The sequence below is a fragment of the Paenibacillus sp. FSL K6-2441 genome (assembly GCF_037964765.1).
GTDB lineage: Bacteria > Bacillota > Bacilli > Paenibacillales > Paenibacillaceae > Fontibacillus > Fontibacillus phoenicis.
Genome location: NZ_CP150174.1, coordinates 3,329,921 through 3,387,591, shown reverse-complemented (window position 1 = coordinate 3,387,591; position 57,671 = coordinate 3,329,921). Strand labels below are relative to the sequence as shown.

At 53.7% G+C, this 57,671-nt stretch carries 52 protein-coding genes (2 of these 52 running past the window's edge); 39 read left to right on the top strand and 13 right to left on the bottom strand.

Annotated features, from left to right (window positions below; genetic code table 11):
* Nucleotides 1-47, top strand: the end of a protein-coding gene (locus NSQ80_RS15565; RefSeq protein WP_339299809.1) for a beta-L-arabinofuranosidase domain-containing protein. Its footprint begins 1,927 nt before the window's first position; only the last 47 of its 1,974 coding nucleotides appear in the window; its start codon lies off the left edge, out of view; it ends in the stop codon at nt 45-47.
* 46 nt (nt 48-93) lie between these two features.
* Here NSQ80_RS15565 and NSQ80_RS15560 read toward each other — a convergent pair whose 3' ends face one another.
* Complete coding sequence (locus NSQ80_RS15560; RefSeq protein ID WP_339299807.1) at nt 94-1,413, bottom strand: MFS transporter; 1,320 nt, start codon at nt 1,411-1,413, stop codon at nt 94-96.
* 268 nt (nt 1,414-1,681) lie between these two features.
* On the opposite strand from NSQ80_RS15560, the gene NSQ80_RS15555 reads away from it, so the two are divergent.
* The 13 genes from NSQ80_RS15555 (at nt 1,682) to NSQ80_RS15495 (ending at nt 20,550) form a co-directional block, all read left to right on the top strand.
* On the top strand, nt 1,682-6,397 hold the full coding sequence (locus NSQ80_RS15555) for a WIAG-tail domain (protein ID WP_339299805.1): 4,716 nt from the start codon (nt 1,682-1,684) through the stop codon (nt 6,395-6,397).
* Nucleotides 6,398-6,805: 408 nt separating this feature from the next.
* Nucleotides 6,806-9,103: an FMN-binding protein gene (locus tag NSQ80_RS15550; protein ID WP_339299803.1), complete on the top strand. Its 2,298-nt coding sequence runs from the start codon at nt 6,806-6,808 to the stop codon at nt 9,101-9,103.
* Nucleotides 9,104-9,260: 157 nt separating this feature from the next.
* Nucleotides 9,261-10,217 carry an HD domain-containing protein gene (locus NSQ80_RS15545; protein ID WP_009224349.1) on the top strand — a complete coding sequence of 319 codons (957 nt, stop codon included), beginning with the start codon at nt 9,261-9,263 and terminating at the stop codon, nt 10,215-10,217.
* A 270-nt stretch (nt 10,218-10,487) separates the two neighbouring features.
* The gene (locus NSQ80_RS15540) at nt 10,488-11,369 is read left to right on the top strand and encodes an ROK family protein (RefSeq protein ID WP_323077311.1); all 882 of its coding nucleotides are present in this window, start codon (nt 10,488-10,490) and stop codon (nt 11,367-11,369) included.
* A 109-nt stretch (nt 11,370-11,478) separates the two neighbouring features.
* Nucleotides 11,479-12,675: a GntR family transcriptional regulator gene (locus NSQ80_RS15535; RefSeq protein WP_339299800.1), complete on the top strand. Its 1,197-nt coding sequence runs from the start codon at nt 11,479-11,481 to the stop codon at nt 12,673-12,675.
* 754 nt (nt 12,676-13,429) lie between these two features.
* Nucleotides 13,430-14,749 (top strand): ABC transporter substrate-binding protein, encoded by a 1,320-nt coding sequence (locus tag NSQ80_RS15530; RefSeq protein ID WP_009224346.1) that lies wholly within the window; start codon nt 13,430-13,432, stop codon nt 14,747-14,749.
* A gap of 28 nt (nt 14,750-14,777) precedes the next feature.
* Nucleotides 14,778-15,665 (top strand): sugar ABC transporter permease, encoded by an 888-nt coding sequence (locus NSQ80_RS15525; protein WP_036644696.1) that lies wholly within the window; start codon nt 14,778-14,780, stop codon nt 15,663-15,665.
* 59 nt (nt 15,666-15,724) lie between these two features.
* Nucleotides 15,725-16,588 carry a carbohydrate ABC transporter permease gene (locus NSQ80_RS15520; RefSeq protein ID WP_260070257.1) on the top strand — a complete coding sequence of 288 codons (864 nt, stop codon included), beginning with the start codon at nt 15,725-15,727 and terminating at the stop codon, nt 16,586-16,588.
* Between the two features lie 19 nt (nt 16,589-16,607).
* Nucleotides 16,608-17,726: a glycoside hydrolase family 76 protein gene (locus NSQ80_RS15515; protein WP_339299797.1), complete on the top strand. Its 1,119-nt coding sequence runs from the start codon at nt 16,608-16,610 to the stop codon at nt 17,724-17,726.
* Nucleotides 17,726-18,775 carry a glycoside hydrolase family 76 protein gene (locus NSQ80_RS15510; protein ID WP_339299795.1) on the top strand — a complete coding sequence of 350 codons (1,050 nt, stop codon included), beginning with the start codon at nt 17,726-17,728 and terminating at the stop codon, nt 18,773-18,775. Before NSQ80_RS15515 ends, NSQ80_RS15510 begins: the two co-directional genes overlap by 1 nt.
* A 102-nt stretch (nt 18,776-18,877) precedes the next feature.
* A complete protein-coding gene (locus NSQ80_RS15505; protein ID WP_339299793.1) occupies nt 18,878-20,146 on the top strand; it encodes a glycoside hydrolase family 125 protein in 1,269 nt (422 codons plus the stop codon).
* A 27-nt stretch (nt 20,147-20,173) separates the two neighbouring features.
* Entirely contained in the window at nt 20,174-20,410 is a 237-nt protein-coding gene (locus tag NSQ80_RS15500) for a carbohydrate-binding protein (protein WP_339299791.1), read from the top strand.
* The gene (locus tag NSQ80_RS15495) at nt 20,398-20,550 is read left to right on the top strand and encodes a hypothetical protein (RefSeq protein ID WP_009224339.1); all 153 of its coding nucleotides are present in this window, start codon (nt 20,398-20,400) and stop codon (nt 20,548-20,550) included. Before NSQ80_RS15500 ends, NSQ80_RS15495 begins: the two co-directional genes overlap by 13 nt.
* Nucleotides 20,551-20,618: 68 nt before the next feature.
* Here the strand turns inward: NSQ80_RS15495 and NSQ80_RS15490 are convergent, their stop codons facing one another.
* Nucleotides 20,619-20,960: a cupin domain-containing protein gene (locus NSQ80_RS15490; RefSeq protein WP_323077299.1), complete on the bottom strand. Its 342-nt coding sequence runs from the start codon at nt 20,958-20,960 to the stop codon at nt 20,619-20,621.
* A gap of 256 nt (nt 20,961-21,216) precedes the next feature.
* On the opposite strand from NSQ80_RS15490, the gene NSQ80_RS15485 reads away from it, so the two are divergent.
* The 7 genes from NSQ80_RS15485 (at nt 21,217) to NSQ80_RS15455 (ending at nt 26,977) form a co-directional block, all read left to right on the top strand.
* Nucleotides 21,217-21,390 carry a hypothetical protein gene (locus NSQ80_RS15485; RefSeq protein WP_157268794.1) on the top strand — a complete coding sequence of 58 codons (174 nt, stop codon included), beginning with the start codon at nt 21,217-21,219 and terminating at the stop codon, nt 21,388-21,390.
* A gap of 206 nt (nt 21,391-21,596) precedes the next feature.
* Nucleotides 21,597-21,977 carry a DUF2294 domain-containing protein gene (locus tag NSQ80_RS15480; protein WP_260070246.1) on the top strand — a complete coding sequence of 127 codons (381 nt, stop codon included), beginning with the start codon at nt 21,597-21,599 and terminating at the stop codon, nt 21,975-21,977.
* Nucleotides 21,978-22,100: 123 nt separating this feature from the next.
* Nucleotides 22,101-22,883 carry an ABC transporter ATP-binding protein gene (locus NSQ80_RS15475; RefSeq protein ID WP_016311240.1) on the top strand — a complete coding sequence of 261 codons (783 nt, stop codon included), beginning with the start codon at nt 22,101-22,103 and terminating at the stop codon, nt 22,881-22,883.
* Between the two features lie 154 nt (nt 22,884-23,037).
* Nucleotides 23,038-23,826: an ABC transporter permease gene (locus NSQ80_RS15470; protein WP_232282260.1), complete on the top strand. Its 789-nt coding sequence runs from the start codon at nt 23,038-23,040 to the stop codon at nt 23,824-23,826.
* 54 nt (nt 23,827-23,880) lie between these two features.
* Nucleotides 23,881-24,915, top strand: coding sequence for an ABC transporter substrate-binding protein (locus tag NSQ80_RS15465; RefSeq protein ID WP_339299784.1), 1,035 nt, complete (start codon nt 23,881-23,883; stop codon nt 24,913-24,915).
* A gap of 42 nt (nt 24,916-24,957) precedes the next feature.
* A complete protein-coding gene (locus tag NSQ80_RS15460) occupies nt 24,958-25,584 on the top strand; it encodes a cysteine hydrolase (RefSeq protein ID WP_036644808.1) in 627 nt (208 codons plus the stop codon).
* Nucleotides 25,585-25,597: 13 nt separating this feature from the next.
* The gene (locus NSQ80_RS15455) at nt 25,598-26,977 is read left to right on the top strand and encodes an MFS transporter (RefSeq protein ID WP_339299782.1); all 1,380 of its coding nucleotides are present in this window, start codon (nt 25,598-25,600) and stop codon (nt 26,975-26,977) included.
* Between the two features lie 55 nt (nt 26,978-27,032).
* Here NSQ80_RS15455 and NSQ80_RS15450 read toward each other — a convergent pair whose 3' ends face one another.
* The 3 genes from NSQ80_RS15450 to NSQ80_RS15440 form a co-directional block, all read right to left on the bottom strand.
* Nucleotides 27,033-28,520, bottom strand: coding sequence for an altronate dehydratase family protein (locus tag NSQ80_RS15450; protein WP_339299780.1), 1,488 nt, complete (start codon nt 28,518-28,520; stop codon nt 27,033-27,035).
* Nucleotides 28,508-29,950, bottom strand: coding sequence for a tagaturonate reductase (locus NSQ80_RS15445; protein WP_339299778.1), 1,443 nt, complete (start codon nt 29,948-29,950; stop codon nt 28,508-28,510). Before NSQ80_RS15445 ends, NSQ80_RS15450 begins: the two co-directional genes overlap by 13 nt.
* 226 nt (nt 29,951-30,176) lie before the next feature.
* Nucleotides 30,177-31,208: a LacI family DNA-binding transcriptional regulator gene (locus tag NSQ80_RS15440; protein ID WP_009224328.1), complete on the bottom strand. Its 1,032-nt coding sequence runs from the start codon at nt 31,206-31,208 to the stop codon at nt 30,177-30,179.
* Between the two features lie 170 nt (nt 31,209-31,378).
* Between NSQ80_RS15440 and NSQ80_RS15435 the strand changes: the two genes are divergently transcribed.
* Nucleotides 31,379-32,299: an acetylxylan esterase gene (locus tag NSQ80_RS15435; protein ID WP_339299775.1), complete on the top strand. Its 921-nt coding sequence runs from the start codon at nt 31,379-31,381 to the stop codon at nt 32,297-32,299.
* Nucleotides 32,300-32,325: 26 nt separating this feature from the next.
* Here the strand turns inward: NSQ80_RS15435 and NSQ80_RS15430 are convergent, their stop codons facing one another.
* The gene (locus NSQ80_RS15430; RefSeq protein WP_339299773.1) at nt 32,326-33,207 is read right to left on the bottom strand and encodes an AraC family transcriptional regulator; all 882 of its coding nucleotides are present in this window, start codon (nt 33,205-33,207) and stop codon (nt 32,326-32,328) included.
* A gap of 114 nt (nt 33,208-33,321) precedes the next feature.
* Here NSQ80_RS15430 and NSQ80_RS15425 point away from each other — a divergent pair, with 114 nt between their 5' ends.
* On the top strand, nt 33,322-36,363 hold the full coding sequence (locus NSQ80_RS15425) for a glycoside hydrolase family 2 TIM barrel-domain containing protein (protein WP_339299771.1): 3,042 nt from the start codon (nt 33,322-33,324) through the stop codon (nt 36,361-36,363).
* Between the two features lie 297 nt (nt 36,364-36,660).
* Nucleotides 36,661-36,822, top strand: a complete 162-nt coding sequence (locus NSQ80_RS15420) for a hypothetical protein (protein ID WP_339299769.1) — start codon at nt 36,661-36,663, stop codon at nt 36,820-36,822.
* A 98-nt stretch (nt 36,823-36,920) separates the two neighbouring features.
* Here NSQ80_RS15420 and NSQ80_RS15415 read toward each other — a convergent pair whose 3' ends face one another.
* Nucleotides 36,921-37,826, bottom strand: coding sequence for an IS1595 family transposase (locus NSQ80_RS15415; RefSeq protein WP_339299767.1), 906 nt, complete (start codon nt 37,824-37,826; stop codon nt 36,921-36,923).
* A 454-nt stretch (nt 37,827-38,280) separates the two neighbouring features.
* On the opposite strand from NSQ80_RS15415, the gene NSQ80_RS15410 reads away from it, so the two are divergent.
* The 9 genes from NSQ80_RS15410 to rbsK all read left to right on the top strand — a co-directional run bounded on the left by NSQ80_RS15410 (nt 38,281) and on the right by rbsK (nt 48,472).
* Complete coding sequence (locus NSQ80_RS15410) at nt 38,281-38,715, top strand: MarR family transcriptional regulator (RefSeq protein WP_311202302.1); 435 nt, start codon at nt 38,281-38,283, stop codon at nt 38,713-38,715.
* Nucleotides 38,716-38,733: 18 nt separating this feature from the next.
* Nucleotides 38,734-40,377, top strand: a complete 1,644-nt coding sequence (locus NSQ80_RS15405; RefSeq protein WP_009224321.1) for an MDR family MFS transporter — start codon at nt 38,734-38,736, stop codon at nt 40,375-40,377.
* 261 nt (nt 40,378-40,638) lie between these two features.
* Nucleotides 40,639-41,811: a serine hydrolase domain-containing protein gene (locus NSQ80_RS15400; RefSeq protein ID WP_339299764.1), complete on the top strand. Its 1,173-nt coding sequence runs from the start codon at nt 40,639-40,641 to the stop codon at nt 41,809-41,811.
* Nucleotides 41,812-41,890: 79 nt separating this feature from the next.
* A complete protein-coding gene (locus NSQ80_RS15395) occupies nt 41,891-42,850 on the top strand; it encodes a GNAT family N-acetyltransferase (protein ID WP_260071676.1) in 960 nt (319 codons plus the stop codon).
* A 79-nt stretch (nt 42,851-42,929) separates the two neighbouring features.
* Nucleotides 42,930-44,222, top strand: coding sequence for an ABC transporter substrate-binding protein (locus NSQ80_RS15390; RefSeq protein ID WP_260071675.1), 1,293 nt, complete (start codon nt 42,930-42,932; stop codon nt 44,220-44,222).
* 12 nt (nt 44,223-44,234) lie between these two features.
* The gene (locus tag NSQ80_RS15385; protein WP_339299761.1) at nt 44,235-45,137 is read left to right on the top strand and encodes a sugar ABC transporter permease; all 903 of its coding nucleotides are present in this window, start codon (nt 44,235-44,237) and stop codon (nt 45,135-45,137) included.
* On the top strand, nt 45,137-46,012 hold the full coding sequence (locus NSQ80_RS15380; RefSeq protein WP_339299759.1) for a carbohydrate ABC transporter permease: 876 nt from the start codon (nt 45,137-45,139) through the stop codon (nt 46,010-46,012). Before NSQ80_RS15385 ends, NSQ80_RS15380 begins: the two co-directional genes overlap by 1 nt.
* A gap of 57 nt (nt 46,013-46,069) precedes the next feature.
* A complete protein-coding gene (locus NSQ80_RS15375; protein ID WP_009224315.1) occupies nt 46,070-46,777 on the top strand; it encodes a PIG-L deacetylase family protein in 708 nt (235 codons plus the stop codon).
* 372 nt (nt 46,778-47,149) lie between these two features.
* A complete protein-coding gene (gene rbsK / locus NSQ80_RS15370; RefSeq protein WP_127576666.1) occupies nt 47,150-48,472 on the top strand; it encodes a ribokinase in 1,323 nt (440 codons plus the stop codon).
* Between the two features lie 82 nt (nt 48,473-48,554).
* Here rbsK and NSQ80_RS15365 read toward each other — a convergent pair whose 3' ends face one another.
* The 4 genes from NSQ80_RS15365 to NSQ80_RS15350 all read right to left on the bottom strand — a co-directional run bounded on the left by NSQ80_RS15365 (nt 48,555) and on the right by NSQ80_RS15350 (nt 52,094).
* Nucleotides 48,555-49,097 (bottom strand): flavin reductase family protein, encoded by a 543-nt coding sequence (locus tag NSQ80_RS15365; RefSeq protein WP_260071673.1) that lies wholly within the window; start codon nt 49,095-49,097, stop codon nt 48,555-48,557.
* Between the two features lie 243 nt (nt 49,098-49,340).
* Nucleotides 49,341-50,015 carry an SOS response-associated peptidase gene (locus tag NSQ80_RS15360; protein ID WP_339299757.1) on the bottom strand — a complete coding sequence of 225 codons (675 nt, stop codon included), beginning with the start codon at nt 50,013-50,015 and terminating at the stop codon, nt 49,341-49,343.
* Nucleotides 50,016-50,112: 97 nt separating this feature from the next.
* Nucleotides 50,113-51,411: a HAMP domain-containing sensor histidine kinase gene (locus NSQ80_RS15355; protein ID WP_339299755.1), complete on the bottom strand. Its 1,299-nt coding sequence runs from the start codon at nt 51,409-51,411 to the stop codon at nt 50,113-50,115.
* An 11-nt stretch (nt 51,412-51,422) separates the two neighbouring features.
* A complete protein-coding gene (locus tag NSQ80_RS15350; RefSeq protein ID WP_085170910.1) occupies nt 51,423-52,094 on the bottom strand; it encodes a response regulator transcription factor in 672 nt (223 codons plus the stop codon).
* 216 nt (nt 52,095-52,310) lie between these two features.
* On the opposite strand from NSQ80_RS15350, the gene NSQ80_RS15345 reads away from it, so the two are divergent.
* From NSQ80_RS15345 to NSQ80_RS15330, 4 genes are all read left to right on the top strand, one after another.
* Nucleotides 52,311-52,559, top strand: coding sequence for a hypothetical protein (locus tag NSQ80_RS15345; RefSeq protein ID WP_339299753.1), 249 nt, complete (start codon nt 52,311-52,313; stop codon nt 52,557-52,559).
* Between the two features lie 62 nt (nt 52,560-52,621).
* Nucleotides 52,622-53,772 (top strand): IS3 family transposase gene (locus NSQ80_RS15340; RefSeq protein ID WP_323078635.1). Its coding sequence is split into 2 segments (ribosomal slippage): nt 52,622-52,877 and nt 52,877-53,772, totalling 1,152 coding nucleotides; the frame shifts between segments, so codons are not numbered across the junction.
* Between the two features lie 70 nt (nt 53,773-53,842).
* Complete coding sequence (locus NSQ80_RS15335; RefSeq protein WP_339299751.1) at nt 53,843-53,983, top strand: hypothetical protein; 141 nt, start codon at nt 53,843-53,845, stop codon at nt 53,981-53,983.
* A gap of 305 nt (nt 53,984-54,288) precedes the next feature.
* Nucleotides 54,289-54,840, top strand: coding sequence for an NAD(P)H-dependent oxidoreductase (locus tag NSQ80_RS15330; RefSeq protein ID WP_085170912.1), 552 nt, complete (start codon nt 54,289-54,291; stop codon nt 54,838-54,840).
* Here NSQ80_RS15330 and NSQ80_RS15325 read toward each other — a convergent pair.
* The gene (locus tag NSQ80_RS15325) at nt 54,813-55,178 is read right to left on the bottom strand and encodes a helix-turn-helix domain-containing protein (protein ID WP_085170913.1); all 366 of its coding nucleotides are present in this window, start codon (nt 55,176-55,178) and stop codon (nt 54,813-54,815) included. The two genes, NSQ80_RS15330 and NSQ80_RS15325, sit on opposite strands and share 28 nt — an antisense overlap.
* Nucleotides 55,179-55,220: 42 nt before the next feature.
* Entirely contained in the window at nt 55,221-56,135 is a 915-nt protein-coding gene (locus NSQ80_RS15320) for an AraC family transcriptional regulator (RefSeq protein ID WP_085170914.1), read from the bottom strand.
* Between the two features lie 182 nt (nt 56,136-56,317).
* Between NSQ80_RS15320 and NSQ80_RS15315 the strand changes: the two genes are divergently transcribed.
* Together NSQ80_RS15315 and NSQ80_RS15310 are read left to right on the top strand one after the other, a co-directional pair.
* Nucleotides 56,318-57,313 carry an aldo/keto reductase gene (locus NSQ80_RS15315; RefSeq protein WP_028540040.1) on the top strand — a complete coding sequence of 332 codons (996 nt, stop codon included), beginning with the start codon at nt 56,318-56,320 and terminating at the stop codon, nt 57,311-57,313.
* 29 nt (nt 57,314-57,342) lie between these two features.
* Nucleotides 57,343-57,671 carry the 5' portion of an aldo/keto reductase gene (locus NSQ80_RS15310; RefSeq protein ID WP_260071671.1) on the top strand. 523 nt of this gene lie beyond the right edge of the window, so 329 of the gene's 852 nt are visible here — the first part of the coding sequence; its start codon is at nt 57,343-57,345; its stop codon lies off the right edge, out of view.

Here is a 57,671-nt window from a genome sequence, read left to right as displayed (position 1 = left end):
CCAATCGCGGCGAAGGGGAAATGATGGTTTGGGTGCGCGAGCGCTAAATGTTTGCTTGCGATGGACCGGCATGGGTTGTAGAAGGGTATCAGCTCACTGAACGTTCCACAGCCGGGTTCGCACGTAAACGGCCAGGACGATCAGATTCCATATCGCGCAGGTGATAAAGATCACGCTTGTGCCCCACCAGGCGATGACCCAACCGGAAGCGTAGACGGCGATAGGCATGCCGATCCGGAAGCAGGTCCCGGTAATTCCGGCGATTCGTCCCATCAGCGGCGCCGGCGTCTGCTCTTGGCGGAAGGCGTACACCGACACGCTGTACAAGGTCGCGGCAAATCCGGATAGGAAAAGGGCGACTGCAAACATCACGAGGCCATCGCTAAGAAACAGAAGGAGATAAGCGATGACGTTCAGCAAGATGGATGCGCCAAACACCTTGCCCAGGCCCCAGGATTGTCTTAACCGACTGAGCAGCAAGCTTCCGGCAAGACCTCCGGCACCTGAAGCCGAGAGTACAACGGCTAGCAGGGACGAGGACAATCCCAGATCGTCCTTGGCGTAGTAGATCGATGTCGTACTGATCACCGTGTACGTACAGTTTAGAAACACGACGAACACGGTCATCAACACGAGCGGCTTGTTCACGCAAAAGGCGCGCCAGCCCTCCAGAAACTCCGCGGCGAATCGGGATTGCCGCGGGGTTTCTTTTTTCTCCGCCAATTTTAGTCTAGTAAATAACCCCATGCATATCAGGTAACAGAACGACGTGATGAGCAATCCATCGGAGATGTCGGATAACATCAGGATCAGACCGGACAACGCTGGCCCCATAATGCCAACAAACGTTTCGGCAAAGCTCAGCTTGGCATTGGCGCTTGTCAGTTCCCGGGCCGGGACACTCAGCTTGATAAGGCTGACTTCGGCATTAAAATATCCATAATTCAGCGTCATCAGCAGGAAGCCGATGGCGTAATAGACCGGCAGCAGATGAATCCCGCTTCGGAACAAGACGGCAAAGGCAAGGAGCAGCATCGCCTGCAGCCCGATCATCCAGAGGATCCAGCGTTTTTTGTTGACGCGGTCAACTAAGACGCCGATGAAGATGGCGAAGAAGAAGTTGGGCAGCAGCTCCGCGGTTTTCATACTGCTCATGGCCACAGAGGAATGGGTAATGTCGTACATCATCAGCGGAAGGATGATTTCATAGAGCTTCCCCCCGAAGCTTAACAGCACGACGCTTGTCAAAATGATCGCAAACGAGCGGCGATAGCCGAGGTTTGGTGCAGTAGTGGGGCTTTTTTCAGCAGATAGGAGTATGGCCGTGTTAGGTTCCTCTGACGCCTCTGGGACGGCCGGGCTAACGTTAACGGATGCTTTCTGAGCGGTGTTTATGGCGAGATCGGTTTTCATGTCTAGTTGCCTCCAAGACTTGAGCTTAAGGGATGTTCCGCGAACTTCGGTGAACTTTGGCGTGCTTCGACGTACCTTCCGAATTCTTACGCGTAAGGTTATTGTAACGTGCGGCCGTTCTGCTAAAAACGGTAGAAATCGGGGAAACCATTTCATCTTTTTTCAGGAGGCAGCGTGCTGCGGCATCAGGCCCAAAAGCTGTGACAAGAGCCTAACCCCCCGCATATGATACCAAAGATTATTATATTGGCAAAGGAGAGGGCGGCTCTTGAAGAGACATAAATCAACAAAATCAAGTAGACCAAAGAAATCGCTCTATTACGTAGATAACCCGAATATCAATGAACTTAAGCTGCTGGAGGAACGAAAGGAATCGTCGCGATCCGGGGACAAGAGGTTTGAACTTCATGAAAGCCCAGCGCCCGTACTGCCCGCGTTGCCGGAGCAAGAGAAAGAGGCCGCGACGGCATCACCCGGAGCAGATCCGGAGCATGGAAACGTTGACGGAAACCAGGCGCTGCAGGAACTGCTGAGTGAAAAAACCGCGCCGCACCAAGAACGGGGCATTATTTATACCGACGATCTCATCGATGAGGCCGTCACCGGGGAGAAAATTGCGCCGTATACGATCGATGCTTCGCGGATCATGCGGGGGACGATCGACACCGCTTGGATCGCCGATTACGCCGTGGAGAACATCAAGCTGGCCGATCGGGCGGTGACCTCCTCCAAAATCGCTCCTTCCTCCGTGAACGGCAGCCACTTGGTTGACGGTTCGATCGAAGGCTGGGCGATCCGGGATCATTCCATCGGCGGAGAGAAGCTGGTTGACGGCAGCATCACCCCGGAGAAGCTGGCGGATCGGGTGATCACCGGGGAGAAGCTGGCAGAAGGGGCGGTGGAGAGCCGGCATCTGTCGGAATGGATCGTAACGTCCGAGCTCTTGCAGGACCAAGCTGTAACGGGGGATAAAATCCGCAGCGGTGCCGTAAATGCGCAGCATTTGGCCAACGGAGCGGTCGACACCTCTAAGCTGGGAGAGGCCTCTGTGACAACATCGAAGCTGCGCGATCACTCCGTAACGGGAGAGAAGCTGGCGGAAGGGGCGGTGGAAAGCCGCCATCTGGCGGATCACAGCATTACTTCGCGGCATTTGGCACCCGGTATGATCGACCGGGAACTGCTGGCTTGGTCCAGTGTCGGCGCGGAGCAGCTGCAGGAAGGGAGCGTTACTTCCGCTCATTTAGGTGAAATGGTGATTGAATCCCACCATCTTGCGTCAGGAGCCGTGGGCAGCGAACATGTTCAGCCTGGCAGTATTGGTCAGGAGCATATCGCTGACAAGGTCATCCAGGCGCGGCATCTTGCCGATAAATCGATCCCTTCCACGAAGCTGGCCGACCAGTCTGTGGGCACCTCGCATATCATCGAGCAGGCGGTAACCTCGTCCAAGATCGCCGATCAAAGCGTGCTGCCGGGGAAAATCGCGGACGAAGCTGTATTGACCCGGCACTTGGCCAAAGGGGCCGTGCAATCGCCGCAGCTTGCGCGGGGAGCGGTTACCGGCAAGCACCTGTCCGAAGGGGCGGTGCAAAGCAGTCACCTTGCTTCGGAAGCGGTGCAGGAATGGCATCTGGCCGATGCGGCGGTCACCCGGCAGAAGCTGGCGTCCGCCGAGGTGACCACGGAGCACCTGGCGGATGGAGCGGTTGCGACGAATCATCTGCAGCCAGGAAGCGTCACGGCCGACAAACTGGCTAAAGACAGTGTGACGAGCCGCGCGATCGCTCCGGCCGCGGTGACGGAGTCCGCCATCGGTGCACAGCAAATCACGGCCGACCATTTGGGATCGGGTATCGTGCAGACCCGGCATTTGGCGACGGGCTCCGTCACCCGCGGCCAGATCGCACCCGGTGCGATTCGGGAGGAGCACCTGGGGGTTGGCGTCATCTTCTCGCCGCATCTCCAGGATCATGCGGTCACCAGCTTGAAGCTGTCGCCGGAAAGCGTGACAACGGATAAGCTGGGGGATCTGGCGGTGACGGTTGCGAAGCTGGCGAACAGCAGCGTGACCGGTCCGAAACTGGCGGCGCAAGCCGTGGACGCCGGGCATTTGGCCCCCGGTGCCGTCGGGTCGGAAGCTCTGTCCGCTGGCGCGGTTGGAGCCGATCATCTGGCCGCTGGGGCTGTACAGAGCAAGCATTTGGCCGAAGGCAGTGTAACGGGACGCCACCTGGGCGACGCAGCCGTGGGCTCCCGCCATATTGCCGCCGAAGCCATCGAAGCCGGACATCTGTCTGCCGAGTTGCGGCAGAGCGGGTTACTTCCCGAGGCGGGGATCCGCGGTAAGGATCTGCAGGCGGGCGCCATCACCAGCCTGCACCTGCAAGCCGGTGCGGTTGATACGGACGCGTTAGGTGAGCAGGCGGTTGGCAGCTCCCATCTTCAGGAGGGGGCGGTGCAAAGCGGTCACCTGGCGGAGGCGTCTGTCCAAAGCCGGCATTTGGCTGAAGGGGCGGTACAAAGCGAGCATTTGGCCAAAGGCAGCGTGACTGACCGCCACCTCGGAGTCTCGGTGATCGGATCTTACCACATCGCTCCGGAATCGATCAGCGCTGCCCACATGATCCCTGCCTTGCGCCAAAGCGGGCTGCTGCCTGTCGCCGGGATCGACGGGGAGGCTCTGCAGCCGGGAGCTATCGCCAGCCAGCACCTGCAGGCAGGCGCAGTTGGCTCCAAAGCGCTGGGTGAGCAGGCGGTTGGCAGCTCCCATCTTCAGGCAGGTGCGGTGCAAAGCGGCCATCTGGCGAAGGCGTCCGTCCAAAGCCAGCACCTGTCCGAAGGAGCGGTGCAAAGCGAGCATTTAGCCGAGGGGAGCGTGGAGTCACGGCACCTTGGAAAGGCGGTGGTGGAAGGCACCTATATCGCTCCCGAAGCCGTAAATTACGAGCACTTGTCCGCAGAGCTCCAGCAGCAGGGTCTGTTGCCGGCCGAAGGGATCAGTGGGGATGACTTGCAGGCCGGGTCGATTACCAGCCGGCATCTGCAAGCTGGTGCGGTGAACGCTACAGCGCTGGGTGAGCAGGCGGTTGGCAGCGGCCACTTACAGAGCGGTTCCGTGTTGAATCGCCATCTGGCAGATGGGTCCATTCAAAGCCGGAACTTGATCGCAGGCGCGGTGCAAAGCGAGCATTTAGCCGAGGGGAGCGTGGAGTCCCGGCACCTTGGGGAGGCCGTGGTGGAAGGCACCCATATCGCTCCCGAAGCCGTGAATCACGGACACTTGTCTGCCGAACTGCAGCAACAGGGTCTGTTGCCGGCCGATGGGATCAGCGGGGATGATTTGCAGGCCGGGTCGATTACCAGCCGGCATTTGCAAGCCGGTGCGGTAAATGCCATAGCTCTAGGCGAGCAGGCGGTGGGCAGCGGTCACCTGAAGGCGGGTTCCGTGTTAAACCGCCATCTGGCAGATGGGTCCGTCCAAAGCCGGAATCTTGCTGAAGGCGCTGTGCAAGGCGGGCATTTGGCTGAAGGCAGCATCACCTCCCAGCATCTTGGGGAGGCCGTGGTGGAAGGCACCCATATCGCTCCCGAAGCCGTGAATCACGGACACTTGTCTGCCGAACTGCAGCAGCACGGTCTCTTGCCTGCAGAAGGCATCAGCGGGGAGGATCTGAAGCCGTCGTCCATCACCAGCTGGCATCTGCAATCCGGCGCGGTTGGCTCCGAAGCGCTGAGCGAGCAAGCGGTGGGCAGCGGTCATCTGAAGGCAGGTTCCGTGTTGAACCGCCATCTGGCAAATGGGTCCGTCCAAAGCCGGAATCTAGCTGAAGGCGCCGTGCAAAGCGGGCATTTGGCCGAAGGCAGCATCACCTCCCAGCATCTTGGGGAGGCCGTGGTCGACAGCTCGCATCTTGCCCCTGAAGCCGTAAATGTCTCGCATCTATCGGCTGAGCTGCAGCAACACGGTCTCTTGCCTGCGGAAGGCATCAGCGGGGAGGATCTGAAGCCGTCGTCCATCACCAGCTGGCATCTGCAATCCGGCGCGGTTGGCTCCGAAGCCCTGGGTGAGCAAGCGGTGGGTAGTGGTCATCTGCAAGCCGGTTCCGTGCAAGGCGTGCACTTGGCAGAGGGGACGGTCCAAGGCTTCCACTTGGATCATGGAGCAGTTCAAGGTGAGCATTTGGCGGAAGGCGTTGTGTCGGAACGCCATCTGGGCGAAGCGGTTGTAGGCACTCGCCATCTGCAGGAAGGCGTGGTGCACAGCGAGCAATTGGCAAATGCCGCCGTTCAAAGCCATCACCTGGCCGAGGACGCCGTGCAAAGTGCGAACTTGGCAGCAGAAAGCGTGGAGTCCCGGCATTTAAGCGATGCTGCGGTGAATGCCCACCATATCGCTCTCGAAGCCGTCAATATTTGGCATCTGTCCACCGAGATTCAGCAACACGGTTTGCTGCCTGAGGAAGGGATCGGCGGCGAAGACATCCAGCCTTCTTCCATCGGCCGGGGGCATCTGCAACCCGGTGCAGTGGATGCAGGGGCTTTGGCTGTAGGCGCGGTTGGGGCGGAACATTTGCAGCCAGCGTCGGTAGAGAACGCCCATTTGGCGCCAAATGCGGTCGACAGCGCTATACTAGCGGATGAGGCCGTTGGGACTCGCCACTTGCAGCCGGGCTCCGTTGGAGTGGAGCAGCTCAACTTTGCTCCGGTAACCACGCTGGCAGGCCAGCCGGCGGAGATGCAATTTGGCATGGTTCCGTTCCTGCTGAAGCCTCATGAGGAGGAGGCGACGGTTAAGATCAAATTTGAATCGCCGTTTGCTTCGTCCAACTACGTTGTCGTTGCGATGACCAATCACCCTGCGTATTATACTTCGCTGAAGGAGCAATCGCCTGGCTCGGCTGTCATCACGATATCCAAGCTGAAGGACACTAGCGTCAACTACGGAATCGTAACGTGGATGGCGATTGGCAACACGCAGTAACGTCTTCTAAAACACAATAGAGTCAGCTAGAATACTCGCTTGTATAACAGCCGTCGGGAACCATCCCGGCGGCTGTTTTCTTCAGCTAAGCCATAACAAAGTGACATATCTTTCAGGCTATGTGATTTTGCGTACAGCGTTTTTGCGTCAAATTACCTAGTATTTAATGGGAACCGATCCAACTAATTTTTTTCACAGGTTATGTGAAATTCTTCACATTAATTCAGAGTCGGGTCGGTTCAAGGGATAGACATCGTGCAAGAGGGAGGGGCGCGATTGCTTGGAGAGCGTTATATCGGAATCGTGATCTGAGCACAGTCGAAAATTCAACAAGAACATGCCATGAACGGCGAGCAGGTTATGTAGCTTTACGTAACTCGGTGAAAATCACAAGGGAGAGGATTGCATTTGAAAAAGCTGATTAGCCTTACAGTAAGCGCGACGTTGGTGTTATCGTCCTTGTCGCTTACGGTTGGGACGTCCGGTTTCAAGCTGACCAGCATTGACGTGGTGTCTGCCGCATCGGAATCGGAAACGCCAACCAAAGAAACAACACCTAGCAAAACCACAACACCAAGTAAGACAACGACACCAAGTAAGACAACGACACCAAGCAAGACGACAACTCCAAGCAAGTCGACAACACCTAGCAAGACGACAACACCTAGCAAGACAACTACGCCAAGCAAGTCGACGACGAACAAAACTACTACAAAAACAACCACAAAAACTACGACCAAAACAACTACAAAAACGACAACAGCTCCTGTAAAGACAACAACGAAAACAACTCCGGCAAAAACTTCGGCGGTCAAACCTGCGGAAAGTCCGTATGTTGACGGCGTATATGTGGCCTACGGCAACGCTTATTCCAAAGGGACCGAAGGGGCCAAAGTTACGATCAAGGACGGAAAAATCGCCGCGATTGAGCTGCTCAGAACAAGCCCTAAGCTGATCGACAGAGACGTTCGCAACAACTATAGCGGCCTCTGGAACGCTTACGAAACGATGAAAGCGGACCTGCTTGGCAAAACGCAGGAGCAGGCCGCCAAAGTGGACGTTGTGTCCGGAGCGACCCGTTCCAGCGAGGGCTGGAAGCTGTCCGTTGACCGTGCCTTCCAAAGAGCTTTGAAAGAGAAGCCAAAGGGTGTCACTTATTTTGTCGGCGAGCATATGGGTGTCGATCCGGAAGGCAAATACATGGTGTTTGCGACCTTCGATGCAACGAAGCGTACAGCTGTCAAAGTATATCCGCTTGACGCCAGCGGCAATGCCATCGAAGAAGCAAATATGACCAGCGAGCAAGCGGCATTGGTGAAAGCGATCGCAGCCGAGCTGTTGGCGAAAGGTACCGGCGCCGTTGGTTCTAAAGGCCAGGAGGCTGAGTACAAAGCCGCTGTGAACGCATATTGGGACGCGGAGCAAAATGCCAAGGTAAACAACGATTCGAAATATATTGATGGATTCTACTCCGCCTACGGTTCTGCCCGCGATAAAGGGGTTGAGAGAGCCGACGTCTACATCCGCAACGGCAAGCTGGTTGATGTGAAGCTGTACAGATTGGGTTCCAACCTGATTGACCGCGGCGACACGGCCTATGCCGAAGTGGTCAAAGCAAATGCGCCGATGACGGCCAAACTGCTCGCGAACGGCTCGTACATCGAGAACTTTAAGGATGACGTTGATGCGATTGCCGGCGCCACCGAGAGCAGCCATAGCTGGAACCTCGCTGTAGAACGCGCTTTCGAGAAGGCGCTGAAGGTTCCGGGGAAAGCGAAGTATTTTGAAGGAACGTTTGCCGGTGTCGACAACCTGTCCAGATTGCTGGTTTTGGCTGACATTAAAGCAGACCACGTTTCGAACGTAAAAGTCTTCCTGTTTGATGATGCCGGTAAGCTGATCGCTTCCGACAAGCTGACGGATGAGCAACAAACCGTTGTCGCTCAGTTAACCGAAGGCTTGACTCAAAAAGGCGCGAACATGACGCCGATCGTAGGTCAAGAAAACCTGTCCCTCGCCGCCAGAGCGGCGTTCGCTGACCTGCTGAACAACGCGTCGAAAACGCAAGGCAATTATAAAGACGGCACGTACACGACCTACGGCGACGCTTACGACAAAGGGACGAACCGCGCCGATGTCACGCTGCGCAACGGCGTTATCGTTGGCCTGAAGCTGTATCGCGTCGGTGTGAATATGGTGGACCGCGGCGCTTCGGCTTACGCTGAAGTCGTTAGAGCGATCCCGATCCTGACCCGCGATCTGCTGTTTGCCGGAACGAGAGAGCAAGCGGCTCAAGTGGATGTTGTAACTGGGGCGACCAGCAGCAGCACCGCATTGAAAACGGCCGTCGAAAATGCTTATAAGAAAGCGGAAATCAGCGAGACTTACAAAACGGCTTATATCAACGGGATTTTCGCCGGTATTAACAAGGACAAATCCGTTTACGTGATGGTGACGGTGCAAAACAACATTCCGTTCAAAATGGAAGTCTTCTATTTGGATGAGAACGGCAAAATCAAGACTGAAGACCAATTAACCGCCGACGAGAAAGCCGTCAAGGCGGAAATCGAAACGCCAACTGCCGAAGGTTCCCTGCATAAATACGGGTATCGTCCAGCAGCGTTTGGCGAAACCGAAGGCGTAAAAGCGGTTTCCGCACAAGTCATTGAGGCCGTCAAGGACGCGCTTGAGAACGCCGGAAGATAAGCATTGATTTGAAATGAAAAGGACGCTGGCCCTGTGAGATTCACGGGGAGGCGTTCTTTTCTTGTTCTTAGAAGGCGGGCAGGCGGGGATGAAAAGACGCTGAGGTTTTGGCTGTCCCATAGTATAATGGGTCTATCATGGGTTTGGAGGAATATGGGTGACGCAAATTAATCAATTACGAAACCAGGATGAATTTATTGGCTTTTATTTGCTGAAGGAGCTGGAGATCAAGCAGACGAACGCGAATCCGCCCAAAGACTATTTAGATATCGTATTGTGCGATTCCACCGGGGAAATCCCGGCCAAATTTTGGGATGCCTCGCCAACGGACAAGGAAACGTTTTTCCCGATGAGGCTCGTGAAGGTGCGGGGAATCGTGCAAACCTACCGTGAGAAGCTGCAGGTGAAAATCTTGCAGATGCGGTTGGCCAAGCCGGAAGACGGCGTGAGGCTCACGGATTTTATCCGCTCTGCGCCCATTTCGTCGGAAGCGCTGATCCATACGATCCAGGCCGTCATCAACGATATTGCCGATCCGGATATTCAGGCGATCGTTCGCTTTTGCGTCGGTAAGGTGGAGGAGAAGCTGGCCCATTATCCCGCGGCCAAAACGCATCATCACGCTTATTTCGGCGGCTTGGCCTACCATATGGTACGGATGCTGGAAATCGGCGATTTCCTATGTGCGCAGCGCGCGTTCTTGAACCCGGACCTGCTGAAGGCGGGCATCATTTTGCACGATATTGCCAAGCCGGAAGAAATGGTAGCTGAACTCGGCATCGTGTCCGAGTATAGTACGCCCGGCAAGCTGCTTGGGCATATTTCGATGGCGTCGCAGTGGGTGACCGAAGCGGCCATTCGCCTGGGCATCGCGCTGGATTCGCCGAAGGTGCTCGCCCTGCAGCATTTGGTGTTGTCCCACCACAACTTGGGGGAATGGGGCAGCCCGGTGCAGCCGCAGACGCCGGAGGCCGTCGCCCTCCACCATATCGATGCGCTGGACGCCAAGCTGCAGATGGTAGAGGACGCGCTGGCTACGACGCCGGAATCCGAAGCGTGGACGCCGTTGATCCGGGGCTTGGAGAACAAGGGGATCTACCGGTTGAAATGGTAGGGTAGGCAGGACGCATTGAGAGTTTATGGTTCACTGCCTTCTGCGGTCGATAGGCATCGATGATTTTCAGGCGGTAGCCTTGGCTTTCTAAGTCGTCGTTAACTTTTTTCAAAGCGCGGGCTGCGCGCAGGGTCAGAATGGCAAACGGGCCGTTGTATCCGTCGATTTGCTCCTCGATGAAGTTATCGCCGGTATAGTAGCGGAGATCGTATACGGCGTTTGGGATCACTTCGTCGAGGTAAATCCTATCATGACAAAGGAGGAGATTTGATGCGTATCGGAGCAATTGAGGCCGGCGGGACAAAGTTCGTGTGCGGCGTCGGAAATGAGCACGGAGTCATCGAGGACCAGATCAGCTTCCCCACAGAGCTGCCTGAGCCAACGTTGGAAAGGGTGATTGCTTATTTTCGCGATAAAAATGTAGAAGCGATTGGCGTCGGCTCGTTTGGCCCGCTGGACTTGAATCCAAGCAGCGCCACTTACGGACATGTCACGACAACACCGAAGCCGGGCTGGAACGGATATGATGTGCTTGGCAAATTAAAATCGGCTTTTGATGTTCCCTATGGCTGGGATACAGACGTGAACGCCGCCGCCTTGGGCGAGGCAAAGTGGGGTGCCGCTCAGGGGCTGGACAGCTGCGTGTATTATACGGTGGGGACCGGGATCGGTGTCGGGGTCTTGGCCGAAGGTAAGCTTGTCCATGGATTGATTCATCCGGAAGGTGGACATGTTCTGCCGCGGCGGCATCCGGAGGACGACTTCCCCGGGCTATGCCCGTATCATGGGGACTGTCTAGAGGGCATGGCTGCGGGGCCAAGTCTTGAAGCGCGTTGGAAGGTAAAAGGACAAGAGCTGGCACCGGACCATCCTGCCTGGGCCATCGAAGCCTACTATTTAGCGCAGGCGGTGACCGGGTCCATCCTCATGCTCTCACCGCAAAAAGTGATCATGGGCGGCGGCGTGATGCAGCAACCGCAGCTGTTCCTGTTGATTCGCAAGGAAGTTCAGCGGAACCTGGCCGGATATGTGAACGCGCCAGCCATTTTAAGCGGGATTGATGATTATATTGTCCCGCCGGGATTAGGGAATCAGGCTGGGCTTTGCGGCGCCCTCGCCCTGGGGTTGGAGGCCTTGGCTCGCTCCAACTGAAGCTTGGGGTTCTGCGAACCTTTTCAAGCATGGTTCGACATTAGCGATATATCATGATATATTATAATATATATCATGTCCTTGTGTGAGGGAACGTGGGAGGAACGTCATGAGTGAAACCACCTCGTCAAAACCGATGTACGAGAAGATTTTCGATGATGTAAAGCAGAAAATCCTAGATCATAGTTATAAACCGGGAGACCGGATTCCATCGGAGAAGGAGCTGGCCGAGGAATATCAGGTTAGCCGGATTACGAGCAAGCGAGCTTTAGAAATGCTGGCTGCCGAGGGGATTATCGTTCGGAAGCCGGGACGCGGCTCGTTTGTGACGGACCCCGAAGCCGAGGGCACAGGCGCGGAGGAACAGGCGAATGGCCGATGGGACGGAATCTATAGTGGGAACAGAACGGACAAGGAGGCTGCCGGAAAGCTGATCGGCGTTGTGCTGACGGATTTTGCCGGCAGCTACGGAACGCGGCTGATCTACGGGATGGAGGATGCTGCGCGGGAGCAGGATTGTTTTCTTGTCCTGAAGCGGACGTTTGGGGTTCAGGAGAACGAGGAAGCGACGATTCGCAAGCTGCTGCAGCTTGGCGTCGACGGATTGATCGTATTTCCGGCACAGGGGGAGTATTTCAACGCGGAAATCCTCAAGCTGGTGATCGAACGCTTCCCGCTGGTGCTGATCGACCGGGAGCTGAAGGGCGTGGCGGCGGCATCCATCATTACCGACAATGTGAAGGCGGCGCAGGAGGCGGCGGAGCATTTGTTTGACCTCGGACACGCCCGCATTTCGCTGTTATCTCCGCCGCCCATCGATACGTCGGCCGTCGAGGAACGGATCGAAGGATTTGTGCAGGCGCATGCCGGCCGAGGTATCGCTGTAGAGCGGGAGCTGTGGATCAGCGATTTGACGTCGACGCTGCCGAACTCTTTTTACGATGACAATATTGAACGGGACATTCAAAAAATCATGCGCCATCTCGAGGCCCATCCTACGATTTCGGCCTTCTTCGCCATCGAGTACAACATCGCGCTGCTGGCTAAAGCGGCGGTGACCCGGCTTGGCCTGCGCATTCCTGAGGACGTGTCGATCATCTGCTTCGACAGCCCGCAGTTCCGCATCGGCGAGGGCTACGCCTTCACCCATATGCGTCAAAGTGAAGAAGATATGGGCAAGCTGGCCGTGGAAAACGTGCTGGCCCTGATGGAGAACCGGACGGTAGCGAACAAAATCAAGCTGCCCGCGGTGCTCGTCCCCGGGGAGTCCACCGGACCCGCAAGGGAGGAGCGGGAGCGTAAGTAGCGCAGGGCTTGCTCCCTGGGTGAGTAGCGTAAGGCTTACCTCCTAGGGTGGAGCCTAGTAGCTTAAGGCGCACTTCCAAGGTGGAGCGCGAGTAGTGTTAGGCTCACCCTCTGGGTGGGGACGCAAGCAGTAGTGTTAGTGTCACCCCCTCTGGGGGAACTACAGTAGCATAAGGACACCCCCCTAGGCGAAGTGCTAGAAGGCTTACCCGCTGGGTGGATCGCAAATACCCTACGGTGGATTCAAGTTGCCCCGCCTCAACTCATACATGCCGAAGCTCAACTGCAAAAGTGCAGTTCAACTTCGGCATTTTTTCGTTTTTACCGGCCTTGGAATATAAAAGTGCAGTTAGTTTAAGGTGATTTAGTGGAAAAGGGAGAATTAGGCGGATTTTAACTGTACTTTTACAGTTGAAGGGTCCCAAAGCGACGCTTTCTCTAAAATCAACTGTACTTTTACATTTAGGCGCCACTTTTGGTGGTGCGGTCATTTACGGCAGGATGTTGTCTTCCGTTTACGGACCTTTCTAATTACGGACTTTCTCGATCAAGGCCCTTCCCCATTAATGACATTTCTACAGGAAAGCCATTTTTGTACTCTCCAAATGTTGAAGGGGGTCATTTGGCATACCTTTATATACCAACCAACATCGATATTTTTGCTTATTGACATAATGATATGATACCAATATACTATCCTTATTGAAAGCGCTTTAATTACTATGTTATTCGAAATGAAAAGGGGAGGTTTACAAATGAAAAAGTGGGTGTTCGTGATGCTGGTGACCGTCCTGTTTGGTGCGATGCTGGCTGCTTGTGGAGGGGGCGGTAACGGCGGCAGTGCTGGAAACGGCGGCGGCAGCGGGGGTAGTGGTGACACCGGAGGTGGCGGCAATACCGAGAAAGTGAAGCTGACGTTCTGGGGCGACTGGGGCGGCGAAGGGCAGAAGCAGTTTGAGACGATGGTTGACGCCTTCAACAAGTCGCAGGACAAGATCGAAGTCAAATACGTGCTTCAGCAGGATATGGTCACGAAATTCCTGACGGCTGCGACGAGCGGCGGTGCGCCGGATATTTTGTTCTGGGACCGCTGGAGAACCTCGCTGTACGCTCCGAAAAACGTGCTTCGCCCCATTGACGACTATATGGAGCGCGACGGGGTGAATAAAGAAGATTTTTACGAGGAGTCCTTAAAGGAACTGACCAATAACGATAAATTGTACGGTCTGCCGTTAACAGTGGATGCCCGCGCGTTGTTCTACAACAAGAAGATGTTTGCCGATGCAGGGCTGGAGGCGCCAACGACGTGGGATGAATTGGAGCAGGCAGCCAAGACGCTGACGAAATGGAACGGCAGCAAGCTTGAAACCGCAGGCTTCTCCATGGCCGATCCGGGGCTGTTTAACATGTATCTGCAGCAAGCCGGCGGGCAAATGCTCAGCGAGGATGGCAAGACCAACTTCAACAATGAAAAAGGCAAACAGGTTCTGGAGTTTTGGCAGCGCTTGCTGAACGAGGACAAAGTTTATAAGGTCGGCTTCGAACAAGGGCTTGGCGAAGGTACCGACGCGTTTGTTACAGGGAAAGTGGCTATGCTGTACACCGGACCTTGGATGATGAGCACCTACAACAAATATGGCAAGGATCTGGAATACGGCATCGTACCGCCGCCGGCAGGTCCGAATGGCGATAAAGGCAGTGTGATGGGCGGCTTCGGGCTTGTCATCCCGCAAGGCTCCAAGCACCCGGATGAGGCGTGGGAGTTCATCAAATGGTGGACGGCGAACAAGGACAACGCTTTGCTGTGGGCAAAAACGAGCTTGAACCTGCCAGGCTTTAAACCGGCGCTTGAGGATCCGTTCTTTAGTGAAGATCCATTGTGGAAGCCGTTTACGGAAACGTTGGAATTTGCAAAGACGCGTCCGACACATCCGGGATACTCCGTCATGGAGGAGAACGCGCTGATTCCGAATCTGCAACTGCTGCTTCAGAACAAGCAATCGATCGACGAGACGTTGAAAAAAGCCCAAGAGCAAGGCGACAAACTGCTTGCGGAAAATGCGGTCGTGAAGTAAAAACCGGCCTCTGAAAGGGGAACAAAGAATGGCATCCGTCAATAAGCTCGAACGGCATCAGGCCCGAATGGCCTATCTGTTCATTACACCAACTATGCTGCTATTTGCCGTATTCATGGTCATCCCCGTCGTGATGGCCCTGTACCTCAGCTTCACCAACTATGACGTGCTGAGCAGCAACGATTGGGTTGGGCTGGACAATTACCGCCGCCTGATCGACGATGCGCTGCTTTGGCAGACCTTTTTAAACGTGTTCTATTACGCGATCGTTTTTGTACCGCTGAATTTGTTGATCTCCTTGCTGTTTGCGATGCTGCTTAACAAAAAGATACGCGGGGTCAAGCTGTTCCGCACGTTTTATTACCTGCCGACCTTGACCTCGGCCGTCGCGGCGGCCACCGTATGGATCTGGATGCTGCATCCCGAATACGGGATGATTAACGGACTGCTCGCATACCTTGGCATCACCGGCCCGGCTTGGGTGTCGCAAACGGAGACGGCCATGCTGTCGATCATCGTCATGACGCTTTGGCAGTCGGTTGGCTCCAACATGATCATCTATTTGGCCGGCCTTCAAGGCGTGCCGGACTATCTGTACGAATCGGCCCGGCTGGACGGGGCGTCGCGGTTTGCCTGCTTCCGCTACATCACTTGGCCGCAGCTTCGCCCAACGACGTTCCTGGTCAGTGTCATGTCCATCATCGGCGCCTTGCAGCTGTTTGACCAGGCGTTTGTCTTAACGCAGGGCGGACCGGCGAACGTCACCAAAACTCCGGTCTACCTGATCTATCAGCAGGGCTTTAACCAATTGCAGATGGGGTATGCCTCGGCGCAGGCGTTTGTGCTGGCGATGGTGATCCTAGTATTTTCAATCATTAGCATGAAAATCACCAAAGCGGAGGAGCCGATCGTATGACAAATCCAGAGACGATAAAAACGGGCGTCGGTACCCGGCGTCCACAAATCGGTGTACCCATGCAGAAGCGATTAGCGAATGTACTGTTTTATACGGTTGGCAGCATCATCGCGGTCATTATGTTTTTGCCCTTTTATTGGAGCGTGCTGACCTCGTTTAAACAAGACGAAGACATGTTCACCCTGCCGATTAAATGGTTTACGGCGAACCTGACGTTCGAGCATTATTACAACGCGTTTACGACCGTGCCTTTTGGCCTTTATTTCTGGAATTCCTTTATTCTTGCGGCAGCTGGGGTGTTATGTAACCTGTTCTTCGGTTCGCTGAGCGGCTTTGCGTTTGCCAAGCTGAAATTCCGGATGAACCAGCCGTTCTTCCGCATCCTGCTTGTCTCCATGATGGTGCCGGGGATCGTGACGATGATCCCCAGCGTTTACGTGCTGCGCCATATCCCGCTGGCAGGCGGCAACGACTTGTTCGGCAGCGGGGGGTACGGGCTGATGAACTCGTTTTGGGGTATTATTTTGCCGGGGGCATCCGGGACGTTTGCGGTATTTTTCATGCGACAGTTCTTTCTGACCCTGCCCAATGACATGATGGAGATGGCGCGGATCGAAGGCTGCGGTGAATTCAAAATCTTCTGGCGCATTTACTTGCCGCTGACCAAGCCGGCGCTGGCTACACTCGGGATCTTTACGTTCCAGGCCGGCTGGAACGGCTTCCTCTGGCCGATGATCGTCCTGAACGATCCGTCGAAGGCGACGATTCAGATGGGGCTGCAGGCTTTTTCATACAATTATCAGACGGACTATGGGCCGATGATGGCGGGGGCGCTGGTGGCGATCCTGCCGATCCTGGTGCTGTTCCTGCTGCTGCAGCGGTATTTTATCCAGGGGATCGCGTTTAGTGGAATCAAGGGCTAGGACAGAGGGGAGAGATCATATGAAGACCACCACGAAGGAAACTGAAATCACGCAGCAACGGGCCGACTTGGCTCAGACGGCGCTGGACGAATTATTCTGGAACGAAAAGATCCAAATGTACAATATTCAAACGCCTTGCGAAAACGGGGCATGCAACGAGATTTTTCATTACTGGTGGATGGCGCATGCGGTGGATGTGCTGGTCGACGGACTGCGGCGCACGGGGGACCGGCGATATGCCCAGCGGCTGGAGCAGCTGTACGACGGACTGCTTCAGCGCAACGGCGGCGCATGGCCCAATGAGCTGTACGACGATATGGAGTGGATGGCGCTCGCTTGGCTGCGCGCCTATCAAGCCACGGGCGAACCGCGCTACAAGGAGGTCTCCCAGCTGCTGTGGCAGGACATCCAAACCGGATGGAACGAGCAAATGGGCGGCGGGATCGCCTGGCAGAAATCGCAGCTCGACTATAAAAACACCCCGGCCAACGCCCCTGCCATCATCCTGGCGGCCCGGTTGTACCAAGCGTTTGGCGATCCGGACGATTGGGCTTGGGCGCAGCGGATCTATGAGTGGCAGGCGGCGAACCTTATCGACCCGGCCACCGGGTTGGTGTGGGACGGTATGAACCGTACCGGGGATGGGACGATCGACAAGGATTGGCGGTTCACTTATTGCCAGGGCGTCTTTATTGGAGCTTCGGTGGAGATGTACCGGGTAAGCGGCGATACGGCTTATCTGGAGGCGGCGCTTCGCACGTTCCGCGTCGTCCTCCAGGAGTTTACCTCCAGCGAGACCGGCCTGCTGCCGGAGGAAGGGGACGGCGATGCCGGACTGTTCAAAGGCATCCTGATCCGCTACTTGGTGCAGTTGGCTCAGGCGGCCCCGGACCATCCCGAGATTGCCGAGTACGTCGCCCTTCAGGCGGAACGCGCCTGGAGCCGGCTGGCCGCTCCGCAGCAACCGCGGTTCGGCACGGATTGGAGCTGTGGTCCAGCACCGGAGGGGGCCGTGTCCCTCAGCTCGCAGCTAAGCGGCGTGATGCTGATGGAGGCGGCGGCAGCGCTTGAAACGGGTGCGGATCAGGCGGCCTCGGAGCTAACGTCGGATGCTGCGCCCCAAGGGGAGATGCCGTGATGGATCGCCGCGAGCTAGGCTGGGCCCAACTGGCGGACCGCATGCACCGCGACCTGTTCGACTGCTACGGGAATGAGCAGACCGGCATCCTGGACCAGTGGTATCCGCGTACGGCGGGCCGGGCCGGCGAAAATTTCTACTACTGGTGGCAAGCCCATGTCCTCGACGTGCTGGTGGATGCCTACGAGCGGACCGGCGACCCGGCGCTGCCCGATCGGATGAGGCAGTTCTGCCGCAGTCTGGAGCGTTATAACGGCGGGACGTTCACGCATAATTATTACGACGACATGGAGTGGACGGCGCTGGCGCTGCTGCGGGCTTACCGGGCGACCGGTGAGGCGTGGTATGAGGAGAAGGTCCAAGAGCTGTGGGCGGACATCCAAACGGCTTGGAATGAGCATTGCGGCGGGGGGATGGCGTGGAAGAAGGATCAACTGGATTACAAAAATACCCCAGCCAATGCGCCTGCTGCGATTCTTGCCGCCCATCTTTACGGCTTGTTCGGTCGGCCTGACGATCTCGCTTGGGCCAAACGGATATACGATTGGAACAAAGCGCATCTGGTTGACCCTGCGACCGGCTTTGTTTGGGATGGCATGAACCGCACTGGGGACGGAACAATCGACAAGGACTGGCGGTTCACCTATTGCCAGGGCGTCTTTATTGGCGCGGGAGCGGAATTATACTTCTACACCGGCGAATCAGCCTACTTGGAGGATGCAAGGCGCACCGCAGCCGCCTGCTTCGAGGAGCTGTGCGAGCCTGATATTTGCCTGCTTCCCGCGGAAGGCATCGACGATACCGGGTTATTCAAAGGCATCCTCATTCGCTACCTCGACCGTCTCTTGGAGATCGACCCAGAGTGTCCACGCGTGCGGGAGGTTATTTTCGCCAATGCGGAGACTCTTCGATCCAGCGGGCTGCTTGAGAACCTGGCGCTGTGCGGCCCTTCTTGGAAGGAGCCGCCGACCTTGCCGGTTCAGCTCAGCGTCCAGTTGAGCGGCTTGATGCTGCTGGAAGCGGCGGCAAGGCTGGAGGCGCGAAAGTGAGGAACATGTCATACAGAACCGCCGGAAGCGAACGTACGGCATAACGAGCATAACGAGCACAATAAGCACAACGACTACGAGACAACACGGAGGAGATTAACCATGACTGAGCAACTGACTCAATCCGATATTATTGTCTTGGTGGAGACGAAAATGAAGCATCGCCCGAAAATCGTGGAGATGTTCAAACGGTGTTATGAAAATACGCTGGAAACCACCATCCATCGCCACGACGACGGGACGGTGTTTATGCTGACCGGCGATATCCCGGCCATGTGGTTGCGCGATTCCGTGAACCAGCTTCGGCCGTATCTGATCCCGGCGGCGCAGGATGCCGGCTTGCGCGAGATTATCGAGGGCGTGTTGAGAACGCAATACCAATCGATCCTGCGGGACCCGTATGCCAACGCGTTTAACGAATTTGAGAATTTCCGCGGCCATCAGACGGATTTGACTGAGATGTCCGGCTGGATTTGGGAACGTAAATACGAGGTGGATTCGTTATGTTATCCTCTGCAGTTAGCCTATCTTTATTGGAAAAATACCGGGGAAACCCGCCACTTCACGCCGGAATTTAAGCAAGCGGCCGAGTTGATTTTGCAAACCTGGCGGACTGAGCAGCGGCATGAGGAACTGTCAAAATACACGTTCGTCCGGGAAAACAGCGGGGAAACAGATCGGCTTCCGGGACCGGTCGGCTATACGGGGATGACCTGGTCGGGCTTCCGCCCCAGCGACGATGCCTGCAAATACGGCTATCTCGTTCCGTCGAACCTTTTTGCCATCGTGGTGTTGGGTTATTTGCTGGAGATCAATGAGCGGTTTTTCGGAGATGACGCTTTCGCCGATGAGGTACGTGCGCTGCGAGAGGACATTCGGCAGGGGATTGAAAAATACGCCATCATCGAGGATGCGGAGTTCGGGAAGGTGTACGCGTACGAGGTTGACGGGCTTGGCGGCGTGAATCTGATGGACGATGCCAACGTGCCCAGCCTGTTGTCGCTGCCTTATCTCGATTACTGCAGCAAAGACGATCCGATCTATCTCAACACGCGCCGGATGATTCTGAGCCGCCGCAACCCTTACTACTATGAAGGAACGTATGCCAAAGGCATCGGCAGCCCGCACACTCCGCCAGACTACATTTGGCACATCGCCTTGTCCATTCAGGGAATCACCGCGCTGGAGGAATCGGAAAAGCTGGAGATTCTGGATATGTTCGAGCGGACCGATGCCGGAACGAATCTGGTGCATGAAGGGTTTCACAAGGATAATCCATCGGAGTATACGCGGGAATGGTTCTCCTGGTCCAACGCCATGTTTGTTGAATTCGTGCTCAGTTTATGTGGTCTGGAAATTGCCATGTGCTAGCTTTCGGGTAAGGAAAACAATCCGAAAATGGAGAAGGTTACGGGAACCGGCGGCTGGCAGGAGTTTAAGGTGTTCTCGGCGGAGGTCACCGCTCCGGTACGCGGCAAGCATATCGTTTTCCTGTACTTCAAAGGCTCGGATTGGCTGTTTAACCTGGATAAGTTTACGTTGGCGATCCCGCCGTATTTACGGCACCGCCTGTTACGCCTGAGCCGCCTCGTGACCACACCCCACCAGGAGAGGTTGAGCATGTGCGAGCGGTAAAGGAAAATGGACAGATTCGGCTAACATGGGACGGACCGTATGATATGGACGGCGTGAAGGTGCAGATCCGTCTGCTCAAGAACAAGAAGAATGTCTCCAATGGATATACCGTTTCGCTGGGAGATTTGCTCAAGAAGTAAATAAAAACAGACCGGGGCGGATGTGGGATCCTGCCTTCGGTCTGTTTTTCGCGATTAGAATTAGCGTCTTAAATATTCTGCGCGTACTCTGGTGCGGGAACTTTGGTTAAGACAACGTACAGGCTGGCGGGCTCCGTTCCGTCATTCCGGTAGGAAAAGGCTTCCGCTCCTTCCAGATGCAGTGCTTCACCCTGATTCAGCGGCGAGGTTGCTCCGTCCACCGTGATCGACCCGCTGCCTTGCAGGGCTAGAATAAATACGTCCGTATTCGGATGCGTGTGGGTTGGCAGCTCTTGGCCCGGCATAAAGTTCAGCACGAACACGACGCTTTCGCCTTTTTTGAAGGCGATCCGTTTGGAGAATTTCTCGGCTTGGAAGTCCTGAAGCTGGGCTAATGCTAATTTTTCCATCTTGATGATTTCCTCCTTGTAACGGTCGCGTGGACCGGATCGTTTGGCTGGGTTTCTCCGGTTTGATCGCCGGAATCCCTGCTCCTTGTCTCCTATGTTAGCATCGAGTTGCTCCTTTCTTCTTGATTCAGATCAAGTTTGCGAAAAAATGCCCCTATTTCAAAACTCTGTGAAATGGCCACTACTGCAAATTGGAGTAAATTGGAGAAAGGGGATATGGATGTTTTTTGAAAATGTGGTGAAAGGAGTAACGCTCGTGAAACGTTTTCCGGGGATGGATCAAGAAGCGGTCATGATGGAGATTAAGCAGCTCAAGCAGAAAGCTGACCGGCTGCTTGCGATGTCAATTCGGCTGAATCAACCCAGCTTGGCGGACGAAGCGGAGCGGTTGTACCAGCAAATTGACAGGTTGGCTTTGCTCACCGGGTAATTTGACACATTTCATCCTAAGCCATACGTTTAAATATAGCTCTCATGTAAAATAACATCACATCCGAGTGGATGGATGTTATTTTTTTTGACGTAAATGTATTGACAATCCCTTTTGAACGCCTATAATTAATCACAAGAATAATAGTTTAATCAATCACACCCAAGAGTTATGATAGAATACCTAACATGAAGGAGGGTGTGAGTATGGCCATCTCAACCGCTGGCGAATGGAAGCAGGACATTTTGAGGATTTACAACGCGATAAATAAGCAAATCTTTAACGTGGGTGTAAAACAGCAAAAAGTAGATTTCGTCGGCAACAAAATTGTGATTATTTCTTTGAACGGGCGAGTGCCTGTCTTAAAGCTATTGGATGAGGCTTATCCTCAATCCACGAGGCAGCTGGATTACTTGTTGTTTCAGGTGTTCAAGCGGGAGATTAAGGCAGCCCTCGAACGGCAATTTCAACTGAATATCGTCGCCGTACTCAAAGATTACGATGCAGAGACCGAATTTTCCGGTACGATCGTTGTCTTGGATCGCGACGTGGAGGATTATCTGAAGGAGTCGTCGGAACTTCGCTAATCGAAAGAGCCGACCAATCGTCAGTTTGGACTCGCAGCGCTATTGTTAGGAGGCGCTATGGGTTTTGACTGGCGATTTTTTTATATCAAAAAATGAAAATTTCAAGGAGTGGAGGCGTGGAGCATGCAACCCAAAATCGAGATTAACGGAGTTAGTAAATGGTTTCGCCGGAACGGCCGAGATATCCCGGCCATGCAAGAAACGAGCCTGAAGATTGAAGCGGGAAGGTTTGTCAGCATCATTGGCCCAAGCGGTTGCGGCAAGTCTACCTTGTTCAACATCATTGCCGGACTCATTCCACCCTCTACCGGAGAGGTGCTTGCGGACGGGGAGAATATCGTGGGGAAGACGGGATATGTCGGTTACATGCTGCAAAAGGATATGTTGCTGCCGTGGCGGACGATTCTAGACAACATCATTCTGGGGATGGAAATTCGCGGCGTCCCTAGAAAGGAAGCGGTGGATCGAGCTTTGCCCCTGATGGAGAAGTATGGACTCAAAGGTTTTGATAAGCATTATCCCAAGGAATTGTCGGGAGGTATGCGGCAACGGGCTGCGCTGCTGAGAACGTTGCTTTACGACCGCGACATCATCTTACTGGACGAGCCGTTTGGCGCGCTTGATGCACAGACCCGGCTAACGATGCAAAATTGGCTGTTGCAAATTTGGACCGACTTTGGAAAAACGGTGTTGTTCGTCACCCACGACATCGATGAAGCAATTTACTTGTCAGACGATATTTATGTCTTCTCTTCGCGGCCGGGCCGGGTCAAAACGAAAATCACGGTCACGATGGAGCGCCCGCGCAAAACGGAGGATATGACGTCCCCGGATTTTATGGAACTGAAACATCTCTTGCTTGACCAGTTATCGGCGGGACATGCGGAGGAAGAACTCGCGCTTTGACCGTTTGGATAAAAAAATAACGATCTAGGAGGGATGAAGTGTGGAAGAAACTGTGCGTAAATCGACCTTTGTGATCCATTCTCTATCCACCGATGCGGCGGTAACGGTAGCCGAAAAAAAGCTGAAGCCCCCGTCTGCCTCAAATTCAGCACCGCTGATTTATGACGAGGAGGCAGCGGAGCGGAAGAAAGCCCGCAGGATCGGCTGGGGAAGGGTGGCCGTAGGGGTTCTGCTGTTCATCATCTGGGAGGTGTTTACCCGGATCGGTTGGCTGGATTCTTATTATTGGAGCAGCCCGAGCGCGATATGGCAAACGACCTGGCTGCAAGTGGCAGAGGGCGGGCTGCTGGGGGATATCGCCTATACATCAGGCTCAACCGTGCTGGGCTTTGTGTTCGGCACATTATGCGGAGCTTTGTTGGGCTTGTCCTTCTGGTGGTCACGGAGCTATGCCGGCATTAGCGAACCTTACTTGATTATATTAAACGCGATGCCCAAGCTGGCTCTTGCGCCTGTCCTCGTCATTTTGCTGGGAATCGGCTTCTTCTCCAAAGTGGCGCTGGCTTTTTCCATGACGGTTGTGGTATCTGCCTTGTCCGCCTACAGCGGGGTGAAGAGCGTGGACCCGGACATGGAGAAGCTGATGTATTCGCTTGGGGCCAAACGCTGGCAGGTGTTTACCAAAGTCGTCATTCCATGGTCGATGCCTTGGATCATCAGCAGCTTGCGTATCAACATTGCTCTGGCGCTTGCCGGGGCCATCGTCGGTGAATTCATCGCCTCCAGCCAAGGCGTTGGACGCATGATCATGTATGCGGGGACGATTCTTGACATCAATCTCGTGTGGGTTGGCGTAGTGGTTTTGTCTGTGCTATCCATGGCCATGTATTGGGGAGTTGTACTCTTGGAAAGAGGGTTGTCCAAAGGTTTCGGCGTCAAGTAGCGGGAAACCTGTCAGTCAACCGGAATTAGAAAATGTTCATGAGGGGGAAGTTGGATGAGAAAGAGCAGACTGTTACCGTTATTATTGGGATTGGCTTTGACGGGCAGCTTACTTGCAGGATGCGGAGGGAAAAGCGAGCCAACGGCGGAAGCGGCAGAGGGGAGCACAGAGCTCAAAAAGATCGTCATCGCCGAACCGGTTCATTCCACGGGATATCTTCCGCTCTATTTGGCTCAGCGGGAAGGTTACTTTAAGAAACGGGGATTGGATGTAGAAGTGATTCAGGCTGCCGGCGGCGCTCACGTCACGGCGGTGGTTAGCGGGGACGCATGGGGCGTCATCGGTGGAACAGAGTCCAATGCGCTGGCAAACAAGAAAAATTCCGATCCCATCGTGTCGATCGTCAACGTCGTTAACCGAGCCAACGTCTACTTGGTAGCCAAGAAGGGGCTGGCTCCGGCCGGCAGTTCAGAGGCGGATTTGAAGGAGTTCTTTAAGGGGAAGAAGATCAACGCCGGACGTCATGGCGGTACTCCTAATTTGCTGATCCGTTATTTGCTGATCTACTTGGGACTGGATCCGGAGAAAGATGTCACTCTGCTTGAGCCGGCGGATGCCTCGACGGTCGTGACGATGGTGCAGCAGGGAGCGGCAGATATCGGCAATGGGGCGGAGCCGCAAATTAGCGACGGGATCTCCAAGGACGTCTGGGGCGAACCCTTTTATAAATTCCATGACTTCGGCGATTTCTCCTATTCCGTGCTCAGCGTGAAACAATCGACGATCGATAAAGATCCGGAAACGGTGCAGTTGTTCACCGACGCTATTATTGAGGCGCTGAAGGTGGTTCAAGAGGATAAAGAACTAGCGATGAAAAACATGAAAGCCGAGTTCCCTACGTTATCCGATGATGCGATTCAGGCCTCCCTTGACCGCGCCTATGCGGACAGCCTATGGAGCAGGGATGGGTTCATTACGGAAGCCGCAGTGAAACAAGACATGGACGTGCTGATCAAAACCGGGATTTATACGGGCGATTACTCCTATGACCAATTGGTCGACATGCAGTTCGTTAATTCATCCAAGTAAGGAAAGGGAAGGTGAAGCGAAGTGAATTTAGAGCAGAAGCTAATGAACAGCCGGACAGCCATCGTGGTGGTAGATGTTCAAAATGATTACTGTCACCCGGAGGGAGCTTTAGCCCAAGCGGGTAATGACGTTGGTGCCGTGGCCGACATGATGCCGAATTTACATCGCTTGCTGGCGGCGGCCAGAGAATTCGGGGTACCGGTGATGTTTATCCAGACCTTTCATGAAGAAGCGACCGATTCCGAAGCTTGGAAAGAACGATCTAACGGAAAATCGATGGCGGTATGCCGGAAGGGCACCTGGGGGGCGGATTTCTACGAAGTTGCCCCCGAGCCGGGTGAGGTTGTCGTGAACAAACACCGATACAGCGCTTTTGTGAATACCCGGCTCGATTCGATCCTGCGGAGCCAGAAGATCGAAACGCTGATCATGACCGGTGTCAGCACCAATGTGTGCGTGGAATCGACGGCCCGGGACGGTTTTATGCTGGATTATCACATCGTGCTGCTTCGCGATGCTTGCGCCTCTTATTCCAATCAAGCTCATGAAATGACGATCAAAAATATCGAAGGATATTTCGGTGAGGTCACGGACACCCGGGAAGTGATTTCCTTGTGGGAACGGGCTTGGAAGACGACCGTGAACCCAATGACAATGACACAAGTGTAAAGCAGGTGCAGGCATGGGCATGAACGGCAAATACCGTACACTGGTTCAATATATCATTTGTACGGGAGCCTTTTTATCTAACTGTTCCGCCGGTATGTTCAACATCGCGCTGGTTGATATCGCTAGAGATTATCAGATCGGTCTTGCCTCCGCGCAATGGGTTGTTACGGCTTATCTGCTGGTCATTTCCGTACTCCTGCCGGTGATGGGGAAACTCGGGGATATCCGGGGACGGCGGTCCGTGCATAATCTGGGTTATCTCGGTTTCGCGTTAGGGGCGCTTGGCTGCGCGCTTGCCCCGTCACTGGGCTGGCTGATTGCCTTCCGTATCGTGCAAGGCCTTGGCGCTTCGATGTATCAGGCGACGAACATGGCGCTGATCGTTTCTCTGTTTCCTCCTGAAAAGAGAGGGAGAGCCTTAGGGATGATCAGCACCTTCGTGGCCGCCGGTTCGATGATCGGCCCCAGCCTGGGCGGTGTACTGATTCAATGGATATCTTGGGAGGCATGCTTCTGGCTGCTGGCCGGTACCGCGTTAGTGGCTTGGATGATGGCCCAGCGGTTTATTCCGAAGGATCAGCCGGAGGAGCAAGGGCACATCGATGTAACCGGAGCTCTGCTGTTTGGGACTTCGTTAACCGGCCTTGTCACAGCGATTCATCTAAGCTCGGAATGGGGATGGGGATCTCTGCCTGTGGTCGTGTTGCTGCTGTTGTTTGCGGGTTGTGCCGCCGGGTTTGTGATGTGGAGTCTCTCCACCAGCGACTCCCCCTTCATCGATCTCAAGCTGCTCGGCGATGCTGCGACGAATACCGGGCTCTGGATCACCATCGTTACGTATATGGCCGCGTTTTCGGCGCAACTCGTATTGCCGGTGTTTCTTCGCCATGAGCTTAGCACTCCGCCGGCGATGGCCGGATTGATGATGATGGGTTATCCGCTGGCGTTGATCGTCGCCTCCCCGTTATTTGGCAGTTTGTCGGACAAGCACGGTTCCTTGCCTCTGTTGACGGCCGGATTGTTGGCGATGTCCGGGACGTTAGTTGCTTTAGGTTTTCTTTCCTCCTCGTATCCGATGTTTCTATTAATTACATTGATTGTTTTGCTGGGTGCATCCATGGGGATGATCACTTCGCCCAATACGAGCCTGGTGATGGGCCGCGTGGATCCTGGTCACTTGGGGTTAATCAGCAGTTTACTCGCGTTGTCGCGTAATCTTGGCATGATGTTCGGTACTGCAGCAGGCGGCGCGTTCATAGCCGGCGCAGACGGTTATCGGATGGTTTTCGTCCTCTGTCTTGCGTTGGTGTTCGGTTCCTTAGTTCTCCTGCTTGTTACTGTTCGTCAAGCGCGGCACCGTCGTCGCCATGAGGAGACGGTATCGCCATCCTAAAAAAGCCATTGCCTGGACGTTAACGTCTGGGCAATGGCTTTTTGGCGTGATTCGCTTACAATGTGACCCCCGTTTTGAAAATAGCCAGCTCGCGGACCTCGTTCTGCTCGTTCCGGGTGGGTTGACCGCTGGCTACCGCGATAACGTAATGGATAAACTGCTCCAGCACTTCTTCCATCGGCGTATCCAGCAAGACCCCGGCGTTGAAGTCCATCCAGTGCTGTTTCCGGGCGAACAGTTCGTTGTTCGTGGCGACCTTGACGGTAGGGACGAAGCTGCCAAACGGCGTCCCGCGGCCGGTCGTGAAAAGGACTAGCTGGCAGTCGGCGGCGGCCAGCGCAGAGGAGGCGACCAGGTCATTTCCTGGTGCCTGCAGCAGGCTAAGGCCTTTCTTGCGCAGCTTCTCGCCGTATTTCAGGACGTCGACCACCGGGGCGGTCCCGGCTTTTTGCGTGCAGCCCAGCGATTTGTCCTCCAGCGTACTAATGCCGCCGGCTTTATTGCCGGGCGAGGGATTTTCATAGACAGGCTCGCCGTAGGACAGGAAATATTGCTTAAAATCGTTGATGAGAGCAACAATTTGCTCGAACACCTCTTGACTCTCCGCGCGGGCCATCAGCATCTGCTCGGCCCCAAACATCTCGGGAACTTCTGTTAGAATCGTAGAGCCGCCCTGCGAAATGAGAAAATCGGAAAAAGCGCCGAGCAGCGGGTTGGCCGTAATGCCGGAGAAACCGTCCGAGCCGCCGCACTTAAGCCCAACGTTCAGCTCGCTGAGCGGCACCGGCTCCCGGCGGTCGTTGCGCGCCGCCTCAACCAGTTCTTCCAGCAGCGCCAGGCCAGCCTCCAGCTCATCCTCGACCTCCTGAGCTACAAGAAATTTGACGCGTTGCTCGTCGTAATCGCCTAGCCGCTCCCGGAACTCGGATACGACGTTATTCTCGCAGCCCAGTCCAAACACGAGAACGCCGCCTGCATTGGGGTGAAGCACGGCGTCTGCGAGAATGCTGCGCGTCATGAGATGATCTTCCCCAAGCTGCGAGCAGCCGTAGGGGTGCTTCAACACGGTAATGTTGTCGAAGGGGCCAAGATCCGGGTGCTCCGCTTTAAAGGCGCGGATCATTTGCTCCGCAATCCCGTTCACACAGCCGACGGTAGGCACGATGTACAGATCGTTGCGTATGCCGGTTTTTCCGTTGGCCCGACGGTATCCCTGAAAGGTTAGGGAACGCTTCGGATAAATGACCGGGTGCAGGTTCGGATGATATTCGTATTGTTTCTCACCGGCGAGGTTCGTTTTTACGTTATGCGTATGCACCCACTCGCCTGGAGCGATCGCGGTTATGGCATGGCCAATCGGATAGCCGTATTTCGTGACGGACGAACCGGCGGGAATGGCGGTGAGTGCGATTTTATGGCCTTGGGGAATGTCCTGCACCGCTCGAACGGACTTCTTGTCAAGCTGGAGATCTTCACCAGCTGCGATTGGCCGCAAAGCCACCGCTACGTTGTCGCGCGGGTTCATTTTCATTAATCGTCGCATCGACTGCCGCCTCCCAACCATTGTAATGTCGCTCGGGCGCCAAAAGCGTCCAGCTTCCGGACATATTGCTCCAGGGTGTCGGCCAGTTCGGGAACGCTGGATAAGTCTTCTCCCCACAGCTTCGTTTCCCGTAACAGGGCCGGAATCGCTTCAGCGGGCTGCGACCACGCCTGATCAAAGAGGGCCAGCACCTCCGGGCTGTCCTTCCGCGCAAGCCGGTCGCCCCGATAACCGACCAGCAAGGCGGCGAAGGCTAGCGTGATCCGCTTCGGCAATTCGCCCCGTTCCCGCTGGTAGCGAAGGAGCACAGGCAGCAGCCGGGTCTGGAATTTGGCGATGCTGTTTAGCGAGATCGAAGCCAGCTCGTGTCGGATGAACGGGTTCATAAAGCGTTCCCGCACGGCCTCGGCATAAGACAACAGCCCGGATCTGGGCAAATCAAGCATCGGAACGATCTCCTGCTCCATCAGCTCCCTAACGAACACAGACAAATCCTCGTCGTTCATCACATCCTCGACCGTTGTCAGACCGGCGAGTAAGCCCAACGCGGCCATCGCCGTGTGGGGGCCGTTCAGCAGATGAACCTTCTGCTCGCGGTACGGACGCAGGTCCTCGGTGAAGATGACGTTTAATCCCGCCTCGGACAGCGGCAGCCGTTCAGGCAGCCAGGCCGGGCCTTCGATGACCCACAGCAGGTAAGGCTCGGCGGTCACCATCAAGCGGTCTTGGTAGCCAAGCTGTTGTTCCAGCTGCCCCGCTTTCTGCTGCGGAAATCCGGGGACGATCCGGTCCACGAGGCTGCAGCAAAAGGTGTTTTCCCGTTCAAGCCATTGAATGAACCCATCGCCAAGATCCCATTCGGCGGCGTAGCGCAGCACGATCTCGCGCAGCTTCTCGCCGTTGCGGTCGATCAGTTCACAGGGGATGATCGTAAATCCCGCTTTGCCCAGCTGATAGCGGCGGTAGAGCAGGGCGGTCAGCTTGCCGGGAAAGCTCCGCTGCGGCGCGTCCGTGAGGCGGTCCTCCGGGTTGTAGGCGATGCCGGCCTCGGTAGTGTTCGAGGTGATGAACTCCAGCGAATCTTGCTCCGCTAGAGCGAGAAATTGCTCATAATCGGTGTAAGGACTGATCAGCCGGCTGACGGAGTGATTGATCTCGTGTTCGTTGACCACTTGCTGCTCCGCGATCCCGTTAATAAGAACCGTGTAAAGGTGATCCTGCTTCGCATAATGTTCGGATACCGGGCTGCTCTGCGGCTTGATCATCACCACGCTGCCTTGAAACCGGCCTTGCTTGTTCATCTGCTGCACCTGCCAGGCGGTAAAGGCACGCATGAAATTCCCTTCGCCGAACTGGATCATCCGTTCCGGGTAGGCAGGCAAATCGGGAAATAAGGTTCGGGATAAGAGCGGGTATTGCGGTGTGTCCATCGTTTTTTCGCCTCCTTGTTTTAGATGCTGATAGGAGATTAAGAGAAGTTAGGTATTTGCACACGTGAACATTTTGGAGTATGGCGAGCTGCCTGGCTTGCCGGAAAGGACCAGGACAAGCTTGAGAAGCTGTCGAAGTGCGGGACGAAGCGAACCCTTAGCGGCTAACAGAAGCAACCCATAGCGGCTTGCAGACGATAAGCATAATTCAGCGCTACAGTTCAAATCAAGAGATCTTGGCCACGGACTGACGGATCACCAGCGTCGTTGGGACGAACAGGGTCTCGCCAGGTGGTTCTGTTGGTTGTTCCTTATCCGATGATTCTGTACTCGGGGGTTGCATCAGCTCGATCAGCTTGCGGGTTCCCAGTTCGCTGATATCAGCAACCGGCTTGCGGATGGTCGTCAAGGCTGGATTCGTGTAACCAGCGAACACGATATCGTCGAACCCGATCAGCGACACCTGATTGGGCACGTTCACGCCCCGGGCGAAGCAGGCGTTCATCGCCCCGATCGCCATATCGTCGTTCGCGCAAAACACCAGCGTTGGCGGCTCCTTCAGATCCAGCAGCGCGTTCATCATCCGGTACCCGCTGTCGATGCTGTAATCTCCGGCAACTTGATATTCAGCGGGAAGGGCAAGACCATGGGCGAGTAAGCTTTCCAGGAAGCCTTGCTTCCGTTCAGCCGCAGACCGAAAGCCTGCTTTGCCTTCCATGATGGCCAGCCGCCGATGGCCTTGGGCGATCGCATAGTTGATCGCTTCCCGCACCCCTTCCCGATCATTGGCAACGACGTTCACGATGCCGGGATCGTCCAGATAGCGGTTTAGGACAACGAGCGGGATGCCCGCCTGCTTCACATGGTAAATAAACGCATTGTCGGCATCGCTTTGGCTCATGACTAGGATACCATCGAAGCGGTGCGGCGAAATGCCCTCCAAATGGCGGATGCCGTCGATCCCGTGCACAGTAAGACTGTAGTTTTCATCCAGCGCATGGTGAATGCCCTTAATCGCATCCACGAGGAAGCTGGCCGACGTGCCTTGATCGATGCTGGAGAAGAACAAACCGATCGTATACGTCTTCTTCATCACCAGACTTTTGGCGCTGACATTCGGAACATAATTCATTTCGGCGGCGATTTTTTCGATTTTCGCCCGCGTCTCCGGCTTAATCAGCGGGCTCCCGTTTAACGCCCGGGACACCGTGGTGTGGGACACACCGGCCACGCGGGCAATGTCTTTAATCGTAATCATAGAACCTCAACTTCCGCAGGAATTCGCAAGTTTTTCACGTTTTCATTCTATTCCCAGATATCTAAAAAAGTCAAGAAAAACAAGCAATGCACACGTGAAAATAAAATTTGCCCCAAGTTAAATGTAAGCGCTATAATTATCGGTAAAATAAACGGAGAGGATGAGCGGATATGCACGTTGAGGAGCAGCGATCAAAGCTATGGGAGGCGCTTGGGGAGTTGCCGTCCTTTGAAAGACCGGTTTCCGCCCGGTTATTAAAGCGGGAGGCGTTGGACGGATATGAGCTGGAGACCTTGCTGCTGGATTTAAACGGGCTGGAGCAGGTACCGGCATATTTCGCTAAGCCGCAGGAAGGGGAGGGACCTTACCCGCTTGTCGTGTTTAATCACTCCCACGGCGGAAATTACGGGAACGGCCGCAAGGAGTTGATTCGCAGCAGCGGTTATCTTCAAGAACCGTCTTTTGCCAAGGTGCTGACCGGCCTAGGCTGCGCGGTATGCAGCATCGATATGTGGGGCTTTCATGAGCGCAGCGGCAAGACCGAAGGCGAGCTTGTAAAAGAAATGTTGTGGACCGGACGATCGTTATGGGGCATGATGATTTACGATAATTATCGGCTGATCGACTATCTGTGTACCCGGGAAGACATCGATCCTTCGCGTATCGGCACGATCGGCATGTCCATGGGTGGGCTGATGGCGTGGTGGCTGGCAGCGCTCGACGAACGGGTGGGCGTCATCGTTGACCTCTGCGGGCAGGTTGATGCAGAAACATTGATTGCGCGGCGCGGTCTGGAACATCACGGGTTTTATTACTACGTGCCCGGGCTGCTGAAGCATTTTACGACCCTCGATATTCAAAAGCTCATCGTTCCCCGCCCCCGTCTCAGCCTGGTTGGCCGCAACGACCGGTTATGCCCATTTGAAGGGGTACAGCTGCTTGATCAAGGCTTACGTGAAGCCTATGGAGCCGCTGGAAAGCCCAACCATTGGCAAACCGTCATCACCGGCGGCGGTCATATGGAAACCGCGGAAATGCGCGCGGCGTGGCCAGAATTTATCGCCCAGCATCTGCTGCATTCCGCGCCATAGGAAGGGGTTCGCGCCCGGAGCGGTCATCAGCCGCGTTCCCTTCCGCGAAGCTCCTCCGACGGCAGCCGGCCGAACTCGCGCTTGTAAAGCCGGGCGAAATAAACCGGCTCTAAGCCGACATAAGCCGCGGCTTGACGGATCGTCATGTCGGGATGATCCATCAATAGGTGCCGGGCTGTTTTCAGCCGGATCTGATGAAGGTATTGCAGCGGCGTTAACCCCATTGCTTGCCGGAAGAGCCGGGTCAGCTGCTTCTGCGAGTAGCCGACGTGGCCTGCCAGCCCGGCGATGGTGATCGGCCGATTCAAGTGGTCATGCAGGAAGCGAATCGCAACATCTACAACCGACGCCCGGTATGAGGCGGGGGGAGCGGCGGGCGGTACCACTGGGACGCCTGAATCGGCCTCTACGCTCGTTTGGCCTGACGTATCCTTGAGGATGGCTAGAAACAACGAATACAGCAGCTCGGTCGTTCGCCAAGGGTCATGCTCGTTGCCGGACAGCTGCCAGATGGCAAGCAGGCGATCCGTAAATAACGAGACGTCCGAGAGCTGCAGCAGCCGAGGTGCATCCCCAAAGCCCCAATGGCTTAGCACCTCGCCGAAGTTTTCCAGCAATGTGACATACCCGACGAACCAGGGCTCCTCCCCGTAAGGCATATATTCATGAGCGCAGCCGGCGGGGATGTAGAGTAATTGGCCGGGGCGAAGAATGTCCCATTTGTCCTTGTTAACATAAAGCCGGCGAAACTGCCCTGTCCCGGAGATCGTCAAGAACAGCTGATGCGCCGAGAATCCCTTCATCCGCGTGAGCGGAGGCTGAATTTCCGTACCAACCGTATAAACGGATAACGGCAGAAGCTCGTTGCGGGAAGGGGTTAAATTACTTCTGAGCGGAAGCAGGTCCATGGGGAGTTCCTCCAATTTGTCCATTTTGTCTGGTGGTTTGTCCGATTTGTGGCTTCCGCCCGATTATATCCCACCTCTATAATGAGAGCAAATCGTTTGGGGAGTGTGAATTAGGTGGAACTGAACCGTGAATGGGAAAATTTATCGTGTCTGCACATCGGCCGGCTGCCGGCCCGCGCCTCCTATATTCCGTATGGGAGCGTCGAGACAGCCCGAACGGGAAAACGCGGGCGCTCACCGCATTATCAAACGTTAAACGGAAGCTGGAAATTCCGCTATCATCGCAGCGTTCGCGAGGTAGACAACCATTTCTTTGAGACGGAAACGGATGTGAGCGCTTGGGACGATCTGATCGTGCCTTCCTGCTGGCAAACGAACGGCTATGATCAGTTACATTATACGAACGTCAACTATCCGATTCCTTACGATCCGCCGTTTGTGCCGGACGACAATCCTGCGGGTACATATGTAAGGGATTTCAATTTGCCTGAAGCGTGGATGAAGAGGCAGACGCGGATCGTATTTGAAGGGGTGAACGCTTGCTTTTACTTGTGGGTGAACGGTCATTTCGTTGGTTACAGCCAAGGCAGCCGGATTCCGGCGGAGTTTGATCTCACGCCGTTTGTAGCTGCAGGCCGCAACCGTCTCGCCGTGCTGGTGTTGAAATGGTGCGCCGGCACTTATTTGGAGGACCAGGATGTCTGGCGGTTTTCCGGAATTTATCGCGATGTCTATTTGCTGTCCCGAGATAATACACACATCCGTGACGTGTTTAATCAACCGCTGCTGCCTTCCGACCTATCCGAAGGCAAGCTGCGGTCGGAGATCGAAACGACGGGCAGCCTGACGGTGCAAGCGGAATTGCGGGATCCGGCGGGCAAGCTGATCGGACGTCATGAGGCACAAATCGACGGCAAAGGGGCGATTGAGCTGGACGTGCCGCAGCCACAGCTGTGGAACGCTGAGCAACCCCGGCTGTACGAGCTGGTTTTGACAGCCGGTCAAGAAGTGCTGCGCTTTCGGGTCGGCTTCAAAAAGGTGGAGATCACAGGCGGCATCTTCCGCATTAACGGCCGCGCCGTGAAGCTGAAAGGGGTTAACCGCCACGATTCCCATCCGGAGCTGGGGCAGACGATTCCGGTGAACCATATGATTACAGACCTCAAGCTCATGAAGCGGCATAACATTAACACGATCCGGACCTCGCATTATCCGAATGACCCGAAGTTTCTCGATCTCTGTGATGAATACGGGTTTTACATCATTGATGAAGCGGATCTGGAGTGCCATGGCGTGACCAGAACGGGCGAGCTCGAAGCGGGTGTCTTCCATAAGCTGTCGAACAACCCGGATTGGAAGGAAGCGTTCGTGGAACGGGCTGTTCGCATGGTCGAGCGGGACAAAAACCACGCCTCCGTCATCATCTGGTCCATGGGTAATGAATCCGGATATGGGGCCAACCATATAGCCATGGCGGAGTGGACGAAAGCGCGGGATGCCTCACGTCCGGTGCATTACGAAGGAGCGGATCCCCGGTATTACAGCGATTCGGATACGTCCTGCCTTGATATGGACAGCCGCATGTACCCCTCGGTAAAGGAGATCGAGCGGTATGCGCTCGATGAGAACAGTTCCAAACCGCTGTTCCTCTGCGAGTATAGCCATGCCATGGGTAACGGACCGGGCGATTTGCAGGATTACTGGAACGTGATTTATCGCTATCCGAAGCTGATGGGCGGCTGTGTCTGGGAATGGTGCGATCACGGCATTGCCGCGGAGACGCCGGACGGACAACGTTATTATGCGTATGGCGGCGATTTCGGTGATCAGCCAAACGACGGGAACTTCTGTATCGACGGCTTGGTCTTCCCGGATCGCCGGCCGCACACTGGGCTGCTGGAATTAAAGCAGGTTATTGCGCCGGTGCTGATCGAGGCGGAGGATGCGGTTCAAGGCCGGTTCCGCGTGCTGAACCGTTATGATTTTAGCAGCCTGTCACATCTGGCGGTCAGTTGGAAGCTGGAGCGGGAAGGAGAAGTGCTGCAGCAAGGGCGGTCAGGCCCGCTAGCCGCCGCACCGGGTGAGACGGAGATTCTCTCTCTTCCCTATGATCTGACGCTGGCGCAGGAGGGGTCGGGACCGCTCACCTTAACCTGCTCGGTCCGGCAGCAGCTGGACACACCTTGGGCGGAGGAAGGGTACGAAATCGCCTTTTATCAATTTGAATTGCCGGGGGCCAAGGCAGCGTTGGCCCAAGAGCAACGGAAAAGTGAAGAATACGCTACCTTTATGACGGCGGATGAACAGGACGGCTTGCTCACGGTGCGTGGGTTTGATTTCGAGCATGTCTTTGACCTGAAGAAAGGGATGCCGAAGCAGGTGTCGAAGCACGGCGTACCGTTGCTCGCTAGTCAGGCCCGGTTTAACATCTGGCGGGCCCCGATGGATAACGATATGCACATCCGCAAGGAATGGGAAGCGGCAGGACTCGACCATGCCGCGATGAAGGTGTACGGGAGTCACTGGGAGCAAAAGCCGGACGCTTCGGTCGAAATCATCGTCGACTTCTCGCTCGCCAGCTACACCTTCGAACCGTTCGTGCGCGGCAGCGCCGTATGGACGGTTGGGGTCACGGGCGAGATCCAACTGAAGGTTCATGCCGAAGCGCGCGAGAATCTTCCTTTCTTACCGCGCTTTGGTCTCGAGCTGACGATGCCGAAGGGGACCGAGGAGATCGAATATTACGGCTACGGTCCGCATGAGAGCTACATCGACAAACGGGCGAGCGTACGGAAAGGCAAGTATTTGCTGTCGGTGGACGACATGTTCGAGAACTACGTCATGCCGCAGGAAACCGGTTCTCGCTACGGTACGGATTGGGCAATCGCATCCACCATTCAAGGCATGGGACTGAAATTCACAGCGGCACAGCCGTTCTCGTTCCAGGCTTTGCATTACACCGCCGAGGACCTGACGGCAGCGCAACATACGTACGAACTCAAGCGCCGCCCCGAAACGATCGTCACGCTCGATTACCAAATGAGCGGCGCCGGTTCCGGCTCCTGCGGCCCGCAGCTGGCAGAGCCTTACCGTTTTGCCGAGAAGTCGTTCGATTTCGAGTTGACGATCCAGCCGGTATTTAAGGAAGAAGAATAGAGACTGGATCAGTCGTAGTAAAGAACCGTTCCCTGGCCTAGTGGCTGGGTGAGCGGTTTTTTACGGTTACGGAGGTAGGTCGTCTATCCGATCCCCCCTTTTGAAGGATTATCCCGTTGCATCAGGTGTTGAAGAAAGAGAAAGAGTAACAGTAAGCAAAAATTGAAAGAGTAAAGAAAGAGTAATACAAACGGAAGTAGAAACATAAACAGAAACAGAATTAGAAACAGAATTAGAAGTAAAGATAGACATAGACATAGACACAGACACAGACACAGACACAGGCAAGATATAGACATGGACATGGATATGGATATAGATATAGATATAGGCATAGGCATAAATGTATGCATAGTTATAGATATTGTTGAAGGTGCAGATGTAGATATTGATGTGGTTGCATATTTGGATATGTATTTGGTAATAGAAATTGGTATAGATTATATACATGTATCATGAATATATATTACAATACATATCCAAATACAGATTCGAGCACATATTTTAATATAGATTTGAATACAGATTTATCCCTTGCCTGTTGTTCAGCCCTTGCATTAAGCTGCAGCTGCAATGGACGGGTTCTGGTGATGTGCGATTAACTGGCGGTAAGGGATCGCTGGAATGGACAGGCACATCTGCAGCAGGTCCTGGCGCATTTCTTCCTCGGAAAAGGTCATGCGCAGGTAACGGCGGACGGTGTACTCATTCAAATACGCCTGCAAATGCGTTATCCCCAAGGCGACATACGTGCGCCTGATAGAGTCCCTTGCTTCTCTCACGACTCTCCGTAGGGGCAGATACATCCGATGAACGAAAGGGAACCACCGCTTGGTTGAGGTATGGACGTCTACATGCTTGTTGATGAACTCCGCGAGATCGCGCCGGGTAGCCCATTGCTCGCTTCCTCTTTTATGCGGTATCAGTTGGATCTTCACCCGCTCGGGCTCACCAGACTCCGTGACCGTGCAGCCGGCGACGACTGCGGTGGCATAAGGTTGAGAAGCTGGATGAAAGCGGTTGGTGTCCGTCCCATACTGATCGCGGTTCACCTTTACCTCTCCAGAGAGCAGTTCCCGGGCATCACATTCACCGAGGGTATGGCGGATTTTGTGCAGCATGAGCCAAGCGGTCTTGTAGGTAACTTGGATTACCTGACTCAACCGCAGCGCCGAGATGCCGTCGGGAAGCAGAAACAGCTCCATGGCTTGGAACCACTTCACCAAAGGCAGATGGGTTCTTTCAAAAATGGTGCCGACCAAAGGCGAGGCTTGATAGCCGCATCTTCTGCACTCAAACAAAGGAAGTCGTCGGGAGGACAGGCGGGTGCATTCGGTATAAGCGCAGCGCGGGCAAACAAATCCGTTTGGCCACTTCATAGCGATGATCGCCTCGATGCAGTCGGCTTCACTTTGAAAACGGCTACTGATAGATTGAAGCTCCATGCTCGTACCTAATTCCATGTCCGATCCCTCCAATTTAAATCCCTCTAACTCAACAATTACGCACATTCGTTCTCTTTTTCCTCATTATACCAAACAAATGTTCCGTCATCAAGAAAAATATCCCAACTCTCCATCTTGTTCTATCTACTCTAAAAAGGTTGGATGAATTCATCTCCTATAAAGGTCGGATGATTTAATCACCTATTTCTGAACGAAAGGGATAATGGTGTAAAAGAGGCGCGAAAAAAGGGGATAAGGGGGAAAAGGAGCGGGAAGCCCACATTGAGCAGCAAAAGTGGAGGGGGATAACCAGGGCCGCATTTTCCGCTGTCAAAAAGTTCGTTGAGCCGGGTGCTTGACGGGGGATTTATTAAGGAGTATATTATTAACCGCTGAAATATTTAAGTAGTAAATTAATTAAATTGTTAAATTAATCGAACGGCTCAAGGCAGGAAGGAGGAGAGAAACGTTGGTGAAAAAAGAAGAGCTGTTCGAAGTCACCTCGATGTTTCGAACGCTGTTCAAGGCGATCACGCAGGAGTGGAACAAACGCGGGGGTGAGTTTAACCTTAGTTTTCCGCAATATAAAATGCTCTACATGCTGCACACCTCCGGTACGCATACCGTATCGCAGATCGCAGAGAGCTTGGGGATTACCTCGGCAGCAATCACGGGAATTACGGACCGGCTGGTTACGGAGGGGTATGTGAACCGCGAACGCGGGGAGAACGACCGCCGGGTTGTAAACATCTCGATTACCGATCGGGGGAGGGAAATCATCAACCAGATCACCGAACGGCAGAAGGAGATGCTCGAGGGGATTTTTGATCAGCTGCATGAGGAAGATTTACAGCATTTGCGGCGAATTCTTGGCGTGGTGCTTGCAAATATAGAAAATAAATCATAACGGAGATGGAGAAACTACATGGAACATTTATCACTTAAACGCAAAGTTTCGATCATGATCGCTATCATGGCCGCGATGTTCTTCGCCGCCATCAACCAGACGATCGTGAGCACAGCCATGCCGCGAATTATTTCGATTCTGGACGGCATGGACTATTATACTTGGACGATCAATATTTACTTGCTGACGTCCACAATTGCTACCGTCCTGGTCGGCAAGCTGTCCGATATGTACGGGCGGAAGCCGTTCCTGTTGATTGGGATTCTGCTCTTTATGATGGGCGCTTTTATGACGGGGACGTCTTCGGACGTGTTCCAGTTCATCGCTTACCGGGGGATTCAAGGGATCGGCGCCGGGATTATCCAGTCGACGGCCTTTACGGCTGTAGGTGACTTGTTCCCGCCGCGGGAGCGCGGGAAATGGATGGGTCTGATGACCGCGATTTTTGGCTTTTCGAGCGTACTTGGCCCAACCTTGGGCGGTTACCTCGTCGATCACATGGATTGGCACTGGCTGTTCTGGATCTTCCTGCCGCTGGGCATTGTAGCATTTATCATGATTTTGTCGCTATTTCCAAAGATGGAACGCGGCAGCTCTCAAAGTATCGACTATGTAGGCTCGTTGTTTATGACGACAACAATTGTGCCGCTGCTGTTGGCCTTCTCTTGGGCGGGAACGACCTACGCTTGGGGTTCGACGCAAATCATCGGTTTGCTGGTGGCCACAGTCGTGTCTGGTTTGATCTTCGTGTTCGTGGAATCGAAGGCGAAAAATCCGATTTTGCCGCTGCACTTGTTTAAAAACGATGTGGTGACGATTTCGAATATAATCGGTTTTATTATGAACTTCGGAATGATGGGCGCCCTGATTTACTTGTCGTTCTTCGTACAGGGCGTGTTGGGCATTTCGCCGACTTATGCCGGCTACGTTACGATGCCGATGTCTATCGTCATGGTTGTCGCGAGCGCCATCACTGGTCAGTTAATCGCCAAGAAAGGGAAATACAAACAGTTTGCCTTGTTTGGTATTCCGATCATGATCGCAGGGATGGTCATCATGATCTTCATGAACAGCGTACCGGTTGCCATTCTTAGTATGATCGTATTTGGTTTAGGCTTGGGTGTCGGGATGCCGGTATTCTCGCTGGCCACGCAAAATGCCGTGCCGCATAAAGAGCTTGGCGTTGTTACTGCATCGACGCAGCTGTTCCGTAACCTTGGCGGTACGATTGGGATCGCCGTGATGGGGACGGTCATGTCCAACAACTTGACGAAAAACCTGAAAGAGGCGCTGCAATCCTCGTCTGCACCGGATATGAGCCAGATGGATCCGCAATTGGTTCAGCGAATGACGGCCTTCGCTAATCCGCAGACGTTGATGAACAAGCCGCTGCTGGAGCAAACGCAAGCAAGTTTGCCGGCTGATGCACAGCCGCTGTTTGCACAGATGATCCAAGGCATCCGTGATGCCTTGGGAACTACGTTGTCTACCGTATTCTTTACAGGTACGTTGGTGTTGGTTGTGGCCTTCGTGCTGGTCTTCTTCCTTCGTGAGCTGCCGCTTCGGTCCACGAACCAGGAACCAACACCCCAAACTGCCAAGGAAGGCGGCGAGGAAGGTGCGGTGCAAGCGGCAAAAGCCTCGGCTCCGCATCAAGCTTAAGTCAGAAGTTCTCTATGTAAGTTTTAGCTGTTTCAGCAAGCCAGAGTTATCGCATTTCGGATGCGAAGACTCTGGCTTTTTGCGTTAAGTTGATGTGAGAAAAACGTGGCGAAAATTGTTGATTTAACAGAAGTATTGGACAATTTTGCGGAATTAAATTTCAAAATATATTTTCTTATTGAAATAAAATTTCAACGTCTTTATAATTGCCCTAAGAGCAAAACTATCAGCTGATTTAAGTAAGGCCAAGGAGGGTTGCAGATGAGCGAAGTGAATTGGCTCGAGGCTACGGAAGCGGCGGAAGCGATGGGACTGGACCCGGATCGAGTTCCGTGGATCGGGAATACGCTGCGCGAAGCGGTGAGCGCAGGGGAGATTCCCGGCGGAGTTGCGGTTGTGTCCCGGCGCGGCAGGCGAATTCGCTTCGCCTGCGGTAACGCCGTGGACGACGACACCGGGAAGACGCCGGTCTCGTTTGAGACGATCTTCGACTGCGCCTCGCTGACGAAGATCGTGGTGACGCTGCCGCTGACCTTGCTGCTGGCCGAACGCGGGCAGCTGCGGCTGGATGATCCGGCAGCGTTGTACTTGCCGTCCCTGGCCGCCGCGGAAGCGAAGCGGCGGTCAGGGACGGGGGTAGAGCAGATGACGCTCCGGCATCTGCTCACGCATACGGCGGGCCTGGCACCATTCTACGATCTGCACTCTTACGGCTTCAGCCGGGAGGAGATTGTGGATTTCATTTGCCAGGCTCCGCCGGAGGCAGCCCCGGGCGCTAGGGTGGTGTATAGCGACCTGGGCTATATTTTGCTTGGCGAGATCATCGCCAAGGTGGCGGGACGCCCGCTGCCGGAGCTGGCGTCAGCGGAGCTGTTCTCGCCGCTGGGCCTCGCGTCCAGCGGCTACCTCACGGCGCCGGCGCCGGAGATGCGCCGGCGTCTCGCCTCGACCGCCGAGCCCGGCACGGCGGTCGGCTCGGGCCCCGCGGGCGTTCCCGTCGTCGTCCACGACGAGAACGCCCGGGCCCTGGCCGGCGTCAGCGGGCACGCCGGCCTGTTTGCCACCGCGGACGATTTGGCATCGTACGCGGAGCTGTGGCTCGGCCGCGGCTACAGTGCCGCCGCCGGCCGGCGGGTGCTCTCGGCCGCGGCGGTGGAAGCCGCGACGCGGCCGTGCACGGACGGCGTACCGGGCGGCCGCCGCGGCCTCGGCTGGGTGTTGCGCGGCGACCCGTTTGACGCCGCCGGCGACCTGCTCTCCCCGGTGGCCTACGGCCACACCGGGTTCACCGGCACCAGCCTCTACATCGATCCCCAAAGGGAGCTGGCCTGCGTCCTGCTGACCAATCGCGTCCATTACGGGAGGGATCGATCCGTAGCCGGCTTGCGCGCCAAGTTTCATAACACGGTCGCTGCAGCGTTTGCCGATGCATAGCAGCTGTGGCAACAGGGCCAGTTGGCCGCGAAGAAGTTGTTCAACAAGTTCAACGATAGAGAACAGGAGGAGATCCATCATGGGACAAATCGCAACCCGGGGGTACCGGCCTGGCGACGAAGCGAAGCTGGTCGAGCTTTGGAACCGCGTGCTGCTCCTCGACCCGGTGACGGCGAAGCGGTTCCGGAATCTGGTGCTGCTGGACGCCAACTTTGATCCGGAAGGCATGCGCTTCGCCTTTGACGAGACGGATCGGTTAGTCGGCTGCGTCTACGCGGTGCGGCGGCTGCTTCCGATGAGCGGCACAGAGCTGGAGCCGGAGAACGGCTGGATTCCATTTTTCTTCGTGGATCCCAAGTTCGAACGGCAGGGCGTGGGCAGCCGGCTGCTGCTTGAAGCTGAACGCTTCTTGCGCGAGCACGGCCGCACTAAGCTGTTCTTCGCTTCCTACGCTCCCAATTACATCGTGCCTGGCATTGACGCAGCAGGCTACCCGAAAGGGGCGGCATTTTTACAAAAAAACGGCTTTACCAAGCAATACTCCGCCGTTGCGATGGACTACAGCCTGGTGGGCTATGAAACTCCGGCCGAGGTCGAAGCGCTGAAGCGGCAAAGGGAGGAGGAAGGTTATACCTTTCGCACGGCACAGGATGCCGATTTGACGGAATTGATCCGCTTTAATCTGGAATTGTTTAATTCGGACTGGGCTCGGGCAATCCGTGAGGGCATTCTTCAGGGGTTGCCGCTGGAGCAAATTATGGTGGCCCGCGAGCGCGGCCGGCTTGTCGGCTTCTGCTTGTTTGGCGGGTACGAAGGAGTTCGCGAACGGTTTGGACCGTTTGGCGTTCATCCGGATCAACGCGGCCGGGGCATCGGCAAAATTCTGCTTCATCACTGCCTTCACACCATGCGTGCCCATGGGCTGCACGGAGTCTGGTTTCTCTGGACCGGCGAGCAGAGCCCGGCAGGGTATCTGTACAAACAAACAGGTTTTTCGGTTACAAGAACCTTCGACATCATGGTAAAGACCTTCGCATAAACACCTCATCCGTGCTGCGGTAAAAACAGAACAGCAACAAGCAAATACGATCCTAAGTCCTATCCTGGGAGGGAGAAGCGTGAATAAAACGTTCATTTGGCTTTTAACGATCGTCTGCGCCATTGGCATGACCGCCTGTTCTTCCGGCAACAACGCAAGTTCCTCCTCGAAAGTGACCCTCACCTTGCTTTCGCATTATACCGGTGAAAACGAGAACCTCCTCAAACCTTACATCGAACAATGGAACAAAGAAAATCCCGACATCCAAGTGAAGCTGACTCCGGTCGAATTTGACCAGCTGCTCAGCACAATGATGACCAAGCAGACAGCCGGTCAGGTGGCTGACATCGTCCATACGTACACCTTATGGGGCGGACAGTTATCCAAAAATAAGGTATTGGCCCCGGCACCTGAGGATATCGCGGCTGACATCAGAGTGAATTACCCAGAATCCGCCGTGGCTGCAGCAACGATCGACGGGCAAATCTTCGGTTATCCGACCGAGGTGCAGGCCTATGGTCTGTTTTACAACAAGCGGCTGCTGAAGGAAGCAGGCTTTGACCAGCCGCCGAAAACGTGGGATGAACTGCTGCAAATGGCTACTGCCATCGAGCAAAAAGACAAGGACGGCAAAACCACGGTACAAGGGTTCGGCTTCTTGCGAGGTTATGCCGGTAAAGTGGTACAGCCATTTATGGGGCTGCTGGCTACCGCCGGAGGCACGTTGTTAAGCGAGGATTTAAGCAAGCCGAATCTCGACAGTGAGGCTGCAAAGCAAACGATCGATCTTTATTCGAAGGTTTACGGAAGTAACGGGATCTCCGACATCGGGTTCGAGACGACCAAGGCGTTTGGCGCCGGTCAAGTGGCGATGACGATTGAGGCCGGCTGGTGGGCGGGTTCCTTGAAAACGCTCATGAAAGACAGCTTCGTCGACGTAGGTGCAGCCCCGCTGCCTTCACCGGACGGTCAAACTCAGGGCTCCTTGGCGTATACCTGGGCTTGGGGCGTAAACTCCAAGTCGAAGCATCAGGAAGCCGCATGGAAGTTCCTCAAGTGGTTTAACTCGGTTGAGGTGAAGAACGGGATGACGCCGGAAGGAAACTTCTTGATCGAAGGCTTTAATACGGTACCAGCGCGCAAAACCGATCTCGCCTCACAAACGATCCAAGACAAGCTGGCCGCCGACCCGATCGCCAAAACGTTCTCCGATGCGCTGCAATACGCGAATCCTGAACAAAGCCCGGCCACCGCTTCGGAAATCCAGGACATTTTGTATAAGCAGATTGAAAACATGTGGGCAGGCAAAGCCACGAAGGAAGAAGAGCTCGCAAATGCCCAGAGGGATATCCAGGCGAAGCTGGGACAATAAGGGGACCGGCCGATGAGACAGAAGATGGGTTTAGCATATCGTGAAGGCTTGGTTGGTTATTTGTTCCTGACGCCGGTGTTCGTGTTTTACGCGATCTTCCTGGTGATCCCGTTTTTCTTCTCTCTGTTCCTCAGCTTTACGGAATGGGGCGGCTTCGACCTCGCGTCGATCCGGTGGGTAGGTTTGGCCAATTACCGCACATTGTTTTCAGCGAATTCGAACTTTTTGCATCCGATCTTAACCAATACGTTTACGTTTGCGTTTGGTACGGTGGCGATTTCGTTTGTCTGTGCATTGGCAGTCGCCTATTTCATCACCCGTCTGCGCTGGGAGGGACTATGGCGAACGCTGTACTTTCTGCCATCGGTCACGACGGTTGTCGCCATCGGCAACATCTGGCTGTACTTGTACAACCCGACAAATGGGTTGATCAACGAGCTGTTCACCTGGGTGGGCATCCCTCGGCAAAACTTTCTGCAAGACCCCAACACCGCGCTGACGTCGGTCATTGTCGTTGGAGGCTGGCTCGGGATCGGCAGTTCGATGCTGATCCTGTCGGCCGGGCTCAAGGCGATCCCGGAGGACTACTATGAGGCTGCGGATCTGGAAGGGGGAAGTTTGTGGAAGGTGTTTCTTGGGATCACGCTGCCGCTGCTTAAACCATCCATCACCTTCGTATTGATCACCTCGTTTATCGGCGGACTACAGTCGTTTACGCTAACCATGGTCATGACGCGCACCGGAGGTCCGGGCGATGCCACCAACGTAGCAGGTTTGGAAATGTATAAGCAGGCGTTCTCCTTTGGTAACTGGGGAGTTGCCAGCGCCATGGCGTTTGTGTTGTTTGTATGCATCATGATCATTACGGCGATCCAGATGCGGTTTTTTAAACAGGGAGGGGTGGAGAGCTACTAATGCGACGGAGAAAAAAGCCTTGGGTTTCCTTTACAATCATCGTCATCGGCTCCATCGCGATGCTGTTCCCTTTCCTGGATATGATCTTTAGCTCGTTTAAGGGGCCGGCGGAGTATAGCAGCCTGTACTACCGCTTTTTGCCGGAGACGTTCCAGTTTGGCAACTATAAATTGGCGTTTGAATCTCTGAACATCGCTTTGTTGTTCAAAAACAGCCTGCTCAAATCCGTCATCACCACCGTTTTGGTGCTGCTGACAAGCTCGATGGCGGCGTACGCACTCACGAAGCTGCGGTTTCGCGGACGGGATGGGATCTTTCGGTTTATTTTGTCGACGATGATGATTCCGAGCTTTCTGTTCTTTATCCCGAACTTTTATATTATGACGCATTTTCCATTGGTAGGCGGTAATGATCTCTTTGGCAACGGGGGCGTAGGCGGGATGACGACGTCGATCCTGTCCTTGATTCTCCCCTTTGCGGTTAGCGCGTACGGCATATTCCTGATGCGGCAGTTCATTATGACGATCAACAACGCGTACCTGGAAGCCGCCCGTATTGACGGTGCATCGGAGTTCCGTATTTATTTCCGGCTCATTCTGCCGATGACCGGGCCTGCGTTAGCCACTCTGGCGATCTTTGAATTTATTGGGCAGTGGAACGAGTTCATTTGGGCATTGATCATTAACTCAGTAAATCCCGAGCTGGCGGTCTTGCCCGTTGGGGTGCAAATGCTGAAGGACCACCTGGATCCGACGTTGACCCAACCGCTTCTGATGGCAGGACTTGTCATCTCGACGGTGCCGATCCTCATCGTGTTTATCATTCTGCAAAAATATTACGTCCGCGGCATGATGAACTCTGGGTTGAAAGAATAGGCGTGGCGGATATTTTGATTGCCAACAATACTACAACTTGAAGGGAGATTCCGGATCATGGAAATGGATAAACCACAACATATATTGGCCATCGGCGGGCATGCCGGAGATATGGATTTAACAGCGGGGGCCGTTATCGCAAAATACGTACAGGCGGGACATAAAGCGACTTTCCTGCACTTGACGCCAGGAGAGAAGGGGCATCCCAAGCTGTCCCCGGACGATTATGCGAAGCAAAAAATCGAAGAGGCGCACAGATTCGCCGAGATCGTTGGGGCGGACGTACGGTTTCTCGCCTATAAGGATGCGGAGCTGCCGGTCGACGAAGAGGTTAAATACCAGGTTGCAGACGTGATTCGCGAAGTGAAGCCCACGCTGCTCATCACGCACTGGAAAGGCTCGATGCATAAGGATCATGCGAACACGCACTACATCGTTGAGGATGCCCGGTTCTATGCGGCGCTGAAAACGATAGAGCGGGCGCTGCCGAATCACTACTCCGGCCCGCTCTATTATACCGACAACTGGGAGGACCCGTATGACTTCCAGCCAGAGGTGTTCGTGGATATCCCGGAAGAAGCCTATGAAACCTGGGTAAAAGCGATGAACGTGTACGCCTATGCGCGCGGTGAAACGTCCGGCTTCCCCTTCATCGAATACTACAAAGCGCTGACCATTGTGCGCGGAGCACCGGTCGGGTTCAAGCGGGCCCAGGCATTTATGGTTCCGCCCGGCGCATTAAATAAGCGGGTGCAGTTTTTATAGTATACACATGCCGACCGGGGCCTTGGGGTCCCGGTTATTTGATTATTGGACCTTTAACTGGAGTTGTTGCTCTCTGGCGGCCTCTTTTTAACCATTATCCCGTTGGTTCAGGAATACCTGAGTTAGGCGGTGAAGCGGGTGGTGGTGAGATCGATGGAGAGCGGGGACAAAATAGGTGGAGAGTAGACCTGATTCAGATACATAATGATGCAAAAACGCACGATCAGACTACAAGTTCGCATGCCATCTGACTGAAGGGGATAATGGTGGAAAAGGGGCTGCACAACGGTTGTTGTTCTGGATTCCAACTTGCTGAAAGCAAGCTTCTGGCATAAACTTGAGGGCAGAAACTAAGTTTAAGGGCGGATGGTTATGACTTTGACGCAACCTAAGGTGGCTGTGATCGGCAGTTTGAATATGGATATTGTGGTGGAGGCGCGGCAAATTCCACAGATCGGGGAGACTCTGCTGGGCGACCGGGTTCGCTTCATCCCGGGAGGCAAAGGGGCAAATCAGGCGGTTGCCGCAGCTCGTTTGGGGGCGAGCACCTCAATGATTGGTGCGGTTGGGGCGGATGCTTTTGGAGACGATCTGATGGCTGCCTTGCGCAAGGAAGGCATTGATGTCAGCGGCGTCAAACGGCTGACCGATACGGCAACAGGTGTTGCTTCAATTTACGTTGCCGATGGTGACAACAGTATTCTGGTTGTTCCCGGAGCTAACGATCAGGTGACACCGGCGGATATCGATCAGCACTTGGACAAGCTGAAGGAGGCCGATATCGTGCTGCTCCAGCTGGAAATTCCGGTGGAAACGGTGTTATATGCAGCGCGAATTGCTAAGTCGTTGGGCAAGAAAGTAATTTTAAACCCTGCCCCGGCTCGGGAACTTCCGGCAGAGCTTTATGGCTGTATCGACTATATAACGCCGAACCGTACGGAGCTGGGGAGATACGCCGGGATAGGATTGGACATGACGGATGTGAACAGCGACTTCCTCCGCCTGGCGATGCAGCGCCTCAAGGAACGAGGTGCGGCCCAAGTTGTGACCACGTTGGGCGCTGATGGATCGGCCTATTTGGCTGAGGCGGGGGAGGTTCGAACCGTGGCGGGACATGTCATTTCTGTTGTAGATACGACAGGGGCCGGCGATTGTTTTAATGCTGCGCTGGCCGTCGCTCTCGTTCAGGGGCAAAGTCTGGAAGAAGCCATACAGTATGCGTCGCTGGCTTCCGCGCTGGCTGTGACGAAGTTTGGTGCTCAAGCGGGTATGCCAACAGCGGACGAAGTGCGGCGTTTTGCGGCGGGAACGGGCTTGCCCCAAGCAACAACGCTAGGAGAGCAGATCCGCGTAAAGCGGATCTACGAAACGGCAGCCCCCGAGGACGGATACCGCATCCTCGTGGATCGCCTATGGCCGCGCGGGATGACCAAGGCCGATGCGGCGATTGACGAATGGATGAAGGGAATCGCTCCCAGCCCGGAGCTGCGCAAGGAATTCGCGCACCGGATGGAGCGGTATGCGGAATTTAGCACCAACTATTTGCGCGAATTGAACAGCAGTCCGGAATGCGCCGTGCTGGCGGACCGGATCCGCGAAATCGCGCGCGAACGTCCGGTCACCTTGCTGTATGCCGCCAAGGACCCGGTGTATAATCACGCGAACGTGCTGCGGCGTTGGCTGTTAGATCAGTAAAGCAACAAAGCTGCTCCCTCGCTATTGAAGCGAAGAAGCAGCTTTTTTTCGCGTAAGGAAACTAGAGAATATCACTGCGCTGTCAGCTCTGCTGCAAAAACCGGAACCCCTTCTTAACCCCGTCTCCGGCATATATCACCGGGTTCAGCTTGTCGATCAGCAAACGACCCTCCGCGCTCAAATATTCCTTGGCGACGGATCGGCTGACGATTCGGCCAAAAATATGGGTCAGCCCCGGGAATTCCTCGCTCTCGACAACTTCAACAACCCGGCAAGCGATGGAGATCGGACACTCTTTAATCGCCGGGGCATTGACATGCTCCGAAGCTACCGGTGTCAGGCCGGCTGCGGCGAATTTGCTGCCCTCTGCACCGGAGCGTGAACCGCAATAGTTTATTGCCTCCTGCAGGGAGCGATCCGGCAGGTTCACCACGAAGTCGGCTCCCGCCTTGAGATGCTGTGCGGCAAATCCTTTGCTGTTGTAGCCCAGCACCATCAGGTCCTTCAGCGAGTAAGAGGACGAGGACGGCGTCACGTGCGCAACCCCATTTTCATCGTAAAAGCTGGTTAAAATGACCGGGAAACCATAATACATTTTTTCAAAGTTAACCTCGATTTTCTCCATGTTACATCCTCCTAATCCATCTATTTCTTACCAAGAAGCTCTCTATTGAAGATAACGCTGGAAAAGGAGCGATAAGGTGATTCCGGTCACACTATCTTTTACAGAGCATGTAAGGTATGGCAAGCTCTGAAGGAGAGCGATAAGACGGCAGACTTAATTAAATTAAGCCAAATGAAAAGCTCCTGGACATGATCGTCCAAGAGCTTTTTTGCATGTATATGTAACAAAGTTGCCCCCATGCGCTTAACGCTTCACCCAAGCTAACTCCAAGTCCATCTCCCGGATGCATTCATCGGAATCGTACCGGTCATTGTCGATCAGCGGCGTTACGGGATAGGCCTGCATCTCCTCCGCTACATGCGGCCGCAAGATGGGGTCCAGTGCGTCGAGGTCACTAACCTCTTCATCCAGCCACCGGGTCATAGCCTCGGGGGACAAAATCGCCGGCATCCGGTTCTCAAACTCCCCGATCAGTGGGTTCGCCTCCGTCATCACAAGGGTGCAGGTGCGGAGCGGCTCGCCGCGCGTATCCCGCCAAATTTCGTACAGGCCGGCGACTCCAAAGATGCCGCGGTTTTTCAGCACGACCCGCACGGGGTATTCTTTCTTGCCGTCTTTTTTCCAATAATAAAAGCCATTGCAGGGGATCACGCAACGCTGTGTGCTGATCAGCCGACGGTACGTCGGATTCTGGTGGACGTTTCGCAGATCGGCATTCACCGCATCTTTGCCCCAATAAGGAACGAGCCCCCAGCGGAACTCGTCAAGCACCCGCTCCCCGTCCTGTTGAAGCACCACCGGCGTAGGCTGTGTAGGGCTGATGTTAAAGCGATTTTTATAATAACACATGACCCGTCCGATCTGAAAATGCTCCTGAACCTCCGGCAGCTCGGCCGCCATGGAAAACCGTTTACACATAAACTCTCTGCCTCCTTTACCAAGTTGTGATGTATTGTTTGCTAAAGGAGGAAAATAATTCAATAATTCATATTAATTTTTGGAGATATTCCGCGGATCACTTGGCAAGCGAAAACGAAAACGTAGTCGCTTGATTCTCCACACTTCTGACCTTAATCACGCTGGCATGCTGTTTGATGATCGATTGTGCGATGGAGAGGCCCAGGCCATAGCTGCCGTCTTTATACGTGCGGGAGCGATCGGCGCGGAAGAATCGGTCGAATACCTTTGGAAGGTCTTCTTTGGCAATTCCACGCCCATTGTTGGTAATGGAAAATTCGATGCGTCGGCCTGATCTTGTCAGCGACAGCCGAATCCAACCGCCTGGACTCGCATACTTGATGGCATTGTCGAGCAAGATGCCCACCACCTGGCTTACACCGTCTGGGTCCCCGGATACGATCAGGTCGGGCTCAATCGAACGGGTGAGGGAGAGCCTTTTGCTTGCTATTGCCGCTTCCATGGACTGGGAGACGGTGTCGACAACTTCACTAAGGTTAAAATGTTCTTTGTGCAGCGTTATCCGTTCATCGTCGGTTTTGGCAAGAATCAGCAAATCCTGGACGAGCTTGCCCATCCGGTCCGTTCCGGCCCGAATGTAATCAATCCACTTCATTTGGTTCTGAATGGTATCTTCCTGACTTGCGACAAGTGCGTCACAGTTCGCATGGATGATCGAAAGCGGCGTTTTTAGTTCGTGGGAGGCGTCGGCTACGAATTGCTTTTGCTTCTCCCACGCTCCTTGGATTGGCTTGATCGCCCGGTTAGCGAAGTAAAAGCTCACACCCAAAATCACGATCAGCGTGCTGATGCCAACGAATAGCAGGGTCATAAGAAGTTGATTTAGCGTGCTGTTCATCTCCGTAACATCCAGGAAAATGAGGCTGTAGTTTTGGTCGTTAACGGCTTGTGGAATCCCGTCTTCGCCAACGACCTGAACGCGGATGGGAGCGACGGAATACCGCCATTCTCTGTCTTCCAGTTTAATCATTTCATTCTCGTCTTGGTTCTTCCAAGCGATCTCCACGAGCTGTTGATATGCACTTTCAGGCAAATTAACGGCGGATTCGATACGGACGATCCTTCCGTCTTCGTCAACTTCCACATGAAAAGTGCTGATATCATCCGCAAACCTATGCCTTACTGTGGTTGGACTCCCGTTTTGTCCCGATGGTTGATTTGGATTGTCAGGCCCAACTTGGATTTGTGTCTCAGGCTGAGTATGAAGACGTTGACGAATATCCGCCTGCAGATTGCTGTACGCAATGAAATAGACAAAGGCGAATGCTGCAATGATGACGCCTGAAGTAATGGACAGATTTAAAAAAAGTAATTTATTCCGCAACGTACTGAACATAGTCCCACCCTCTACGGTTTCAGGATGTATCCCGCTCCCCGAATCGTTTGGATGATTACAGTTGAACCCATCATTCCAAACTTTTTACGAAGGAGGGAAATGTACATCTCCACACGGTTTTCGTCCGCGTCTGTCTCATAGCCCCATACTTTTTCAATTAGCATCTCTTTCGAGGTGACGAAGTTCTTTCTGCGCATGAGCAGTTCCAACATTTGAGATTCCTTGGGAGGAAGTTGGACCTCATCAGCCCCGCATCGGAGTATGTGAGCAAGCGGATCCAGCTGTAAGTCGCCGCATGTCAACAGTCCGTCCAGATGCAATATCGTTCCTCGCCGGCCAAGCGCTCGCAAGCGGGCAAGCAGTTCATCCGTCTGGAACGGCTTGGCCAAATAATCATCGGCTCCGCAATCGAGCCCATGAATTTTGTCCTCGGTCCCCCCTCTCGCGGTCAGCAAAATGATCGGGGTCATGATGTCGTTGTCCCGCAGTTCCTGGAGAACGGCGAGTCCGTCCATCTTGGGCAACATAATATCCAGAACGATAATATCGTAAATTCCCGAAAGGCCGTGATGTAACCCCTCTTCGCCGTCAAAGGCCAAGTCGACCGTGTAGCCACTTTTTTTCAATACCTGAGCGATGGCTTCTGCAATGAAAACCTCATCTTCCACAAGCAAAATCCTCAATCCTCTTACCTCCAATTCATCGCATAGACCCTCTTCATTAGAAATTATAAATGGCTTCCCTTTAGATAACCTTAAGGGCCGGACGGTTTACCGATGGAAGATATTGCTGCAAATTTCTCTGCAAATCAAAGGTTAGCTAAAGGTTCATCCCGTACGATGATCCATGTAAGCAGCGCTGCTTGATAAAAAAAATCAAAAAAATGGAGGTATCCCACGATGAAATTCAAATTTCTATCTGCGATGAACAACAAGAAAAAACTAGGTACTTTGCTTGTATGCGGGGCGCTTGTTGCTTCCCTCGGTGCGGTATCGGCTTCGGCCTCCAATTCGTTCACAACCCTGTTAGTTAAATCGGAAGACGGTGCGAGATGGTACTCCGAAGACGACGGCAAAACCTGGAGCCAAGAAGCACCTAATGGGGTAAACGAAACGATTGATGCTGACGGCAAAGTGCTGATAGACTAAAAAGTAGACATGGAGAACCGAGAATCGGGTAAAATGAATCTATCCAAATTCGAGGTGCTACCATGACGAAAAAATACGATAAAGAATTTAAACTGCAAACGATTCAGATGATCCAGGAAGAAGGAAAGGTGGTGGCGCAGGTCGCCCGCGAACTGGGGATCAGCGACAACACTCTGTATCGTTGGATGGCGGAATACAAGAAAGACGGCGCACAGGCCTTTCCAGGCAGTGGGCAACTGAAAGCCGACGATAAAGCAATGAGAGATCTTCAGAAACGCCTTCGTGATCTGGAAGAGGAGAACGACATCTTAAAAAAGGCGATGCACTACTTCGCCAAAGACCGGCGCTGATCTATACTTTCATCCACGATCATCGCTTCAAGTGCCGAGTCTCGAAGATGTGCGAAGCCTTTGAAGTATCCCGAAGCGGCTATTACAAATGGACCCAGCGAAAAGCCAGCAAACGTGAAAAGCGACGTCGCAAGCTGGAGCGGCGGATCCGTCGTATCTTTCTAGAATCCCGTCGATTATATGGAAGCCCCAAAGTAGCAAAAGAACTGCACAAGCAGGGCATACGAGTGTCCGAGAAAACAGTCGCTCGGATCATGAAGGAGCTGGGTTTACGTTCTCGCACGGTGAAGAAATACAAGGCCACAACCAACTCGAAGCACAACCTGCCTGTCCAAGAGAACGTGTTGAACCGCGAGTTTAATCCGTCCGCTCCAAACAAGGCCTGGGTGGCTGATATTACGTATATCCCGACCGATGAGGGTTGGCTATACCTGGCAAGCATCATGGACCTGTACAGTCGTAAAATCGTTGGATTTCACATGGATGAGCGAATGACGAAAGAACTCGTGTTAACGGCGCTGGACCGCGCCCACAGCCAGCAGCGACCGCGCGGAGAGGTTCTGCATCATTCGGATCGCGGCAGCCAGTACGCTTCCCATGACTACCAGGCGCGGCTGCGCACCTACAAGATGAAAGGCAGTATGAGCCGCAAAGGGAACTGCTACGATAATGCGTGTATTGAATCGTTCCACAGTGTGCTCAAGAAAGAGCTTGTCTACTTGGAGAAGTTCAAAACACGCAAGCAAGCCAAGAAACGCATTTTTGAATATATTACCTGCTTCTACAATGGAAAACGAATCCATTCCGCGATTGGGTATTCTACGCCCAATGAGTGCGAACGTATGTACCGATCTGCCGCATAATTTTCTCGATTCTTTGTGTCTACTCTATTGACAGAGGTACAAAGTGACCATTTCAAGAGGAACGGCTCCTGTGGAAGGAGATCGTCAGGGACCAACAGAAGGAGTCTTCACCCACAGGGGAGGCGTAAAATTGTTGGTGAAAACGGAGAACGGCAAGAAGTTGTATTCCGTTGACGGCGGCAAGACGTGGAGTAATCAAGCGCCTCAGTAATTCGGTTGCAAGTCAACAAATCCGCAGAGTGGGAGTGTTTTTACTCCCGCACTGCGTTTTTTTTGGATATGGATATGAAGCGATCCCGGAAACTTGGCGCCAAAAGCTTGCCATGCGAGAGACGATTGAGGATCTGGCAGAACGAATATGTTTAGTCAATTCCTAGGAGGACACAGCTCAGGCTGATGTCCTTTTTTTATTGGATTCCCTTACTTCGAGGTAAGTACCCCACTTTAAAGTGCGTTCTTGTTTTATTTTTCAACTCCAATAAAATGATTCTCAAAACAAGAAACAGGAGGTTCTCCATGAAAACACTCATCATTGTGGCGCATCCCAACATTTCTAAGTCTGTCATTAACAAGAGGTTTATCGAAGAATTGCGAAAATATCCCGAAACATATACCGTCCATGAATTAACTTCCGCTTATCCAGATGGGATCATCGATGTGGAACAAGAGCAGAAGCTGGTCGAGGCTCACGATCATCTCGTTCTGCAGTTTCCGATCCAATGGTTCTCATGCCCGCCCATTCTGAAAACTTGGCTGGACGAAGTGCTGACTCAAGGCTGGGCTTACGGCAGGAACGGGGGAGACAAGCTGCAGGGGAAAAAAGTAGCTTTGGCAGTCACCGCGGGGATCCGGAAGAGCGATTATCTGGAAAGCGGCCGATACCACTATACGTTGGAACAGTTGCTGACACCGTTTGAGACCACTTTCCGCTATTATTGTCGTGCGGATTATCGCTCGTTTTTCGCTTTTTACGGTGCAGAGATCGTCCCTGGCGAGGAGTATTCTTCAAGTTCAGAAGAAATCGAGCAAGGCGTTAAAGACTATCTGGAGTTTTTGGATAAGTTATAAGTCTCCCGATTCTGCTCCCCCCAATCGCACATCATGTTTAAGATCGGGATGAGGGATTGTCCCCGCTCGGTCAGTGAATATTCCACTTTGGGAGGAATCTGCGGGTACTCTTTGCGCGAAATAATGCCATCGGCCATAAGCTCTTTCAGCATAACACTTAGCGTTTTATAGGAGACGCTTTCCAGGTATCGGTGAATTTCATTGTGTCGTAAAACCTTATGCTCCGCGAGTAAGTACATGATGGTCATTTTATATTTTCCGCCGATAATGGACAGCGTGTAATAGAAGCCGCTCTTTTCCAAGGCTGTTCCTGGTACAGCGCAACGGGTGTTCTTCATGCCCGCTCCTCCTTGTTTGGGGTAGTAGATCATACTTAGGCATTACGCATTAATCATGTCACTGTGATTTAACAGGCGCATTATATCTTTTTTGGGCGGCAAGCCAAACATGCGCGAGTATTCACGGCTAAACTGCGATGGACTATCATAACCCACCCGGAAAGCAACTTCTGCTGCATCTGCGGATTCAGATAATAATAAACTCCGTGCAGCTTGCAGTCTCAGTTGTTTTTGGAATTGAATCGGGCTCATGGTCGTTACCTCTTTAAAGTGGCGATGGAGGGAAGAAACACTCATATTTGCTATTTTTGCAAGGTCTTCAATCTTAAAAGACTGTTCAAAATGATTCATGATATATTCAATCACATCACTAACTTGGCTGGTGGAACTTCCTTCTATTGCGATTTGTTTTAGTGTGGCTCCATGCTCTCCTTGGAGAACTCTGTAGATGATTTCTTTCTTAATGATAGGGGCGAGCATTTTATGATCCACTGGATGATCCAGCAATCGAGCTAATCTTGTTACTGCGTCCAGCAAAGAAGGCTCTATTTTACTGACATACATTCCTCGTCTCGCATTTTCTTTCTTTTCGACACCCAATTGGAATTCATGCAGCGCTTCTAAAATTTCATGGACTGTGAATTCAATTTTTAGGGCCAGATAAGGAACTTTAGGTGAGGCTTCCGTAACTTGTCCGGTAATTGGCAGTTTTACGGATGCAATCAGGTAATCGGCAGGACCATATAGGAAACGCTCCTGTGAAAGCATCACCTCTTTCGCTCCTTGAACGACAATGCACAAGGAAGGTTTATGAACTCCGTACATCGGACCAATATGGCTGGAGTATCGTGAGAAAAATAAAGAAGGTATAGCAGTCGCTTGAGTTCCGTCTTGGCCAGTGTGCTTCTCTATCATTTCGGCGAGCTCTGCTCTTTGCCTATATAATTGATCAAACATCTATAATCTTCCTTTGCCTAATCGGATGGTTCCATTATAAATCCTATTCATCGATTTCGTGAATGGTTGTGAGAGGATTATGCAATCATTTGGCAGGATTGTGATACCTGCCCCGATCTCATTTGAGTCATATTAAGAGTACAGGGGATTGTAATTAATCATTTAGTAAGAAGGTGAACAAAATGGAGTACGTGAAACTTGGAAATTCAGGATTGGATGTATCCCGTCTGAGTCTTGGATGTATGGGTTTTGGTGTGAAAGAACGCTGGGTTCACCCCTGGGTGATCGATGAAGAGAGCAGTCGCCAAATTATCAAAAAAGCTCTCGATTTAGGGATCAATTTTTTTGATACCGCCAATGTTTATTCAGACGGAACAAGTGAAGAATTTGTTGGTCGTGCTCTTAAGGATTTTGCCAACCGAGACGAGGTAGTTATTGCGACAAAGGTTTATTTTCCTACGGGAAAAGATTTAAACAGCCAAAAACCGAATGGCAGAGGACTCTCGCGAAAACATATTATGAGTGAAATTGATAAGAGCCTTAAACGGTTAGGAACAGATTATGTAGATCTTTATATCATCCACCGTTGGGATTATCACACTCCTATCGAAGAAACCATGGAGGCATTACATGATGTTATAAAAGCGGGTAAAGCTAGATATATTGGTGCTTCTGCAATGTACGCATGGCAGTTCCTCAAGGCATTGAATGTGGCAGAGAAATACGGGTGGACCCGGTTTGTATCGATGCAAAATCATCTTAATCTTATCTACCGTGAAGAGGAACGGGAGATGTTGCCGCTCTGTAAGGAGGAAAAAATTGGGGTAACTCCATATAGCCCGCTTGCTTCAGGCAGATTAACACGCGATTGGTCAGAACATACGCTTCGATCTGAAACCGACAGTGTACAGAAATCAAAATACGATGCAACTGCAAGCACTGACCGTATCATTGTAGATCGAGTCGCCGAACTGGCGGAAAAACACGGTGTTCTTCGTTCACAAATTGCAATTGCTTGGTTGCTGCAAAAAGAAACGATAACCTCACCCATTATAGGGGCGACGAAAATATCCCATCTTGAAGATGCCGTTGGCGCATTATCGATTAAATTAACCCCCGAAGAAGTTGCTTATTTAGAAGAACCGTATGTACCGCATCCAGTAGTTGGAGCACTATAGATTTCTTTGATGCAACAAGGAGGATATGCATGGAGACAGTGACTTTATCCAATGGAATTAAGATGCCGATATTGGGTTTTGGCGTCTATCAAATCCCTGATCTTGCAGAATGTGAGCGAGTTGTAAGCGAAGCCATTGAAGTGGGGTATCGTTCAATCGATACTGCTCAAGCTTACGGAAATGAAGAAGCTGTAGGGAATGCTGTTCGAAAAAGCGGCCTGCCTCGTGATGAATTTTTCATTACCACAAAGGTTTGGATTTCGAATGCCGGCTACGAGAAAGCTAAAGCATCCATCGACGAATCTTTACAAAAGCTTCAATCCGACTATATCGATTTAGTATTAATCCATCAACCGTT

Coding starts and splice junctions, on each gene's coding strand:
- NSQ80_RS15560 (WP_339299807.1), bottom strand. CDS start 1,413: ATGAAAACCGATCTCGCCATAAACACCGCTCAGAAAGCATCCGTTAAC.
- NSQ80_RS15540 (WP_323077311.1), top strand. CDS start 10,488: ATGCGTATCGGAGCAATTGAGGCCGGCGGGACAAAGTTCGTGTGCGGC.
- NSQ80_RS15535 (WP_339299800.1), top strand. CDS start 11,479: ATGAGTGAAACCACCTCGTCAAAACCGATGTACGAGAAGATTTTCGAT.
- NSQ80_RS15530 (WP_009224346.1), top strand. CDS start 13,430: ATGAAAAAGTGGGTGTTCGTGATGCTGGTGACCGTCCTGTTTGGTGCG.
- NSQ80_RS15525 (WP_036644696.1), top strand. CDS start 14,778: ATGGCATCCGTCAATAAGCTCGAACGGCATCAGGCCCGAATGGCCTAT.
- NSQ80_RS15520 (WP_260070257.1), top strand. CDS start 15,725: ATGCAGAAGCGATTAGCGAATGTACTGTTTTATACGGTTGGCAGCATC.
- NSQ80_RS15515 (WP_339299797.1), top strand. CDS start 16,608: ATGAAGACCACCACGAAGGAAACTGAAATCACGCAGCAACGGGCCGAC.
- NSQ80_RS15510 (WP_339299795.1), top strand. CDS start 17,726: ATGGATCGCCGCGAGCTAGGCTGGGCCCAACTGGCGGACCGCATGCAC.
- NSQ80_RS15505 (WP_339299793.1), top strand. CDS start 18,878: ATGACTGAGCAACTGACTCAATCCGATATTATTGTCTTGGTGGAGACG.
- NSQ80_RS15500 (WP_339299791.1), top strand. CDS start 20,174: ATGGAGAAGGTTACGGGAACCGGCGGCTGGCAGGAGTTTAAGGTGTTC.
- NSQ80_RS15490 (WP_323077299.1), bottom strand. CDS start 20,960: ATGGAAAAATTAGCATTAGCCCAGCTTCAGGACTTCCAAGCCGAGAAA.
- NSQ80_RS15480 (WP_260070246.1), top strand. CDS start 21,597: ATGGCCATCTCAACCGCTGGCGAATGGAAGCAGGACATTTTGAGGATT.
- NSQ80_RS15475 (WP_016311240.1), top strand. CDS start 22,101: ATGCAACCCAAAATCGAGATTAACGGAGTTAGTAAATGGTTTCGCCGG.
- NSQ80_RS15465 (WP_339299784.1), top strand. CDS start 23,881: ATGAGAAAGAGCAGACTGTTACCGTTATTATTGGGATTGGCTTTGACG.
- NSQ80_RS15460 (WP_036644808.1), top strand. CDS start 24,958: ATGAACAGCCGGACAGCCATCGTGGTGGTAGATGTTCAAAATGATTAC.
- NSQ80_RS15455 (WP_339299782.1), top strand. CDS start 25,598: ATGGGCATGAACGGCAAATACCGTACACTGGTTCAATATATCATTTGT.
- NSQ80_RS15450 (WP_339299780.1), bottom strand. CDS start 28,520: ATGCGACGATTAATGAAAATGAACCCGCGCGACAACGTAGCGGTGGCT.
- NSQ80_RS15445 (WP_339299778.1), bottom strand. CDS start 29,950: ATGGACACACCGCAATACCCGCTCTTATCCCGAACCTTATTTCCCGAT.
- NSQ80_RS15440 (WP_009224328.1), bottom strand. CDS start 31,208: ATGATTACGATTAAAGACATTGCCCGCGTGGCCGGTGTGTCCCACACC.
- NSQ80_RS15435 (WP_339299775.1), top strand. CDS start 31,379: ATGCACGTTGAGGAGCAGCGATCAAAGCTATGGGAGGCGCTTGGGGAG.
- NSQ80_RS15430 (WP_339299773.1), bottom strand. CDS start 33,207: ATGGACCTGCTTCCGCTCAGAAGTAATTTAACCCCTTCCCGCAACGAG.
- NSQ80_RS15420 (WP_339299769.1), top strand. CDS start 36,661: ATGGACATGGATATGGATATAGATATAGATATAGGCATAGGCATAAAT.
- NSQ80_RS15415 (WP_339299767.1), bottom strand. CDS start 37,826: ATGGAATTAGGTACGAGCATGGAGCTTCAATCTATCAGTAGCCGTTTT.
- NSQ80_RS15405 (WP_009224321.1), top strand. CDS start 38,734: ATGGAACATTTATCACTTAAACGCAAAGTTTCGATCATGATCGCTATC.
- NSQ80_RS15400 (WP_339299764.1), top strand. CDS start 40,639: ATGAGCGAAGTGAATTGGCTCGAGGCTACGGAAGCGGCGGAAGCGATG.
- NSQ80_RS15395 (WP_260071676.1), top strand. CDS start 41,891: ATGGGACAAATCGCAACCCGGGGGTACCGGCCTGGCGACGAAGCGAAG.
- NSQ80_RS15385 (WP_339299761.1), top strand. CDS start 44,235: ATGAGACAGAAGATGGGTTTAGCATATCGTGAAGGCTTGGTTGGTTAT.
- NSQ80_RS15380 (WP_339299759.1), top strand. CDS start 45,137: ATGCGACGGAGAAAAAAGCCTTGGGTTTCCTTTACAATCATCGTCATC.
- NSQ80_RS15375 (WP_009224315.1), top strand. CDS start 46,070: ATGGAAATGGATAAACCACAACATATATTGGCCATCGGCGGGCATGCC.
- rbsK (WP_127576666.1), top strand. CDS start 47,150: ATGACTTTGACGCAACCTAAGGTGGCTGTGATCGGCAGTTTGAATATG.
- NSQ80_RS15365 (WP_260071673.1), bottom strand. CDS start 49,097: ATGGAGAAAATCGAGGTTAACTTTGAAAAAATGTATTATGGTTTCCCG.
- NSQ80_RS15360 (WP_339299757.1), bottom strand. CDS start 50,015: ATGTGTAAACGGTTTTCCATGGCGGCCGAGCTGCCGGAGGTTCAGGAG.
- NSQ80_RS15355 (WP_339299755.1), bottom strand. CDS start 51,411: ATGTTCAGTACGTTGCGGAATAAATTACTTTTTTTAAATCTGTCCATT.
- NSQ80_RS15345 (WP_339299753.1), top strand. CDS start 52,311: ATGAAATTCAAATTTCTATCTGCGATGAACAACAAGAAAAAACTAGGT.
- NSQ80_RS15330 (WP_085170912.1), top strand. CDS start 54,289: ATGAAAACACTCATCATTGTGGCGCATCCCAACATTTCTAAGTCTGTC.
- NSQ80_RS15325 (WP_085170913.1), bottom strand. CDS start 55,178: ATGAAGAACACCCGTTGCGCTGTACCAGGAACAGCCTTGGAAAAGAGC.
- NSQ80_RS15320 (WP_085170914.1), bottom strand. CDS start 56,135: ATGTTTGATCAATTATATAGGCAAAGAGCAGAGCTCGCCGAAATGATA.
- NSQ80_RS15315 (WP_028540040.1), top strand. CDS start 56,318: ATGGAGTACGTGAAACTTGGAAATTCAGGATTGGATGTATCCCGTCTG.